General features: G+C 43.4%; 51 protein-coding genes (2 of these 51 only partly in view). 40 read left to right on the top strand and 11 right to left on the bottom strand.

From position 1 onward, the window contains the following. Positions 1–675, bottom strand: the 5' portion of a protein-coding gene (locus A5878_RS13895; protein ID WP_060791463.1) for a MurR/RpiR family transcriptional regulator. The gene continues 99 nt to the left of window position 1, outside the view; the window shows 675 of its 774 coding nt (coding positions 1–675); it begins with the start codon at positions 673–675; the stop codon falls past the left edge of the window. Between the two features lie 180 nt (positions 676–855). On the opposite strand from A5878_RS13895, the gene A5878_RS13890 reads away from it, so the two are divergent. The 4 genes from A5878_RS13890 (at position 856) to A5878_RS13875 (ending at position 5490) form a co-directional block, all read left to right on the top strand. After that, positions 856–2427 (top strand): alpha-glucoside-specific PTS transporter subunit IIBC, encoded by a 1572-nt coding sequence (locus tag A5878_RS13890; RefSeq protein ID WP_016612789.1) that lies wholly within the window; start codon positions 856–858, stop codon positions 2425–2427. Between the two features lie 28 nt (positions 2428–2455). Next, the gene (locus tag A5878_RS13885; RefSeq protein WP_010749959.1) at positions 2456–3787 is read left to right on the top strand and encodes a 6-phospho-alpha-glucosidase; all 1332 of its coding nucleotides are present in this window, start codon (positions 2456–2458) and stop codon (positions 3785–3787) included. Between the two features lie 64 nt (positions 3788–3851). Continuing rightward, the gene (locus A5878_RS13880; RefSeq protein WP_010749958.1) at positions 3852–5018 is read left to right on the top strand and encodes an MFS transporter; all 1167 of its coding nucleotides are present in this window, start codon (positions 3852–3854) and stop codon (positions 5016–5018) included. 13 nt (positions 5019–5031) lie between these two features. Further along, positions 5032–5490 carry a PTS glucose transporter subunit IIA gene (locus A5878_RS13875; RefSeq protein WP_016608416.1) on the top strand — a complete coding sequence of 153 codons (459 nt, stop codon included), beginning with the start codon at positions 5032–5034 and terminating at the stop codon, positions 5488–5490. Between the two features lie 55 nt (positions 5491–5545). Here A5878_RS13875 and A5878_RS13870 read toward each other — a convergent pair whose 3' ends face one another. The 3 genes from A5878_RS13870 to A5878_RS13860 are packed head-to-tail and all read right to left on the bottom strand — an operon-like array spanning position 5546 to position 8099. Further along, positions 5546–6319, bottom strand: a complete 774-nt coding sequence (locus tag A5878_RS13870) for an ABC transporter permease (RefSeq protein ID WP_086295692.1) — start codon at positions 6317–6319, stop codon at positions 5546–5548. Positions 6320–6324: 5 nt separating this feature from the next. Beyond that, positions 6325–7128 (bottom strand): hypothetical protein, encoded by an 804-nt coding sequence (locus A5878_RS13865; protein WP_060791461.1) that lies wholly within the window; start codon positions 7126–7128, stop codon positions 6325–6327. Beyond that, entirely contained in the window at positions 7125–8099 is a 975-nt protein-coding gene (locus A5878_RS13860; protein ID WP_060791460.1) for an ATP-binding cassette domain-containing protein, read from the bottom strand. The genes A5878_RS13865 and A5878_RS13860 overlap by 4 nt, the downstream gene beginning before the upstream one ends. Before the next feature lie 398 nt (positions 8100–8497). On the opposite strand from A5878_RS13860, the gene A5878_RS13855 reads away from it, so the two are divergent. Continuing rightward, on the top strand, positions 8498–9166 hold the full coding sequence (locus tag A5878_RS13855) for a CPBP family intramembrane glutamic endopeptidase (protein WP_060791459.1): 669 nt from the start codon (positions 8498–8500) through the stop codon (positions 9164–9166). Positions 9167–9213: 47 nt separating this feature from the next. Here the strand turns inward: A5878_RS13855 and A5878_RS13850 are convergent, their stop codons facing one another. After that, positions 9214–10005, bottom strand: a complete 792-nt coding sequence (locus tag A5878_RS13850) for a helix-turn-helix domain-containing protein (protein WP_060791458.1) — start codon at positions 10003–10005, stop codon at positions 9214–9216. A 233-nt stretch (positions 10006–10238) separates the two neighbouring features. On the opposite strand from A5878_RS13850, the gene A5878_RS13845 reads away from it, so the two are divergent. The 3 genes from A5878_RS13845 (at position 10239) to A5878_RS13835 (ending at position 13028) form a co-directional block, all read left to right on the top strand. Beyond that, positions 10239–11252: an acyltransferase gene (locus A5878_RS13845; protein WP_060791457.1), complete on the top strand. Its 1014-nt coding sequence runs from the start codon at positions 10239–10241 to the stop codon at positions 11250–11252. Between the two features lie 177 nt (positions 11253–11429). Continuing rightward, positions 11430–12494 carry a DUF1002 domain-containing protein gene (locus tag A5878_RS13840; RefSeq protein ID WP_060791456.1) on the top strand — a complete coding sequence of 355 codons (1065 nt, stop codon included), beginning with the start codon at positions 11430–11432 and terminating at the stop codon, positions 12492–12494. A gap of 162 nt (positions 12495–12656) precedes the next feature. Further along, positions 12657–13028, top strand: a complete 372-nt coding sequence (locus A5878_RS13835; RefSeq protein WP_060791455.1) for a YccF domain-containing protein — start codon at positions 12657–12659, stop codon at positions 13026–13028. A 256-nt stretch (positions 13029–13284) separates the two neighbouring features. Here A5878_RS13835 and A5878_RS13830 read toward each other — a convergent pair whose 3' ends face one another. Next, positions 13285–14136, bottom strand: a complete 852-nt coding sequence (locus A5878_RS13830; protein ID WP_005228428.1) for a MurR/RpiR family transcriptional regulator — start codon at positions 14134–14136, stop codon at positions 13285–13287. Positions 14137–14288: 152 nt separating this feature from the next. Here A5878_RS13830 and gnd point away from each other — a divergent pair, with 152 nt between their 5' ends. The 11 genes from gnd to A5878_RS13775 all read left to right on the top strand — a co-directional run bounded on the left by gnd (position 14289) and on the right by A5878_RS13775 (position 23576). After that, positions 14289–15188 (top strand): phosphogluconate dehydrogenase (NAD(+)-dependent, decarboxylating), encoded by a 900-nt coding sequence (gnd, locus tag A5878_RS13825; protein WP_060791454.1) that lies wholly within the window; start codon positions 14289–14291, stop codon positions 15186–15188. 11 nt (positions 15189–15199) lie between these two features. After that, positions 15200–16201, top strand: coding sequence for a D-isomer specific 2-hydroxyacid dehydrogenase family protein (locus A5878_RS13820; RefSeq protein ID WP_086295691.1), 1002 nt, complete (start codon positions 15200–15202; stop codon positions 16199–16201). Positions 16202–16216: 15 nt separating this feature from the next. After that, positions 16217–17320 (top strand): iron-containing alcohol dehydrogenase family protein, encoded by a 1104-nt coding sequence (locus A5878_RS13815; RefSeq protein ID WP_060791452.1) that lies wholly within the window; start codon positions 16217–16219, stop codon positions 17318–17320. A gap of 11 nt (positions 17321–17331) precedes the next feature. Further along, the gene (locus A5878_RS13810) at positions 17332–18165 is read left to right on the top strand and encodes a PTS sugar transporter subunit IIC (protein WP_005228432.1); all 834 of its coding nucleotides are present in this window, start codon (positions 17332–17334) and stop codon (positions 18163–18165) included. Positions 18166–18184: 19 nt separating this feature from the next. Continuing rightward, on the top strand, positions 18185–19042 hold the full coding sequence (locus tag A5878_RS13805; protein ID WP_008380577.1) for a PTS system mannose/fructose/sorbose family transporter subunit IID: 858 nt from the start codon (positions 18185–18187) through the stop codon (positions 19040–19042). 18 nt (positions 19043–19060) lie between these two features. Further along, complete coding sequence (locus tag A5878_RS13800) at positions 19061–19567, top strand: PTS sugar transporter subunit IIB (protein WP_005228434.1); 507 nt, start codon at positions 19061–19063, stop codon at positions 19565–19567. Positions 19568–19669: 102 nt separating this feature from the next. Further along, a complete protein-coding gene (locus A5878_RS13795) occupies positions 19670–20545 on the top strand; it encodes a hypothetical protein (RefSeq protein WP_086295690.1) in 876 nt (291 codons plus the stop codon). Positions 20546–20569: 24 nt separating this feature from the next. Then, entirely contained in the window at positions 20570–21025 is a 456-nt protein-coding gene (locus A5878_RS13790; protein WP_005228436.1) for a PTS sugar transporter subunit IIA, read from the top strand. A gap of 20 nt (positions 21026–21045) precedes the next feature. Next, positions 21046–22143, top strand: coding sequence for a mannonate dehydratase (gene uxuA / locus A5878_RS13785; protein WP_060791451.1), 1098 nt, complete (start codon positions 21046–21048; stop codon positions 22141–22143). Beyond that, complete coding sequence (locus A5878_RS13780; RefSeq protein ID WP_060791450.1) at positions 22140–22757, top strand: bifunctional 4-hydroxy-2-oxoglutarate aldolase/2-dehydro-3-deoxy-phosphogluconate aldolase; 618 nt, start codon at positions 22140–22142, stop codon at positions 22755–22757. The genes uxuA and A5878_RS13780 overlap by 4 nt, the downstream gene beginning before the upstream one ends. A 96-nt stretch (positions 22758–22853) precedes the next feature. Then, the gene (locus A5878_RS13775; protein ID WP_060791449.1) at positions 22854–23576 is read left to right on the top strand and encodes an HAD family phosphatase; all 723 of its coding nucleotides are present in this window, start codon (positions 22854–22856) and stop codon (positions 23574–23576) included. Positions 23577–23839: 263 nt separating this feature from the next. Here A5878_RS13775 and A5878_RS13770 read toward each other — a convergent pair whose 3' ends face one another. Continuing rightward, complete coding sequence (locus A5878_RS13770) at positions 23840–24634, bottom strand: AraC family transcriptional regulator (protein WP_005228440.1); 795 nt, start codon at positions 24632–24634, stop codon at positions 23840–23842. 266 nt (positions 24635–24900) lie between these two features. Between A5878_RS13770 and A5878_RS13765 the strand changes: the two genes are divergently transcribed. The 4 genes from A5878_RS13765 (at position 24901) to A5878_RS13750 (ending at position 29713) form a co-directional block, all read left to right on the top strand. Then, positions 24901–26517 (top strand): glycoside hydrolase family 43 protein, encoded by a 1617-nt coding sequence (locus A5878_RS13765; RefSeq protein ID WP_060791448.1) that lies wholly within the window; start codon positions 24901–24903, stop codon positions 26515–26517. Further along, a complete protein-coding gene (locus A5878_RS13760) occupies positions 26514–27839 on the top strand; it encodes an ABC transporter substrate-binding protein (RefSeq protein ID WP_060791447.1) in 1326 nt (441 codons plus the stop codon). The genes A5878_RS13765 and A5878_RS13760 overlap by 4 nt, the downstream gene beginning before the upstream one ends. Before the next feature lie 128 nt (positions 27840–27967). Further along, positions 27968–28879: a carbohydrate ABC transporter permease gene (locus A5878_RS13755; RefSeq protein WP_060791446.1), complete on the top strand. Its 912-nt coding sequence runs from the start codon at positions 27968–27970 to the stop codon at positions 28877–28879. Continuing rightward, a complete protein-coding gene (locus A5878_RS13750) occupies positions 28880–29713 on the top strand; it encodes a carbohydrate ABC transporter permease (protein WP_005228444.1) in 834 nt (277 codons plus the stop codon). A gap of 55 nt (positions 29714–29768) precedes the next feature. Here the strand turns inward: A5878_RS13750 and A5878_RS13745 are convergent, their stop codons facing one another. Beyond that, the gene (locus A5878_RS13745) at positions 29769–30947 is read right to left on the bottom strand and encodes an ROK family transcriptional regulator (RefSeq protein ID WP_060791445.1); all 1179 of its coding nucleotides are present in this window, start codon (positions 30945–30947) and stop codon (positions 29769–29771) included. 250 nt (positions 30948–31197) lie between these two features. On the opposite strand from A5878_RS13745, the gene xylB reads away from it, so the two are divergent. The 10 genes from xylB to A5878_RS13695 all read left to right on the top strand — a co-directional run bounded on the left by xylB (position 31198) and on the right by A5878_RS13695 (position 46537). Beyond that, on the top strand, positions 31198–32694 hold the full coding sequence (gene xylB, locus A5878_RS13740; protein ID WP_060791444.1) for a xylulokinase: 1497 nt from the start codon (positions 31198–31200) through the stop codon (positions 32692–32694). A 117-nt stretch (positions 32695–32811) separates the two neighbouring features. Beyond that, on the top strand, positions 32812–34119 hold the full coding sequence (gene xylA / locus A5878_RS13735; RefSeq protein ID WP_008380597.1) for a xylose isomerase: 1308 nt from the start codon (positions 32812–32814) through the stop codon (positions 34117–34119). Positions 34120–34260: 141 nt separating this feature from the next. After that, positions 34261–35727: a glycoside hydrolase family 1 protein gene (locus tag A5878_RS13730; RefSeq protein ID WP_060791443.1), complete on the top strand. Its 1467-nt coding sequence runs from the start codon at positions 34261–34263 to the stop codon at positions 35725–35727. Between the two features lie 36 nt (positions 35728–35763). Continuing rightward, the gene (locus A5878_RS13725; protein WP_086295689.1) at positions 35764–37170 is read left to right on the top strand and encodes a response regulator; all 1407 of its coding nucleotides are present in this window, start codon (positions 35764–35766) and stop codon (positions 37168–37170) included. A 361-nt stretch (positions 37171–37531) separates the two neighbouring features. Next, positions 37532–38362, top strand: a complete 831-nt coding sequence (gene licT / locus A5878_RS13720; protein ID WP_010749938.1) for a BglG family transcription antiterminator LicT — start codon at positions 37532–37534, stop codon at positions 38360–38362. 111 nt (positions 38363–38473) lie between these two features. Beyond that, positions 38474–40324: a beta-glucoside-specific PTS transporter subunit IIABC gene (locus A5878_RS13715; protein ID WP_060791440.1), complete on the top strand. Its 1851-nt coding sequence runs from the start codon at positions 38474–38476 to the stop codon at positions 40322–40324. A 10-nt stretch (positions 40325–40334) separates the two neighbouring features. Next, positions 40335–41762 carry a 6-phospho-beta-glucosidase gene (locus A5878_RS13710; RefSeq protein WP_060791439.1) on the top strand — a complete coding sequence of 476 codons (1428 nt, stop codon included), beginning with the start codon at positions 40335–40337 and terminating at the stop codon, positions 41760–41762. Positions 41763–41906: 144 nt separating this feature from the next. Further along, positions 41907–42806 carry an ROK family protein gene (locus A5878_RS13705; protein WP_060791438.1) on the top strand — a complete coding sequence of 300 codons (900 nt, stop codon included), beginning with the start codon at positions 41907–41909 and terminating at the stop codon, positions 42804–42806. Further along, positions 42803–45073 (top strand): alpha-xylosidase, encoded by a 2271-nt coding sequence (yicI, locus tag A5878_RS13700; RefSeq protein WP_086295688.1) that lies wholly within the window; start codon positions 42803–42805, stop codon positions 45071–45073. The genes A5878_RS13705 and yicI overlap by 4 nt, the downstream gene beginning before the upstream one ends. Next, positions 45074–46537 carry a glycoside hydrolase family 43 protein gene (locus A5878_RS13695; RefSeq protein WP_086295687.1) on the top strand — a complete coding sequence of 488 codons (1464 nt, stop codon included), beginning with the start codon at positions 45074–45076 and terminating at the stop codon, positions 46535–46537. It abuts the gene before it with no gap. Positions 46538–46595: 58 nt separating this feature from the next. Here the strand turns inward: A5878_RS13695 and A5878_RS13690 are convergent, their stop codons facing one another. Continuing rightward, entirely contained in the window at positions 46596–48392 is a 1797-nt protein-coding gene (locus A5878_RS13690; RefSeq protein WP_086295686.1) for a sensor histidine kinase, read from the bottom strand. Next, entirely contained in the window at positions 48389–48994 is a 606-nt protein-coding gene (locus A5878_RS13685; protein ID WP_005234068.1) for a YesL family protein, read from the bottom strand. The genes A5878_RS13690 and A5878_RS13685 overlap by 4 nt, the downstream gene beginning before the upstream one ends. 235 nt (positions 48995–49229) lie before the next feature. Between A5878_RS13685 and A5878_RS13680 the strand changes: the two genes are divergently transcribed. From A5878_RS13680 to A5878_RS13655, 6 genes are all read left to right on the top strand, one after another. Then, on the top strand, positions 49230–50171 hold the full coding sequence (locus A5878_RS13680; RefSeq protein ID WP_005228459.1) for a sugar ABC transporter permease: 942 nt from the start codon (positions 49230–49232) through the stop codon (positions 50169–50171). 15 nt (positions 50172–50186) lie between these two features. Then, positions 50187–51119, top strand: coding sequence for a carbohydrate ABC transporter permease (locus A5878_RS13675; RefSeq protein WP_005234069.1), 933 nt, complete (start codon positions 50187–50189; stop codon positions 51117–51119). 21 nt (positions 51120–51140) lie between these two features. Next, complete coding sequence (locus tag A5878_RS13670; protein ID WP_086295685.1) at positions 51141–52889, top strand: ABC transporter substrate-binding protein; 1749 nt, start codon at positions 51141–51143, stop codon at positions 52887–52889. Between the two features lie 142 nt (positions 52890–53031). Then, positions 53032–53688, top strand: a complete 657-nt coding sequence (locus A5878_RS13665) for an SGNH/GDSL hydrolase family protein (protein WP_010749930.1) — start codon at positions 53032–53034, stop codon at positions 53686–53688. After that, complete coding sequence (locus A5878_RS13660; protein WP_086295684.1) at positions 53685–55151, top strand: alpha-L-fucosidase; 1467 nt, start codon at positions 53685–53687, stop codon at positions 55149–55151. The genes A5878_RS13665 and A5878_RS13660 overlap by 4 nt, the downstream gene beginning before the upstream one ends. 10 nt (positions 55152–55161) lie before the next feature. Then, a complete protein-coding gene (locus tag A5878_RS13655; RefSeq protein ID WP_086295683.1) occupies positions 55162–55971 on the top strand; it encodes an alpha/beta hydrolase in 810 nt (269 codons plus the stop codon). 82 nt (positions 55972–56053) lie between these two features. On the opposite strand, the gene A5878_RS13650 is transcribed toward A5878_RS13655, so the two are convergent. Beyond that, positions 56054–57271, bottom strand: a complete 1218-nt coding sequence (locus A5878_RS13650) for an amidohydrolase family protein (protein ID WP_060791430.1) — start codon at positions 57269–57271, stop codon at positions 56054–56056. Positions 57272–57446: 175 nt separating this feature from the next. Here A5878_RS13650 and A5878_RS13645 point away from each other — a divergent pair, with 175 nt between their 5' ends. Next, positions 57447–57671, top strand: the 5' portion of a protein-coding gene (locus A5878_RS13645; RefSeq protein WP_060791429.1) for a glycoside hydrolase family 65 protein. 1887 nt of this gene lie beyond the right edge of the window; the window shows 225 of its 2112 coding nt (coding positions 1–225); the start codon lies at positions 57447–57449; its stop codon lies off the right edge, out of view.

Genomic DNA, 57671 nt, shown 5'->3' with positions numbered 1-57671 from the left:
AGCGATCGCATTTTCGGTTGACTGGATCTCTGGATTTAAAAAGAAAATCGTTTCAGAACAGAGTTTAGAAACCGTTGAGTTTCTCAGCTTCGTGATCCCGATCGTGTTGATATTGCGCTGTTTCAGTTGCTTTGCTAGTTTGACAACGGTGGGTGACTCACCGTTTAAAGTAATCAAAATCACTAAATCATCTGGCTCGATGATGCGATAAAATTGTTCATTGACTGAGATCGCACCAAAATCGTAGACAAGTAGTCCATTAGGCAAAAATAAGAGTTTCATATAATTGGAAACAAGGTTTTGAATGTCCCCTGAACCATAGACAAAGATTCGTTTGGCATGAGCCATCATCTTGCACAATGCTGTAAAATCTTTCTTTTTTAAATTTTCAATCGTTTGAATATGATTGTCTAGAATTTCGCCTTCAATCTCAGAGAGTAGGGCATTTTCTTGTTGTACCTCGTTCTTTAAATGGTATTTGAATTCTGAAAAGCCATCAAAGCCGATTTTTTGACAAAAGCGCATAATCGTCGTCCTAGAAACGATGCACTCCTTGGCTAAATCATTGATGGACATTGCCAAGCAGTGCTTTTTGTGAGTGGTGATGTAGGACCAGATCAAAAAGTCATTCTCGGTTAATCTTGACTGGTAGGTAGTGATACGGTCTTGCAGCATAGGCTATCTCCTCATTTTATCTCTCCATTGATTCTGTGTGACAATTCACATTTTATGTGAAAAAAACCTTTCAAATGTGAGAAACTTTTAAACAACGGAAAAGGGTTTCATAGCATCATTTTAATAGTAAAATGAGAATCAGTAAAGCGCTTAACTAAAAAACGTGAAGGACGAAAAACTATGATGAAAAAAATTCAAAGGTTCGGCGGAGCGATGCTGGCACCGGTCATGCTGTTTTCCTTTTTTGGGATCGTTATCGGCTTTTCTCTGCTATTTTCGAATCAGACGATTATGGGGGATATCGCAGCACCAGATACCCTCTGGTTCAAATTTTGGAATGTGATCGCAGCAGGAGGCTGGACGCCCTTCTTCCAATTACCGCTTTTATTTGTAGTAGGGCTGCCGATCAGTCTAGCTAAAAAATACGCCGCTCGCGCTACGATGGAGGCACTCGTTACTTATATCGCTTTTAATTATTTTGTAAATGCAATTTTAACTTTGTGGCCAGAATCATTTGCGGTAGATTTAGCTCAAGGGGCAACTGCTGGTTCTGGGTTGACCTCGATTGCAGGAATCATCACCTTAGATACCGGCATGATGGGCGGCTTGCTGATTTCGGGAATCGTTGTCTATCTCCACAATCGCTTCTATGAAAAAGAATTGCCAGAAATGCTATCGAATTTCAGCGGCTCAGTTTTTGTAACCATGATTTCCTTTTTTGCCATGGTTCCTTTGGCAGTACTCATGTGTTTTGTCTGGCCAGTTATCCAAGAGGGAATGAGAAGCATGCAAGGCTTTTTCATTGAATCAGGAAACTTCGGTGTCTTTATTTATCAGTTCTTGCAAAAAATACTGATTCCAACAGGCTTGCATCACTTTGTTTATGCACCGTTCGCCTATGACAGTGCGGTTGTCGAAGGGGGAATGGCCGTTTATTGGGCCTCCCACATTGGCGAGTTCCAAACTACTGCATTTTCGCTGAAAGAACTCTATCCGTTTGGCGGTTTCTCACTATCAGGAATGTCGAAAGTCTTTGGAACGGCAGGTCTGAGTTTAGCGATGATCCAAGCGGCTCGGCCTGATAAAAAGAAAAAAGTGATCGCATTGATTGCACCGGCAGCATTGACGGCTATTTTGACCGGAATCACTGAACCAATCGAGTTTACTTTCTTGTTTGTTGCACCAGCATTATGGTTCGTTCATGCTTTACTGGATGCTTCGATCGCCACAATCTCCTATGCTTTCGGGGTTGTCGGGGACTTTGGCGGCGGATTGATCAACTGGTTAGGTCTAAATTGGCTGCCCTTGTGGAAATTTCACAGTTCAACTTATATTACCCAAATCATTATCGGGCTGATTTTTACCGCTATCTGGTATTTTGTGTTCTCCTTTATGATCAAGAAGTTCAACTTAAAAACGCCTGGACGTGAGGATGATACTGCAGCAATGCAGTTGTATACAAAAGCAGATTATGACAACAAAAAGCAAGATGAAAAATTACCAAAACATGTGCGGCAAGCACAGGCCTATATGCACTTGGTAGGTGGGAAAGACAATGTCATTGATGTAACGAATTGTGCGACACGGCTGCGTTTGACTGTTAAGGATGCCGACAAAGTTGCAGATAGTACGCAGTTTCAAGAAGCAGGTGCCTCAGGATTGGTCAACCCTGGAAATGGCGGCATTCAAATCATTGTAGGATTAACGGTACCAACGGTTAGAGAATCATTCGAAGAACTAATGGCCGAATAAAACAGAATCACAAGGAGGAACAAGTACCATGAGTAAGAAAAAAAGTTCAATTTTAATTGCAGGTGGCGGAAGTACCTATACACCATCGCTAGTTATGATGTTATTAGAAAGTCAAGAGCGCTTTCCAGTTAGAAAAATCAAATTTTATGACAACGATGAAAAGCGACAAGAAACCGTAGCAAAAGCTTGTGCGATCATTATTGCTGAGCGAGCGCCAGAAGTACAGTTCGAATATTCAACCGATCCAAAGGAAGCTTTTACGGATGTCGATATCGTAATGGCACAGCTTCGTGTCGGCAAATATGCTATGCGGGAACAAGATGAGAAAATTCCTTTCAGGCATAATGTTGTCGGACAAGAGACATGCGGACCTGGTGGTTTAGCTTATGGCCTGCGCTCGATTGGACCGATCTTAGAACTAGTCGACTACATGGAAAAATACTCGCCAGATGCCTGGCTTTTGAACTATTCCAACCCAGCAGCAGTCGTTGCCGAAGCGACCAGAAGATTCCGACCAAATTCAAGAATCATCAATATTTGTGATATGCCAGTTTGTTTGGAAGATATCATGGCGCGAGTGATTGGGTTGAAGGATCGGAAAGAATTTGAGACGAGCTATTTTGGCTTGAATCATTTTGGCTGGTGGACCAGCATCAAAGACCATGACGGCAATGACTTGATGCCTCAAATCAGTGCGCATGTTCAAAAGTACGGCTACACCGAACAAACACAAAAAGGCCAGCATAAAGAAAGCAGTTGGTTGGAAACGATGTGGGCGGCTAAAGATCTGCACGAAATTGAACCAGAATTTTTATCGAATACCTATCTGAAATATTATTTGATGGCTGATGAAACGGTGGCTCATGCGGACAAAGAGTATACCCGTGCCAATGAGATCATTGACGGACGAGAGAAGTATGTGTTTGATGAATGCCGACGAATCGTTGCAAACAACACAGCAGTTGATACAACATTTGCCTCAAACGAACATGCGTCCTTTATTACAGACCTTGCTTGCGCACTAACCTTTAATACGAAAGAACGCATGATTCTTATTGTTGAAAACAACGGCGCAATTGCCAACTTTGCCCATGATGCAATGGTGGAACTGCCTTGTCTAGTTGGAAAAGATGGCTACGAAGTCTTGTCGATCGGTGATATTCCAACATTCCAAAAGGGATTGATGGAGCAGCAGATCGCATCTGAAAAATTGGCAGTTGATGCTTGGGAACAAGAGTCTTACCAAAAATTGTGGCAATCCTTCACTATGAACAAAACTGTACCAAGTGCGAAAGTCGCCAAAGAAATATTAGATGAAATGATTGTGGCGAACGAACCATATTGGCCAGAACTAAAATAGGTCCAGCAGGTAAAAGGAAAGGGATCGGCTGTAGGAATTTCCTTCAGCCGATCATAAACAAAGAATGGAAATCAAACACAAATTTCAAGTAATCTATTTTGTTCAATATGCAACGATGGCGATTTTGATGACACAAATCGTTCCTTTTTTAACTGAGCAAGGCTATGATGCGCTTGAAAGAGGCTGGTTTTTAGCCTCCTACAGCATCACGACAATTCTTTTTCAGTTAGTGATCGGCTATTATTCGGACAAGAGCAAACGATTAAAACGTATTTCGATGCTTCTGATGATCTTTCTGGTTTTCTTCTCCATTAGTTTTTATTGGTTAGGAAAAGACCACTGGCTGATCCATCTTCTGGTATTGGCTATTGCGGGTGGATTAGCCAATACAACAGCAACGGTGCTCGATAACTGGGTATTATCTGAGTCCAGTACTTCAAAAAGAATTGCTTCAATCAAAGCAAACGGCTCTTTAGGGTGGAGTATGATGAGTGTCTGCGTGCCATTCTTTTTATTTTCCAATAATTATCGCTGGTTTAGTTTGCCGCTGCTCCTCTTTTTGCTTATCAATTATACATTTTCACGAACGATCCCAGAGAAAAATGCCTTACCGCAAAAGCAAGGAACAGCAACAAACAGCGGTGTCTCGCTGGCAGACATTCTTCTGTTATGCAAAGACCGACGCTTTTTGGTTTATACGGGACTGTTCTTTCTCTTGTACTTGACGATCGTTGCGAACAATACGGTCGTTATCGACAAGCTGATTACAATGGAAAGAGGCAGTGAATTTGTTGGTCTGAAATGGTCGATCCAATCCTTTTGTGAAATTCCAGCGTACCTTTTGCTGAATCGCATGATTGCTAAATGGAAAAATGAGCGCTTGATTTTGATTGCAGGTATATTTTTAACCTTACAATTTTTTGTCTATTGGCTTGCTAGTAGCCCATTCTTACTTTTGGCAGCCAGTTTTCTGCAGTTTTTCACTGTACCGGCATTTACTATCGGCAGTCGAATGATTATCAGTGCTATTACACCGCCAGCTGTTTTTTCTTCTGGACAATTGATATCGATCAGTGTGTACATTGGTGCGGCATCGTTTCTTTCGCCATTAGCTGGCGGCTTTCTTTCTCAGGTGCTGTCCCTCGATACTGCCATCTTTATCTTTGGTTTATTGCCCTTCGTAGCTTTTCTTATCTATTCTAGCTGTCAGAGAACACTGTCGGCAATCTAAGGAGGAATTACGGATGCTTTTTAAAAGAAAAATAGAAATTTGTGCACCGGCAACAGGCCGACTGCTACCGATCGAAGAAGTACCAGATGAGGTATTTTCGTCTAAAATGATGGGAAATGGATTTGCCGTTTCTCATCATCACGGAAAAATCTATGCACCAGCAGCCGGGACGGTTCGAACGATTTTTCCAACACAGCATGCCTTAGCCGTTGAGTTGGTGGATGGCCGTTCCCTTTTGATCCATATGGGAATTGAAACAGTGGCGTTAGCAGGGGAGCCCTTCACGATCGCGGTCCAAGAAAACCAGTCAGTCACGACAGGTGAGCTGCTGGCAGAAATGGATGTAGCAGCAGTTGAGGAAATGGGCAAAGAGACCATGGTGATCGTTGTCTTCATGGAGGAACAAGGCGGGAAGTGCCTGCGAACTGACGGCGATATTCAGCAAGGAGAGGCTGTTTTTCACTTGAAATAACCGAATAAAAAAGGAGCGCATTCTCTTAGTTTCAAAGAGAGGCGCTCCTTTTTATTTACGAACCCGTAGAAATATAGTTCTTCAAACCTACTCGCCAAAAGAAGAAGGCGGGAAAGGCAAAGAGTAGACAAACCAAGGGTGATAAGATCCACCAAGGATTAGTTACGCGACCAATGACATACAGAAACGGATAATACTGAAACCAAGCCATCGGCACGACGTAGGTCAATAAACGCAAGACGTGTTTTCCGTAGATACTGAAGGGGTAGCGGCCGAACTCGCGGGCACCATCGGTAAAAATATTCATAAATTCAAGTCCTTGGATCGTAAAGAAGGAAATGGCGGCATACACTAAGAACAATAGGGCGAAAAAGAGGGCGCCGCAGACGATCATTAGAAAAAGAGTCAGGACATTTCCAAAATGCCAAGCAATTCCACTATTGGGAATCGCATAAGCAAACAACAGCAAGGCTTGAATAAAACGGCCGAGACGCGAGAATTCCATTTTGGAAGCTAAGACTTGAAAAATCAAGGAGCGAGGGCGCACGAGTGCTCGATCGAACTCGCCATTACTGATCATTTGCGGAAAAAGATCGAACCCGCGAAAGAAGCATTCCGCAATCGAAAAGGCAAACAAAACCGTCGCAAAGGAAAGCAGGACTTCCTCAAAGGTGAAGCCATTCACTTGATGAAAACGGGTAAACATAAACCAAATGCCTAAAAAAGCAGTAAAGGAACCTAAAAATTGTCCCAAAGCGGTTAACACAAAGGAAACTTTATACTGCATCTGACTTTTGAGATGAATACAAAAATAATGCCAATAAACCATATTCCTTAACCTCCTTGCACAACGACGCGTTTGAGCGCCTGCTGCAGCCAAATTTTTCCGATCACGATCAAAAGTACGAGCCAAAACGCTTGTAAGAGCAATGCGGAAACAAGCGCAAAGCCAGTCAGATCCCCGTTGTAAATTCGCAGCGGGACGTTTTGCATGGAAGCAAAAGGCAATAGTTCCACGAATTGGCGAAAAGGCTGCGGAAAGAAAGGCAGAGGAATGACCCCGCCAGCTAAAAATTCACCGATGGAGCTGATGACGATCCGCACCCCGATGGAGGATAATGTATAAAAAGTTGAGATGTAGACCAGCTGCGACATAGCGATCACTACACCTAAACTCAGCGCCATAGACAAGAGAAACAAGAACAAGGCAACGATGTTTGCTGGCAGAATTAAACGATAAGGTGCTGGCAGTAAAAAGGCAATCACAAAAATCGGTCCGCAACGCAAGACGGCTTTTGCTAAGCGATTGGCAGCCGATTGGCAAAACCAGCGATTGTATAGATTCATCGGCCGCACAAGTTCATAGGCGATCGACCCTGTGGTGATGGTATTGAAAATTTCTGCCTCAAAGAACCACAACATAAATAAGGATAAGAAGGCTTGCTGGAGCCAAACATAGGAGACGGTTTGTTGAAAGGTCATGGGAAAGGCACTAGGATCTGCTTGGTAAAAGGCGTGGAATGCCAGAATTTCCATCAAGCCCCAAGCTAGTTGCGTAGCCATCCCGGCAATCGCCGCCGAGCGGTATTGCAAGGTATTGATAAAGCGGATGCGGAAAAATGCCTGATACTTCCTCATATTTGATACTCCTGATACAGCTTAGCGACCATTTCTTCGGCGGTGATACTGGCAACGGCCAAATCAGTGATCTCGACTTGATTGCTGAGCAGACTGAGCAGCTGAGCGACCGACACTTCTTTGGGATCAAGCTTCAGAACAAGGCGACCGACGTCTTTTTGAAGCAGCTGGACGTTTTCTGGCAGATGGGGCTCATTCCCTTGATAGTCGACCTCCAGCGTTTTGACATCAGAAAAACGGTGCTTTAGTTCATCGAGGCGACCATCTAGCAAAATTTGCCCTTTGCCGATCAACAGAATTCGTTGTGTCAGCGCCTCTATATCTTGCATATCGTGGGTCGTCAGGATGACTGTGGTACCTTTTTCTTGGTTTCTTTTTTTGATGAACTGACGCACGGCGATTTTTGATACAGCATCTAAACCGATGGTGGGTTCATCAAGAAATAAGATTTTGGGGTCATGGAGTAAGGAGGCTGCGATCTCACAGCGCATACGCTGACCGAGACTCAAGGAACGAGCAGGGGTTTTTAAGATCTCACCTAAATCTAGTAAGGTGACTAATTCTTCTAGGTTGCGTTGATAACTAGCAGCGTCGACTTTGTAGATATCACGAATCAAATCAAAGCTGTCATTGACGGGGACATCCCACCAGAGTTGACTGCGCTGCCCGAAGACGACGCCGATGTCTTTGACATGTTGGATACGTTCTTGCCAAGGCGTACGACCATTGATGTGACAAACGCCTTGATCAGGGGTCAAAATCCCGCACATGATTTTGATGGTGGTACTTTTTCCAGCACCATTAGGGCCGATGTAGCCAACCATTTCGCCTTCATTGATGGTAAAGCTGATGTCTTGCAACGCATGGACGGTGGTGGTTTCACGAGAAAGAAAGGCTTTGGCTGCTTGGCGAAAGCCGCTTTTTCGCTTGGATACTTGGAAGGTCTTGCTGAGGTGTTCTACTTGGATCATTTGGATTCACTCACTTTCTTTTGACAAACGCGACAAAAAGAGCATTCGAAATCGAATACTCGCAACGAGTTGGTCCAAACGAACATGGTTGGGGCAGCGGTTCGTCAGCCAAACAAAAGTAGGAACAGTGTAGCATAAGAGAGCGTTTTTTTCAAACATTACTTATATTTTTTTTGAAAAGAATGGGAATGAAAAAGCGAGGTTTATTCGATAAAATGAGCAAAATAACTATTTTTATTTTTTATTAGTTGTAAATAATGAGGAAACTAAGTATCATTATAAGCAGCCGATAGTGGCTAAGCATTTTCTGGAAACATGGGGAACCAAATGATGGGCTGTGTCATGATCTGTCGTAACCCGATCCTGAAAAATGCAATGAGCAAACAATGGAGGAGAGCATGAAAGCAGTAAAGAATGTCTTTATTTTGATTGGCTTATTCTTACTTAGTCAAGTAGGGATGACCGCATTTAGCGTGGTAAAAATCTATTATTTGGAAGCAGGAGAACCGACGATTCCTGCGATGATCAGCTATGGGTTGATTGCCTTGCTTTTGGCAAACATTGGTCTACTGATGTTTTTGGCTAAAAAGTTAGGACTTGCCACCTTTGACTTTGGCTGGTCAACGAAGAAAAATTGGCTATGGATCGTCGGAGGGTTTGTTTTAGGTCGAGTCGTTGCAGTTGGCGGAACGCTCTATCTGCAGCATATATCCGATCAAGAGGCGACCGCCAATGATGCATTGTTAGGGGAACTGTTTACAGGCGAAAATCCGCTTTTGATCTTTTTATTGATCGCTGTTGCTGCGCCAATTATGGAAGAGATCGTTTTTCGTGGTGGGTTTATTGGCCTTTTATTCGAGAAATACCCAATAGTCGGGATCATTTCAAGTGTAGCGGTTTTTAGTATCATCCATTCCGTCACCAATCTGGTCGAGTTTTTGATTTATGGTGCTATGGGATTGATCATGGCGTTGATTTATGTTAAAACTAAGCGTCTAGAAACAGCCATCGCCATGCATTTTCTCAACAACGCCTTGGCGGCGATCGCAATGATCTTGCTAGGATAAGAAAGTCAGCAAAAACCACCAAATCAAAACGATTCGGTGGTTTTTGTTTACTCTGGCAGCTGTCCTTGTTCAAAGGGCAATTGCGCCAGTTCTTCTGCAGTAAAGAGGAGGTCGCCTTCGTCTTCGATAGAAAATGCGACACCAGCTGCAGATTTTTGATAGACGCGCGCTTTATTCATATTACGAAGATAAAGATCCTTGCCTGCATTTAATTCTGGTGCAGCTAAATTGTCTTCGCGATTGCTGCGAATGACGATTTTGCTTGTTTGCGCGCCAAAATGAAAACCGCGATGACCCAAAGCCGTTAATTGGCTGGCATTTTCGCTGCTGTATTCTTTATAACCCGACAGACGATCCGTTTTTACCAGCGGCCGATCGATCGTATAAGTGATCAAGTATTCCGTATCTTCAGGCAGTTGAATCACTTGTCCGGTTGCCTCATTCGTTATCTCAGTGGCAGGCAAGCGATACTTTTTTATAGAAGTGATCGTTAGGTCTTCTTTTGTAAAAAAGACTGGATCGATCCAAAATGCTGCCAACAAAATCGTACTTAAGCTAATACTGAGAATAGTCAAAAGGGCGATCAATACGAGGCCAATTCGTTTGCGGTGGGTGGTCAAATTAAGTTCTTGGACCATCTGCTGATCTTCTTTTAATAAATAGTCCAAGGTCAATTCAAAATAGTTGCTCAGTTTGACTACTTGGTCTAGATCAGGATAGCTCTTGCCGTTTTCCCATTTTGAAATCAGTTGCCGAGTGACAAAAAATTCCTGTGCCAATTGTTCTTGTGTGAGATTTCGTTTGGTGCGTTCTTCTTTGATAATTTTCCCAATATCCATGTGTCTGTTTTGCCTCCATCATTCTTCTTATATTATAGCAAACTCTTTTCTATGCGAACGAGGATCTATGAAATTAGCGATGCAACAAAGGGTAACATCCTTTATTTATCAATGTTTCTACTTGTTGCGCTGCCTTTCTATCTTGGAAGCTTTCCGTGCTGGTCACAAAAAGAAAGGACCAGTAGAGTGAAGTATGTTTGAGCAAATTTGACGGAGAAAGGAGAAACGATCGAATGAAGACAAAACAACCTATGGTTCCAATTGGCTACATCCAATTCATCGCTTCCTTATTGGTGATTCTCGTTCATTGTGGCCGACTGGCAGAAAACAGTGGCCTTCATTTCCTATTAAAGAGTCTCCTATGTCGTTTGGCGGTTCCTTTTTTTCTGCTGCTGAATGGCTATTTTTTTCAAAAGAGTACCCGTTCATGGCAGCAATGGTGCAAACGACAACTCAAGCTTTATTTGCGTTGGTCGATCGTGTATCTTCCCTTAGGCTGGTTTTATTTAGGGCAGCAAAATCTTGCTGATTCATTACGGGTCATCGGTTTGGCTACTGGCTTTTTTACAGTAGGGGTCTGGTACCATCTTTGGTATTTTCCAGCGTTGCTCTTTGGCATGTGGTTAGTACGAAAAACTCGCTTTCTTGGCTATCGGCGGCAGTTTTTACTGGCGATCAGTTTGTATGTGATTGGCTGTCTTGAAACGTACAGCAGTTATTTAAGTGGACCTTTATTGGTATGCTATCAAAGCTATCGGACACTATTTTTTACAACGAGAAACGGACTCTTTTATGGGTTTTTATTTTTACTGTGTGGGGTTTGTTTAAGAGAACACCAAAAACACCCTTTTTTTACGAAGCATCTTGGTAGAAAACTCGCGGTCTCTCTTTGCTTATTAGGCATTGAAGGTCGACTGGTGTATCTCAATCAGGGGGACGATAAGAATTTCATGCTGTTTTTTGTGCCGACGACTCTTTTTTTCCTTGCTTGGCTGATCAAGCAGCAACCCCCAAAGCGGACTTGGCAAGCAAAACAAGCAGCTGAGGCTAGTCGATTGATCTTTCTGAGTCACCCGCTGTTTCTAGAAACCGGGAAGGTCTTTTTTTCACTCGCAGGGTTTCCGTTGTTCTTTTATACGATAGCTTTAACGGGAGCCTTTCTTGGTTTGAGGAAAGTGGGCAGCCGTTTGAAATCCTATACTGTTGGTTTTGCTAAAAAAACAGTTGATGAAAAGAAAAGCGTCTAAAGTATTGCTGTACCAAGGATAATACCAAATTACGCCTTTTTTAAATAGCACCAGAGTTCTAAGTTTTTCTTCATTTCAGACCCTAGACGTAGGCTTTGCAAGAAAACCTATAGTACAATAACAGCAGTAAGAGGGAAAAATCCCTGAAAAAGAGATCAACACTTGGAGGATATAGTGATGAAAAAACAGACTCGAAAACCAGCGATGATTTTAGCGACTCTCTTGGTATCTAGCCAAGTTTTATTAGCAGCACCACAAGTTTTTGCTGACGAAACCAATTCAACGACCAGCAGTTCCACTGCAACAAGCAGTTCTACCGCAACGACAGCCACTACCGACAGTCAAACAAATACCTCTGACAGCAGTTCAGATCGTTTGCAAGTCAATGCCGTGGCGATCGGAAATGCCTTGACGAAAGCACAAGAAGACTACACACTTGAACGCCTGGGCATTCAAGGCGAAACACCGATTTATACGACAAACGGTACTGACTTGATGAAATACATTCCCGATGGTGGCTTTACCGCAGATTGGGCGGTCTATAGCTCGGTCAGAATGCAGACGCTAGAAAGCGGAGCAGGAATCACTGTCGATATCGCGACACCAGATAACATTACCCGCATCACCGCAGCCCAATATCAAAATGCAGCGCTGACGGCAGGGATCACTGATGCGAAGCTAACGGTCGCTTCTGCTGTACCGATCGACGGTTCCGGTGCTTTAGCTGGGGTATACAAAATCGTTGAAGAATCAGGCGGCGTCATCAATCAGAATCGAGTAGCTGTAGCTCAAGATGAGATGGATGTGCTTTCGACGATCACCGAAGAGAACAAAGACAAAGAAGGCTATTCCGATGAAGCATTGAATGCAGCACAAGAACAAGCGAAAACCGATTTGGCTGCTCAAACCGCAGATGGTACGGAATTAACCCAAGCAGATATTCAAGAGACAGTAGAAAAAGCCTTGAAGGACAATGGACTGGAAGGAATCGTTACGGAAAATCAAATTTCTGAATTGACCTCTTTAATGAGCGACATGCGAGACAACAATATCTTCGATGACTTCATCAAAGAATTGGATCTATCAGAAGCCCGCAAGCAAATCGAAGAAACCTCTAAGGGACTTTGGGAAAATATCAAGAGCTTCTTTAGCGGCATCTGGTCTTCGATCACCGGTGTCTTCGGAAATGACTCAAATGAGTCCAACAATAGCAGCGAATCAACCGTTGATTCTGGGCAATAAGCATTTTACAAAATAACACATTTCGCTTGTATTAAGAAAAAAGAGAAGCGCGCAGGGGAAGGAGCATCAGACGATAGCGCATGTCTGAGTGCTAACGATGTCCTCTGCTTTCTTTGCTAAAACAGGAGCAGTCTTTATTAAAAAAAGAAGGAGGGCAATCAGATGAATTTTTTAGGCAACGTGATTTGGTTTGTCTTTGGCGGCTTGATCGGTGCGATCTCATGGTTTTTGGCTGGGTGTTTATGGTGTATCACCATCATCGGCATTCCCATTGGTTTGCAATGTTTTAAGTTTGCGACGTTGTCACTCGCACCATTTGGGAAAGACATCGCTTACCGTGGCGGTGGCGTGTCCGTGATTCTAAATATTTTATGGTTGATTTTTTCTGGTATACCACTGGCTTTAGGACATTTAGCTAGCGCAGTCATTCTAGCCATCACGATCATCGGCATTCCATTTGCGGCGCAATCATTGAAGATGGCGCGCTTAGCGTTGATGCCCTTTGGAGCAGAGATTGTGTCTAGTCGTTATTGATTTACCTAAAAAAAGATAGTCTTAAAAAACCACATTACAGAGCGGATAGCTTTGTGATGTGGTTTTTTTGCGAACATTAGCAAGAGTAAGGGACAAGATTTTTGGCAGGCTCAGCGCATTTGAGATTCAGAACTGAAAAAGTTGATAAGAAACCAACGAAGAGTACAGAAAAAACGCACAAGTTTTTTTGCATATCAACTGTGATTCACAAAAGAATTAGCGAAACGCAGAAAAATGTAAGTTTTTTCTTCCCTTCTCAGGGTTCTTTGATTTTTGAAATGGAGCGTCGAATTTTGGCAATCGATTGTTGCGCTTTGTCTCGATTAATAAACATTAAGATGACATAGAGGGAATCCATGATGCTCAGTTGAGCGATTCTGGATGCCAATGCCTCTGAGCGAAACTCAGTTTCTTCGGAAATAGAGATGAAAACCACGTCGCCGAGTTTGGCTAAAGGGGAAGCAGCATGGCTAGTAATGACGATAATTTTGGCCCCATTGTTTTTGGCAACTTGAGCTAGTTCAATGGTTTCTCTTGATTTTCCAGTATGAGAGATAAAAATGCCGCAATCATCTGGCGTCAACAATGAAGCCTCCATCAGTTGGATGTGATAATCACTGCTGTGAAAAACAGTGATCGGCGAGCGCAAAAATTTGTGATAGGCATCGGTTGCCACGATCTCTGAACCACCAACGCCGAAGAAAAAAAGTCGTTTAGATTGATTGATCATTGCAGCAGCAAGCTTTAAATCTTCTTCTTTCAAAAGATTTTTGGTATCAGTCAATGTGGTCATATTGGAATCAAATACTTTTTGAGCCATAGTCAATTCATTATCAGACTTCTGGATATTTTCATGGATCGAAATGGCAGAAAAATCATTTTCCTGCATCAGCATTGCCATTTTGAAGTCTTTAAATCCGTTGTAACCGAGTTTTTTTGTGAATTGAAAAAAGGTCGAATCAGCGATGCCTAATTCATTGGATAAATCACTGATTGAACTGTGGCTGACTTTACTAGGATTTTCCAAAATGTAGTCGGCAATCGCTTGTTCTTTGAGACTTAAGTCTTTATAAAGCGTTTTTATTTGCAGGCGAATCGAAACAGTCAAAGACGGTTACCTCCTTTATATGAACATTATTATCTTTGTATTGTTACGTTACCTCTTTTAAAGAAAAAAAGCAAATAAAAATTATTTTTATTTTTTATGTTTACAAAAAAATATTTTTTTGTATAATGAAAGTATGAAATGGAGGCGCTGTCATGGAGATAGGAATTATCGGACTTGGAAAAATGGGATTGAACTTGGCCCTCAATTTAAAAGATCAAGGTTATCAAGTAAAAGGGCTGGATCTTTCGATACATGCGCAGAAAACAGCGCAAGAAGCTGGAATTACACTCTACCAAACGCTAGCTGATTTGACGAATTCTTTTAGCGGCCGACGGGTTTTATGGTTGATGCTTCCTGCGGGAACTGTGACTGAGGGGATTCTTGAAGAACTATGGCCCCTTGTATCAGCGAAAGACATCGTGATTGAAGGCGGAAATTCTAATTACAAAGATTCGATTCGCCGAGCAGCCTGGTTTAAAGAAAAAGAGGTGCATTACTTTGATTGTGGGACTTCTGGTGGGGTTTCCGGAGCTAGAAAAGATGCATGTTTGATGATTGGCGGGAATGAAGTCGCTTTTTCAGAGGTGGAATCTTTGTTTGCAGATGTGGCTGTTTTAGGAGGCTACCTTTATGCAGGGGAATCAGGAAGCGGTCATTTTCTAAAGATGGTCCATAACGGTATCGAATACGGAATGATGCAAGCCATCGGTGAAGGCTTTCAATTGATTGAACAAAGTGCCTATGACTTTGATTTGGCTTCCGTCGCAGAGGTATGGAATCATGGATCGGTTATTCGCAGCTGGCTGATGGAAATCGCAGCGGCCCAATTTAATGAGAGCCCTAAGTTGGAGGAATATCGCGGGGTTGTTGCAGCTTCTGGTGAAGCTAGGTGGACAGTGGAAACGGCTTTGGAGATGAATGTTGCTGTACCGACGATCGCTATGAGTTTGTTTATGAGAAATTTGTCCCAAGAAGAAGACAGTTTCTCAGCAAAAGTCGTCTCTGCGCTAAGGAATGGTTTTGGTGGTCACGAGATTGTTGCAAAAGAGTAAGGAGGAAGAACATGGAACAGTTTAAGATCGCTATAGTGAATTCCAGCAGCTTTGGAAAAATCTTTCCGCAACATATCGAGCGGTTGAAAGCAATCGGAACTGTCAGTCATTTCACGTTCGATAGCGAAATCAATGGGAAAGAATTGGCAGAAAAGCTTAAGGGATACAACATCATTATAGCAAGTGTTACCCCATTTTTTACCAAAGAGTTTTTTGAGTACAAAGATGAATTGCTACTGATCACACGCCACGGGATCGGCTATAACAATATTGATTTAGAAGCAGCGAAGGACCACCAAACGATTGTTTCGATCATTCCAGCTTTGGTCGAGCGAGATGCAGTAGCAGAAAATAATGTGACCAATCTATTGGCGCTTCTGCGCTGTACAGTTGAATCGAATACAAAGGTCCGCGAAGATCAATGGGAAAAACGAGCGGACTTTGTCGGACGCGCATTATTTAACAAGACGGTAGGGGTGATCGGTGTCGGCAATACTGGAAGTTGTGTAGTAGAAATATTGAGAAATGGTTTCCGCTGCGAGGTTTTGGCATACGATCCATATAAGTCCGCTTTGCATATTCAAAGCTATGGCGGAAAAAAAGTCGAGCTAGACGAGCTGCTAGCAAAATCAGATATTATTTGTCTATGTGCTAACTTGACGGAGGAAAATTATCATATGATTTCCTTTGAAGAAATTTCAAAAATGAAAGATCAAGTATATCTCTCCAATAGTGCCCGTGGCGCGCTTTTGAATGAAGAGGCAATTGTAAGCGGATTAAAAAATGGGAAAATCGCTGGTCTTGCCACCGATGTCTTAGAGGAAGAGCCTGGTCATAAAGATCATCCGTATTTAGCTTTTGAAAATGTAGTTATGACACCGCATACATCGGCTTATACTATGGAATGCTTAGAAGAGATGGGAAACAAATGTGTAACGGATATTGAACGAATCGTTAAGGGGCTGCTGCCAGACCGTGCTGTTCAAGCGGAAAGTCGGTTTTTGGCTGTATAAAGGAGAGTGAAACTCGTGCTAACGGATTTAAAAGTAAAGGTTGGACCGCAAGTTTATCGTTACCATGAAGGCGCGATCGACTATGTGCCGGAAGTATTAAAAGAGTACAAAGTAAAACGACTGCTGCTCGTACATGGAACGGTTTCATGGGAAAAAGCGAAACCAAAATTACTCTTTTTAGAAGATGCGTATTTGGAAATTTTTTATCATCGCTACACGGGAGAATGCAGCTATTATGGCGCTGGGCTGATTGCTGATCTTGTTGAAGAACTGGCGATCGATTTTATTCTGGGGGTTGGCGGCGGGAAGTTAGCCGACTTAGTGGGATATGCAGCACATGTAGTCAATCGACCCTTTGGACTGATCCCAACATTGGCCAGTAATTGTGCACCATGGACACCCTTGTCTGTCATGTATAAAGAGTCGGGAGAATCTGAAGGAAAGTCGGAACACTATTTAAGACAGGCTGCTTTTTTGATTACCGATCCGACTTTAGTGATCGATGCACCAGTCTCCTACTTCATCGCCGGTTTAGCAGATACGTTGGCAAAGTGGATTGAATCGGAAGCAATCTTAGCCCAACCACATTTGAAAAATGAGCCCTTCTTGCAAATGGCAGGCTATACAGCAAAATTATGCGAAACAGCTATTTTGACACAATCGAAACAAGCGATTGAAGATATGAAGCGGCAGGAAGTGACAGACGCCTTTTGTCACTTGTCGGAGATCGTTATTGCAGTTGCTGGAATGGTAGGCGGGCTAGGCGATAAATATGCCCGCAATGCAGCAGCGCATGCGATGCATGATGCCATCAGTAAATATCTGCCTGAAAGTCATCGTTTTCTTCACGGGGAAAAGGTTGCCTATGGGATGTTTTATCAATTAGCCCTTGAAGAAAAATGGACGGTCATCGATCAGTTGATCCCCTTTTATCAAGAATTGCACTTACCAATGAGTTTACATCAAATGGGTATTTTTCCTGAAGATGCACAAGTCATCGATCAGTTGGTGCAGTTCATAGATTCGAAAGAAAAAGTACACTTGATTCCAGTCTTAATCACCAAAGAACGCTTGAAAGAAGCTGTTCTTGATTTAGAAAACTATTTGAAAGAAGTTTAGGAGGAGGAAAAATGGATACATTAAGTGTTACACAAAGTTTACTGATTGCGCTATGGGTTGCAGCAGTCATGTCTCGTTGGCTCGGCGGAGGCGCCACACTGACTTTACGTTTTTCACCATTGATGACGGGATTAGTTGTCGGACTGGTGATGGGAAATGTGGCTCAAGCCATGATCGTTACTGCCGCTTTACAAATGATTTACATGGGGGTATTTTCTCCTGGCGGATCCATGCCGGCGGAACCTTCGATTGCTGCGGCGATTGCCGTACCGGTAGCTTTGCTAGGAAATCTGCAACCAGAAGCAGCGATTGCTGTTGCCGTTCCTGTTGGGTTGCTAGGGAGTTATTTGTATCAGTTCCGTTTCTTTATCAATACCTTCTTAGGAAAGTATACGGATAAAGCAGTAGAAGATCTTAATGCCAAGGCAATGACGCGTTCAATTATTTTATACCCAACGCTGGCTTCATTTATTTTATTTGTTCCGCTGGTATTTATTGCACTTTATTTAGGCGCTCCACTGATTGCTGATGTCATCAATGCTCTTGAGGGGACAGTCGTTATTCATATTTTAGAAGTAGTCGGAGGAGGATTGGCAGCGATCGGGATTGCAACTACCGTCTATGTGATCGGTCGAAAAGATTATATGGTCTTTTTCTTCTTGGCCTATTTCATGAGTGTAGTTTTCAGTTCGCTGGAAATTACCATGGTCACCTATGCGATTTTTGGCATTTTGATCGCGTTGATTTTTGTTCAGTCACAAAAAGGAAAATTGGTCCCAGCCCCAGAAACGAATACAGCATCACCATCCTTTGATGATGACGATGACTATGATGACGGGTTCTAATCGATAAGGAGGAGCAGTAATGACCGAAATAATTCAAAAAGCGCAAGGCGCACCAGAAGAAATCACGAAGAAAGATGTCACAAAAGCATACCTAAGATGGCATTTCGCCAATGAGATCCCGCATTCATTTGAACGGTATTTATCACCCTCGCTTTTATACGCCATGATGCCGATTTTGCGCAAACTTTACAAAGACGATGAGGCACTGAAAGCTGCCTACAAACGCCAACTGCTGTTTTTCAATACCCAGCTGAGTTGGGGGGGCGGAGTCATCACTGGGCTGATGTCGTCAATGGAACAACAGCGGGCCGAGGAAGAGCATGAGAAAAAAGAGATTTTGATGCAAGATGATCTAATGTACAACACGAAAGCTGGTTTGATGGGTGCTTTAGCAGGAATCGGGGATGCCATCGACTCAGGAACCGTTCAATATATCTTTATTGCGATTGCTGTTCCTTGGGCACAGCAAGGAAGTCCACTAGGTGCGTTGTTCCCATTCATTTGCTTTGCACTGTATCAAGTTTCTCTAGGAATGTTTTTCGCCCGTCAAGCATTTTCGATGGGGCGCAATGCAACTGGTTTGATGCAGAGTACAGGCGTCCAAACCGCCATTGAAACACTGTCGGTTCTCGGTTTGTTTATGATGGGGGTTCTGGCTGGAAACTATGTCAAAGTCAGTTCTTCGCTGCAGTTTGATATCTCTGGACGAGAATTTATTATCCAAGATATCCTTGATCAGATTGTACCAGGGATCTTGCCGTTAGCAGTTGTAATGGGCGTCTACTGGTTCTATACAAAGAAAGGATTAAAAGTCACGCAAGCATTACTATGGCTGACCTTGATTCTGATTATTTTAGCCGGTGTCGGTATTTTATAAGAAAAGGAAGTGGAAAAAATGGGTGTAGTAAATTTAGCACGAGTAGATGAACGATTGATCCATGGGCAGGTCATGATGACCTTGTCACAAAAAAGCGGAGTCAACTCGATTTTTGTAGTGGATGAGGTAGTAGCTAAGGATAAGTTCATGCGGGAATTATACAAAAATGCCGGTAGCCGCACAGGGCAAAAAACGATCGTCGTTACACCAGAAAAAGCCAAATTTTACTGGGATGAATACAACTTCAAAGATTACAACTGTATTTTGATCGCTAAAACTGTTAGTGTGATGTACGACTTAGTCAAACACGGCGTGCCAATGAAAGAATTGAACATAGGCGGTATCGCCCAAAAAGATCCCGAGAAAGATCTCTTAGTAACGAAATCTGTTTATTTAAATCAAGCTGATGCGCAAAAACTCAAAGAAATGAACGAAGCGTACGGTGTGGAATCAATCTATTTTCAAGCAACACCTTCTGCACCGAAATCAACGCTTAAAGATGTGTTGAAGCAGTTCAATTTGTAATCATTGAGCGAGTTCGTCATCTGTTGAAGAGGAAGGCGGAGGATTTTATAAAAATAGAGTTCCTCCTTCCTTGTCAGTAATTTGTGAATAGGAGAATTCGCCATGAATCAAACAGAAACATTTCGTGATTGGCTTTTTCGTTATCGGTATGTCTACCGATCGCGTTCCACGGATAAAAGCAAACAAATATTTTTGAAGGCACTCATCGCGGATATCATTCCATTTCGCAAAGACCTTCAGGTGATCGAGTATGATCACACGAAAAAAAACGCCTCACGCAATTTGTATGTTGGTGATCTGACCAAAGCAAAACGGATCATCTGCACATATTATGATACACCGCCAGAGCATTTCGGCGATTACCATTTTTTTGATCGGCAGGAGCAAGGTCGTAAAACAAATCAATTTATTCTGACTGCTTCAGCAGTGATGATTCTTTTAGGGTTGTTGGGGACTTGGCTTTATATCCACTTTGCCTCAGGGAGATTTCCCTTATTGTCTTGGCAAACAGCGCTTTTTGCTTCAGGGGTCGGTATTTATTTTCTGCTATTAAATCGCGTAAGCCGCGGGGCAGGATTTCAGCAAAATCTAACCCGCAATACCTCCTCTATCTTAGCGCTGCTGTCCCTAATCAGTCAAAACAGTCAAACAACGACGGCCTTCGCATTTCTTGATGAAGGAAGTTACGGAGAACGCGGGTTGGAAGTGTTACGTGATTCAGTAGGGCCGAATGCGAAGATTTATTATTTAGATTCTATCGGCGCCGATGCTCCGGTTCGAGCTATCGGCAAGCAATTCAATGAAGGGCAACTGCAGCAGCTGGCGATCGAACACAGTAGTGAAGCGATGGGCAGCATCAACTATCTGTTTTGTGCAGAAAAGCAGCAGGATCAGACGTATGTGTTGCCTAGAAAACAATTAAAGCAAAAAGAGCTGAATAGTAGGAATATGCAAAAAGTCCTTGCGTTATTTGGTTAGGAAGCGAAAAAGGAGGAACAACATTTGTTAGGAATCGTATTGGCAACTCACGGACAGCTGAGTACTGGTTTTAAAGATGCTGCAGAGGTGATCATGGGCAGTGTCGAAAATATTGCGGTCGTTAATTTGAACCACGGAGAGGATATTCAACTTCTGGGAAACAAAATCCATGAAGCGATCCACGAAACAGATCAAGGGGACGGTGTAGTGGTGTTTGCTGATCTATTGAGTGCGAGTCCCTACAATCAGTCGGTTGTAACGATCAATCAATTAGAAGAACCTCTTCAGGAAAAGACGTATGTGATCGGCGGAGTGAATCTGCCGATGGTATTAGAAGCGATCAATCACCAATTTTTGGCAACACCGATTGAACAGGCGGTGGCAGCAGTGATCCAGCAAGGAGAAAATAGTGTAGCGCTTTGGCACAATTCTTCAGCAGGTGATAGTAGCGAAGAAACTGATGAGGACGATGATTTTTAAAAACGAAAGGATGACAGCAAATGCAATGGGGGTTTCGATGGTACGGGGAAGGGGATACGATCCCGTTAACGAATATTCGACAAATTCCAGGAATGCACGGCATTGTAGGAACACTTCTGAATAAAATGCCCGGAGATGTCTGGGAGATTTCCGAAATCAACGCACTAAAAGCATCAATTGAAAAAGAGCATCTTTCGCTATTAGGGATTGAGAGTGTGGCGATCCACGATGCGATCAAAGCTGGAACAGAGGAACGGGATCACTACATCGATCAATATATTCAAACGATTCGGAATTTAGCAGCTTGTGATGTACATATGATCTGCTATAGCTTCAAACCAATCTTCGGCTGGGCCAAAACAAATCTATTTTATCAAAACGAGGATGGCAGCTTCTCCTTGCTCTATGATCAAGCCGTTGTGGATGATATGGAACCTAGTGAGATGTATACGCTGATCCATAGCCAATCAAAAGGCTTTCAATTGCCAGGTTGGGAAGAAGAACGACTGAAAAAGTTCCAGCGTTTGATGGCAACTTATGAAGGGGTCACTCAAGAGATCCTCTTTGATAACTTAAGCTATTTCTTAAAGCGGATCATTCCTGTGTGTGAAGAAGTAGATGTGAAAATGGCGATCCATCCCGACGATCCACCTTGGGAAATTTTTGGCTTGCCACGAATCACCAAAAATTTAGAGGACTTGAAAAAAATCATGGCCATCGTGGATTCGCCATATAATGGGGTAACGTTGTGCACCGGTTCGTTAGGTGCCGATCCAGAAAACGACATGGTGAAGATCGTTCATGCCTTAAAAGGACGCATCAACTTTGTTCATTTCCGCAATGTGTTGTTTATGGGGGAACGTAAATTTAAAGAGTCCGCCCATCTGTCCACCGAAGGATCATTAGATATGTATGCCATCATGAAAGCCTTGGTTGAGGTCGGTTTTGATGGCGTCATCCGTCCAGATCACGGGCGGACGATCTGGGGGGAAGTGGCGATGCCAGGCTATGGTCTATATGATCGCGCGATTGGGATCAGTTATCTTCAAGGGCTTCATGAAGCCGTCTTGAAAGAGCAAATGCAATCGAAGGAAACGAAGGGAGGAAAGAGTGTATGACACTCGATGAACAATTGGCAAAAACAAGGGTATTGCCTCTTTACACTGCAACGGATCTTACCTATTTGCCAGTAGTAGAATCACTGTTGATCGAACATGAACTACCCTTTATTGAAGTGACCTTCCGCAGTGACCTTGCTTTAGCAGCGATTGAAAAACTCTCTCAATCAGGTAAATTGATCGTAGGCGCAGGCACGGTGCGCACCTTAGAACAAGCGAAAGCAGCAGTTGAGAAAGGGGCGCGCTTTATTGTTTCCCCTGCTCTTGTACCAGATGTGGTGGAATTTTGTCTTGCCAAAAACATTCCAGTGTTTCCAGGAACAGCTACCCCAAATGACATTCAACGAGCAGCGGCTTATGGCTTATCAGTTGTGAAATTTTTCCCCGCGGATATCTACGGGGGCTTGCCGGCGATCAAAGCCCTCAGCGGTCCATTTTATGATATTCGATTTGTCCCAACTGGCGGAATCAACCTCGAAAATATGCAAGACTATTTATCTGATCCGCAAGTGCTAGCAGTTGGCGGCTCCTTCATTCTTTCAGAATCATTAGTAAAAGAAGGTCGGGAAAAGGCTGACAGCCATTTGGCGCATGTAAAATCATTGCTAAGTTGAGCAGTCAGCTGTAAATAAACAAGGTGAAGCAATGGGGGCCAAAGGATTTTGGTACCATTGCTTTTTTATTCGCAGAAAAGTAAAGGAGGCTATAGGATGAAAAAGATAAAACTGGTGATTTTTGATATGGACGGTTTGATGTTTGAAACAGGTCGTCTAGCTTACCGCGCTTATTTAAGAGCCGCGGAGGAATATGATTTTGAAGTTTGCCAAGAAGTTTATTATTACCTGACTGGCAGAACGGAAGCAGATATTCGTAAAGGGATGCAGGAACTTTATGGCAGTACGGTACCAACGAATCGGTGGCGAGCAGCGATGAATCGTCAGAAAGAAGTGATTTTAGCTGAAGAAAAACGGGTATTTAAAAAGCCCGGCCTTCTTGAACTGTTGGAAGCATTAAAAAAACAAGATTGCTTGATAGCCGTGGCATCCTCTTCATCGAAAGAAAAAATCAAGGCGTACTTTGAAATGGAACAGATGCCAGATTGGTTTGATACGGTGGTTTCTGGGGATCAAGTGCGAAAGGGCAAACCTGATCCAGAAATCTTTCTAACAGCCTGCCAACAATTAGGCGTAAAGCCTGAAGAAGCCTTGGTATTAGAAGATTCTCTAGCTGGCATAAAAGCCGCAAAACAAGCCGAGATCCCAGCTTTTCTGATTGCGGATGATTTGAGTACTTTGCCAGTCAAGAAAAATGGGAAGTATCCTTTGCTTAAACAGCCAAAACTTGAGCAAGAAGTAGCTGCACAGGTGAAAACATTTTCTGATCTGACGAAAGTCAAAGACTGGCTCGTCGTGAATCATTTTTCTTGGGATTGATCGATATTCCAAGAAGTATCAACAAAGCAAAAGGGTATGAAGCAAGAAAGTACGGTGTTTTAAAACAGGCATAGTTTTGTGGAATCAGTAAAACAACAAAGGTTCATTTTTGCAATTGGTTTTTTCCTGCTCATTTCTCTATGAAGAAGGGGAAGTTAGAGCGTTTTTCACTAGTTTCTAGGAATGAGGCAAAAGGCTGACTAGAAAAACGAGTAAGATTGTAGCAGCTCACTTTACAGCTAAGTGAAGCTGCTTTTTTTACGCTATTCCTTCAGCAACGAAAAATGAGCATTGTGTTTTAAACGGTATTCTTTTGGCGTCAGTGAGGTCAATGCTTTGAAATTTCGATTGAAGGTTCGCACATTTTGAAAGCCTGCTTGTTCTGCTACTTCCGTAATCGGCAAGAGACTATGGGTCAGCAAAAAAGAGGCATGGCGTATTCTTGCTTGATTCAAAAGCCGAGGAAAGGTGCTTTTCAATTTATCGGTGATCATTCTGGAAACGTAGACGCTGCTATAACCGATACTGCTGCTTAGTTTTTCGAGCGTCAGTTCTTCTTTGAAATGGGATTCGATGTAAACAAGTAGCTGGATAAGGATATCCTCTTGATTTTTGGCTGGTAATAAAGTCGTTTGGTGTTCAAAAAGGTAAAGGACTTGATACAGTGCCGATTTTCGTAAATAGAGGGAATCCGTTTCAAATAAAGGATAGTAGAGCTGCTTGGCAACAGATGAATCAATGGTGATCACCGGATCTGACAAAGCGAAATCTTTCGTTTTGGCGTAAAAATCTGGAATATACTCAGGTGAAAACACAAGAATATGCAATTGTGATTCCTTAGGGGTTTCAATGGCATGAGTCTGATAAGGCATGACTAATAACACTTGGCCTGTCGTAAGGACATAGGGACTTTCTTCGATTTTGACAACCGCTTCGCCATCACTACAAAAAAGCAATTCAAAGGAACGATGAAAATGTTCCATGTAATTAAGCGAGTAGGGATGGTAACTGGAAACGCCTAGGTATTCGCCGAAATGGTATTCTTCTAAAATGGTCACGCGATCTATCCTCCATTTTTTGTCTATCGATGTGTGGAAATCGTCCTGTGAATGATAGCGATTTCATTCTATAATTATGACAGTTCAGCTGAAGAAAGTAAATAGAACAATGATTAGTGAATATTTTTAAAATGAGCTGCAGCAGCAAGTTTCTTTTTTTTGTTAGGTATATTAGTAAAGAAAACTTACTAACTGGATGAAGCTCATTCTTACTGACACTCAGTTGAATCACAAAATGCCAAAAAGGGAAAGAGGAGGAAATTTTTTTGATTACCAATCCAATACTAACAGGCTTTCATCCAGACCCGAGTATTTGTCGTGCAGGAGAAGATTATTACATTGCTACGTCGACCTTTGAATGGTTTCCAGGTGTGCGCATCTTCCATTCGAAGGATTTGAAGAACTGGCGCTTGATCAGTACACCAGTCAATCGTGTCAGTCAGTTGAATATGCTAGGAAACCCTGATTCCGGGGGCGTTTGGGCGCCAAACTTAAGTTATAGTGATGGTCGTTTTTGGTTGATTTATTCAGATGTCAAAACACAATCTAATAGTTGGAAAGATGTGAACAATTATTTGATCACCTGTGAAACCATTGATGGGGATTGGTCAGAACCAATTTATATGAATTCTTCTGGTTTCGATCCCTCGTTATTTCATGACGACGACGGCAAAAAATATTTTCTGAACATGGTTTGGGATTATCGCCCGACAAACCATTCCTTTTACGGGATCGCTCTCCAAGAGTTTGATTGGCAAGCCAAGAAATTGGTGGGGCAGCCCAAAATAATCTTCAAAGGAACAGAGCGCAAATTGACGGAAGCACCGGTTATGTATAAAGTGAACGGCTATTATTATTTATTGACGGCAGAAGGCGGCACCAAGTTTGAACATGCAAGTACCATCGCTCGTGGGACACACATCGAAGGGCCTTATGAAGTTCATCCTCAAAACCCTCTGATCAGTTCATGGAGACAGCCAGAGATCCCGCTACAAAAAGCTGGTCATGGTTCATTTGTGAAAACGCAGACTGATGAATGGTATTTTGTTCACTTAACAGGGCGAGCGCTGAAGTATCCAGAAACGCCCCTCTTAGAAAATCGCGGCTATTGCCCGCTCGGACGAGAAACAGCGATCCAGTCTGTTTATTGGGAAAATGATTGGCCGTATATCACAGGCGGAAACTTTCCAAAAGAGGAAGTCCCACAGCCACAGCTGCCCGAACATCCGTGGGAAACAGAATCAGGCTTTGATGATTTTGAAGAGGCGTCGTTGGCACCAGTGTTTCAAACCTTGCGGATTCCTTTTTCTGAGGAAATCGGTAGTTTGACCGCACGACCAGGGTACTTGCGCTTGTATGGGCGAGAGTCGTTCAATTCCTTGTTCCATCAAGCACTGGTGGCAAGAAGATGGAGCGATTTTCGTTTCGAAGCAACGACTGCCGTCGAATTTTCACCGACCTCGTTTCTACAGTTAGCAGGCATGACGAATTACTACAATACACAAAACTGGTCGGCAATCTACATCACTCATGATGAGACGAAAGGCAGAATCATCACTGTATTGACAAGCGAAAAGGGCCAACTGAAGAGTCAAAAAGCACCAGAAGTTGTGATACCAGCCGATGTACAAACAGTCTACTTCAAAACGATCGTTAATTATGCCCACTATCAATACGCGTACTCGTTTGATCAAAAAGAGTGGCAGGTCATCGATCAGCTATTTGACAGCTTGCAATTGTCTGACGACTATGTAGCAGAACATTACGGTGGGTTCTTTACAGGGGCTTTTGTAGGGATGTTTGCGATCGATACGACCGGCAATCGTTTGGCGGCTGATTTTGATTCATTTGACTATCAAAAAATCGAGGAGGAAGAAAGATGAAAAATTGGAAACGGGTCTTACAAACAGTGTCATTGGCGGGCTTAGCAGCTTTTATGCTTAGTGGCTGCGGGAATGGTTCTGGAAACAGCAGCTCAGATAATAGCGCAACGGGAAGTAGTGGCAAGGATGAACTTGTGGTTTGGACCTTTACTTCAGAATTATCAACGATGATCAATGATTACTATTTGCCGGCGCATGACGACTTGGCCTATGACATTCGGATCGTGGAGATTCCTTCTGACCAATTCGAGACCAAGCTCGATCCGATTATCGGTTCCAAAGATGCACCAGATGTGATTGCTTTAGAATCTGCCTTTGTCAAAAAATATGTGGAATCAGGCATGATGGCAGACCTTGGTTCACTGGGGCTTGATGAAGCCGCGGCAGATACGTATCAATATGTCAAAGACGTAGGGACTTCAAAAGACGGGGTTCTTCATGCCTTGGCTTGGCAAGCTGCTCCTGGCGGGTTTTATTACCGAGCATCGATGGCAGAAGAGCTGCTAGGAATCGATGATCCAGCGGCTGCGCAAGCGGCATTGTCAGACTACGACAAGTTCTATGAGCAAGCCAAAGCAGTCAAAGAAAAAAGTGGTGGAACCACCTATATGATCTCTAGTGTCCAAGATTTGGCAAAGCCTTTTTATGGTCAACGCGAACATGGCTGGGTTGAAGACGGCAAATTAGTGATCGACGACAGTTTGTATGACTTGTTGGATGTATCACGAAAATTTGTAGAAGAAGGCCTGACACAAGATACAGAAGGACAATCAGAAGCTTGGTTTGCTGGAATGAATGGCGACAATGTATTCGGTTATAGTTTGCCGACATGGGGACTGCACTATTGGTTAAAACCAAATGCGACAGCTGCCGATAACTCCAGCTCAACAGAAGGCGACTGGCGCATGATCCAAGGACCTTCGTCGTGGTTCTGGGGCGGCACATGGATCGGTGCTACGGCAAATTCTGAGATGCAAGAAGAAGCTGCGCAATTGGTGGCTTACTTGACCACAGATCAAGCATTTTTAAAACAATGGGCCGAAGATACCGGTGATTTTGTATCGAATGAGCGAGTCGTTGAAGAAATTAAAGGCGAATATCAAGAGGAATTTTTAGGCGGTCAAAACCACTATGCAGAATTTGCCGATATGGTTCAAGACATCAACGCGAAAATTCTGACCGAGTATGACCAGACGATTGAAACCCTCTTTACGGATAGTTGTTTGACACCATATTCAAAAGGTGAAGTGGATCAGGAAACGGCGATCCAAAACTTTAAAGATGCGGTCGTCAATGCTTATCCAGATGTTCAAGTAGATTAGGTGTTGTTGAAACCGACACCGAAGACGGGGTCGGTTTCAACCTTTTCTAGGTACTATGCGCTGCTCAAATGGCTTGTCTTTACAGGCAGAAGTTGGCAGTAGAAGAAATAAATATCAGGGGGATTACGATGCAGAATAAGAGAAGATTTGAACAGTATCATCGCTATGGGCTATTATTTATCGCACCATTTTTTCTAGCATTCTTGGTTTTTCAGCTTTATCCAATTCTCTATACGATTTACCTAAGCTTTACGGATCTAAAAGGGTGGAATCCAGCTGCCAATCTTGTCGGACTGGATAACTATTTTGCGATTTTTCGCAACCCGTTATTTTTAAAATCAATCAGCAATACATTTATTTTGTGGGGCGTAAACTTTGTCCCTCAAATTGGCATGGCTCTGTTGCTGGCGGCATGGTTTACCAATATCAAGTTGCGCTTGCGGGGGAAAGGCTTCTTCAAAGTCGTTTTTTACTTACCCAACATCATTACTGCCGCTTCAGTAGCAATCTTATTTTTCGTTTTGTTCAGTTTTCCGTTAGGTCCGATCAACCTAGTCTTGCAGCATTTCGGTGTTTTGGACCAGCCCTATGACTTTTTCCGTAGTGAAACGGGCACTCGGCTGATCGTTTCCTTTATCCAATTTTGGATGTGGTATGGTCAGACAACGATCGTTTTGGTTTCGGGCATTTTGAGCATTGATGATGCTCTTTTTGAATCAGCAATGGTCGATGGAGCCAATGATGGTCAAATTTTCCGCAAGATCACGCTGCCTTTGTTAAAACCAATCTTGCTTTATACATTGGTGACGTCTTTGATTGGCGGCTTGCAAATGTTCGACATTCCTTTTTTGCTGACAAACGGCAATCCCAACAATAGTGTCTTAACGATCACGATGTTTATCTACAACCAAGCCTTTACCGGGAGTCGGAATTTCAACGTTGCCGCAACCGCGTCGGTGCTATTATTGGTACTTTCGATCGTATTAAGCACGTTATTGTTTCAATTTTTCAAAGAAAACAGCAAAGTGGGGCGAAAATAAATGGAAAATAGCTATCGAGCAAAACGATTGTTGATCTATGTCTTTTTGGTGTTGCTGACCATCTTAAGTATTCTGCCGTTTTGGGTCGTCTTAGTCAATGCGACCCGTTCAGCAGAACAGATCCAGCAAGGGCTGTCCTTGTGGCCTGGCGGTAATCTCCAATACAACTGGTCCGTCTTAATGGGCAGAGGCTTCAATGTTTTCAATGGATTTAAAAATAGTTTCTTGATTGCGGCTGGCGCTACCGTTCTCAATGTATATTTTTCGGCATTGACAGCTTATGGCGTGATCGCCTATGAGTTTCGTGGCAAGAAAGTCCTGTTTGCTGTCATTCTTGGGCTGATCATGATTCCTCAGCAAATTAGCATGATCGGTTTTTATCAATTTATGAATCGCTTAGGGCTCTTAAATAATTTTCTGCCATTGATTTTACCAGCGATCGCATCACCTGCTACCGTTTTTTTCTTAAAGCAATACTTAGAAACGATCTATCATCCTGATTTGGCAGATTCTGCTCGTTTGGACGGAGCCGGCGAAATCAAAATTTTCCATCGCATCATGTTGCCCTTGATGAAACCGGGCTTAGCCACCATGGCGATTTTCTCGTTCGTGACCTCGTGGAATAATTTCTTAATGCCCTTGATCTTGATCAACGATACGGAAAAGTATACGTTGCCGATGCTGGTCCAATTGCTGAAAACTGATGTTTACCGTACTGAATTTGGCAGTATGTATCTAGGGATTTCATTAAGTATTATTCCTTTGCTACTGATTTACCTGTTTCTATCGAAATACATCGTGGGCGGTGTGACGGCTGGCGGAATCAAAGGATAGCGATACCCTTTTACCAAAAGAAAACGCTGGACTGAGTTTTCAGTCCAGCGTTCATTTAACGGATCGCACGGGAGAGATCAAGTGCCGCAAAGCGCAAATCGTTGATATTCAAGAAATGTTTCGCGACTAAAACGTTACCGCCAAACAGCGGGGCTTGATCGCCTAATCGGCTGTTTTTGATCTTCGTGTTTTTGGTGAACTGGCTGGTCAATTTTTGTTGCAGCGCCAGTAATAAATCAGGAATTTTGCGATAGACCGAGCTGTTGATATAGACTTCTTCGGGATCAGAAAAAGTGATGACATTGTTTAGCCCAATACTAAGAAACTCAACATTTTGTTGCGCCAATTCGACTGCTGATTTTTCTCCGGCATGATAGGCTTGTGCAAAGGTATCCGAATTAACGAACGCTGTTTTTGTATAGTGACTGTAGGTGTCAAACAAGACTTTGTTCGACGCATATTGCTCTAAGCAGCCTCGATTGCCGCAAGGGCACAAGTTGCCGTGAGGAAAGAGCGTAGAATGGCCAACTTCCCCCGCCATGCCGTGAGTACCGGTTTGTAGCTGCCCATCAACGATGATTCCGACACCGATCCCACTATGGACGCTGACGCTCAGTAAATTCGTGGAATCAGAAGAAAAACAGTACTCGCCTAAAGCCGTCAGATTGGCTTCGTTTTCTATATAGACCGCCGTATTGTATTTTTGGCTCAAAGGGGCGATCAAATCAAAGTGTTCCAAGTCGTAGTAGGGGGCAAAGGTGACCGTCTGATTATGAACGATGCCGTGGATCGCCAAACAGATTCCTACTAATCCATGAGTGGTTTGCGGCATTTGCGGCCAAAACTCTATCATCATGGAATCGATCGTCGCTAGTACATTTTCTTTGGTGATCAATTCATGGGAATGGTCGGCAGAGGCGATCATCTCGCCATTGATATAAGAGAGCATCCCTCTAACATAGTTATAGCCGATGTCAAAGGTAACAGCTAAGCTGCTACGGTGATTGAATTGCAATTGAATCGGTTTGCGACCACCGATCGAAGTGGAATCACCAATGCCGACTTCGCGCACGAAGTCCGTGTCGATCAGTTTTTTGGTTATTTGAGAAACAGACGCTTTATTGAGATGGGTCAAATTTGACACTTCCGCTCGTGACACATTTTCATTGTCAATGATCGTCTTCAATACAGCCGCTTCATTTTGTTCGCGTATGCCCATTTTATTGATAATCATGTGTACTCCTCTTCGTAGATGTGATTAGTGTTAGTTTACCGTGCAAATTAATATTGTGCAAGCTGAAGAATAAAGAAAAGACGAAGAATGTAGGAGCAGCAGTTTGAGAAGGAAAAACCATGAAAGATTCGTTGAAAGCGCTTGACAGGAATGCGAGAATCGTTTACTATTCGATTAGTTAGTTTTGAATGCTAATTAACCGTTTGAGAGTCAATGGTTAACTGCTTCAAACAGAGGAAGGAGAGAAGAGATGGCTTATTTTTTAGGGTTGGATCTGGGAACAAGTGCGTTAAAAGGCTTAGTTTTTGATCAAACCGGGGAACTCCAAGGAACAGCAAGTGCTGACTATCCATTGTCATCCCCTAGACCGGGGTTCAGTGAGCAAGAGCCGGTGCATTGGCAAGAGGCGGCAGATAAGGTGATCAAAACCTTGATCCAGCAGCTTCCAACGCTGCAAAAGGAATTGATCGGCGTCAGCTTTTCTGGGCAAATGCATAGTCTTGTTTTATTGGATGAAGAAAACCGAGTCATTCGTCCGGCAATATTATGGAATGACGTTCGGACCACCAAACAATGCCAAGCGATCATGGCATCCTTTGGAGAGGAAATAAAAGCAATCACCAAGAATGTTGCTTTGGAAGGGTTCACTTTACCAAAAATTTTATGGGTCCAAGAACACGAGCCTGAACATTGGCAACAAGTTCGTCACATGATGCTGCCAAAAGACTACTTGGCTTTTTGGCTGACTGGGAACTATTCGATGGATTATTCCGATGCAGCGGGTACGTTACTGCTGGATATCGAAAAGAAGTGCTGGTCTGAAGCCATTCTAGAAAAATTCGCAATCGCATCGGATTTACTGCCGCCGCTTTTTGAATCAGCAGCGCCTGTGGGGCAAATGCGAAAAGAGCTGCAAGAAGCCTTTGGGTTTGAACAAGAGGTGACGATCTATGCAGGTGGCGCAGACAATGCCTGTGCTGCATTAGGTTCAGGGATCATCGCCGAAGGTGTCGGCATGGTGTCGATTGGCACGAGCGGTGTGTTCTTATCCTTTGAAGAAGCGCAAGAGGTTGATTATCAAGGAGATCTACACCTTTTCCGACATGCGATCAAAGACAAGTTGTATTCAATGGGGGTCACGTTAGCCGCTGGAAATTCCTTAAGCTGGTATCGTGATACGTTTGCCCCCAACCAATCGTTTCAGGAATTGCTTTCAGCGATCAGTGAGGTAAACCCAGGGGCAGAAGGCCTGCTGTTTACGCCTTATATCGTGGGTGAACGCACCCCGCATACCGACAGCCAAATCAGGGGTAGTTTTATCGGCATCGACACACGGCATCGCGAAAAGCATTTCAGTCGTGCGGTCTTAGAAGGGATCACCTTCTCTTTGAAAGATTCCCAAATGATCATGGAAGAACGGGCACAGCGGAAATTCACCCAGATCGTTTCTGTGGGGGGCGGTGCGAAAAATGCCGAATGGCTGCAAATGCAAGCCGATATTTTTAATGCAGAAATGCTGAGTTTGTCTACTGAGCAAGGTCCAGGTATGGGTGCAGCAATGCTAGCAGCAATCGGCAGCGGCATTTATCCAGATGCAACTGCTTGTGTTAACGCCTTTGTCAAATACGGCAAGGCCATTGCACCAATTCCTGAAAATGTCGCCAAATACCAAGAAATTTATGCGATCTACCGGACCGTCTACCAACAAACCGCACCTATCTGCCATGCATTGGCGCAAATCGAGTAGCGTAATGGCAGCAGGCAATCTACCTGATCAAAGCGAGGAATCGTTTTTGGTTCTAAATGATTGGAAACAAGTAAGTTAGTTTATTACACTAAAAAACATAAAATGGAGGCAACAACAATGACTTATTTCCCAGAGATCGAAAAAATCCGCTACGAAGGTCCTAAAACAGACAATATGTTTGCATTTCGCCACTACGATGCCGAAGAAGTTGTTTTAGGCAAGAAAATGAAAGATCATCTACGTTTTGCAATCGCCTATTGGCATACGATGACGCAAGACGGCTCTGATCCTTTCGGCGCACCCGTCAACAAACGGACGTGGATTGGTGACACCGAAATGGAAACGGCGAAAAATCGAGTAGAAGCCTTCTTCGAGATTTGCGAAAAATTAGGGGCAGAGTTCTTCTGTTTCCATGATGTTGACGTGGCACCTGCAGGAGAAACGTTAGAAGAATTTTTCCAAAACTTAGACGAAATCACCGATTTAATCAAAGAAAAAATGGAACAAACGGGAATCAAACTATTATGGAACACAGCAAATATGTTCTCACATCCTCGTTTCAATAACGGCGCTGCTTCCACCAATAATGCGGAAGTTTATGCGTATGCGGCAGCCCAAGTCAAAAAAGGCTTAGACATCTCGAAAAAATTAGGCGGCGAAAACTATGTCTTCTGGGGTGGTCGTGAAGGCTATGAAACCTTGTTGAACACAGACATGAAATTTGAACAAGACAACATCGCCCGTCTATTCAAAATGGCGATCGCTTATGGCGAAAAAATCGGTCATAAACCGCAGTTCTTATTAGAGCCGAAACCAAAAGAACCATCAAAACATCAATATGATTTTGATGCAGCGACAACGATGGCCTTCATTCAGCACTACGGCTTAGAAGGAGATTTCAAATTAAACCTAGAAGCCAATCATGCAACATTAGCTGGCCATACCTTTGAACATGAAATCGCCGTTGCCCGTAGCTATAACGCATTAGGCTCACTGGATGCCAACCAAGGAGATATGCTGTTAGGGTGGGATACGGATGAATTCCCAACCAACGTCTTTGACTCCACACTCGCTTTATACGAAGTCTTAGAAAACGGCGGCATCGCACCGGGAGGAATCAATTTCGATTCTAAAGTCCGTCGTTCGTCATTTGAAATGGAAGATCTGTTGTTAGCCCACATCGCTGGTATGGATACGTATGCCCGAGCGTTGAAAGCAGCAGCGAAACTAAAAGAAGACCGCTTCTTAGACGAGTTGAAGGAAAAACGGTATGCCTCTTTCCAAGAAGGCATCGGAGCGAAGATCGTTGCTGATGAGGAAAACTTAGAAACACTGACAGATTACGCATTGGCGCATGATCAAATCGAATTAGAATCCAGCCACATTGAATATGTGAAATCTCGTTTGAATGATTACCTGTTTTAATAAGAAACGACTGTCGTTCTGAGGAGCGGCAGTTTTTTCACCTAAAAAATATCTTTTGGCAATTGTTACGAATCAACCAAATTATGATACGATAAAATGTAACCGATTTATTTCGGTTTAGGAAATGAAGGAGGCAACTTGATGTTTCACACAAACTTAGATCCTTTCCCAGAAAACTTCTTATGGGGGGCAGCTTCGGCGGCCTATCAAATTGAAGGAGCATGGGCAGAAGACGGCAAAGGTCCGTCGATTTGGGACACCTATGCCCAAATTCCTGGCAATACTTTTGAGGAAACCAACGGCAAAGTGGCGATCGATCACTACCATCGGTACAAAGAAGATGTTGCCTTGATGAAGCAAATGGGCTTGAAAGCCTATCGCTTCAGCGTGGCGTGGTCGCGAATCTTGCCTGATGGCGAAGGCGCGGTCAATGAAGCGGGTGTGGCGTTTTACGAAAAGCTGGTGGATGAATTGCTTCGGCAAGGAGTAGAGCCGATTTTGACGCTGTATCATTGGGACCTTCCCCAGGCTTTGCAAGACAAATACCAAGGATGGGAAGGCCGAGAAACAGCAGAAGCATTTGAACGGTATTGCCGGATCCTTTTTGAACGCCTAGGAAAGAAAGTCACCTATTGGGTCACCATGAATGAACAAAATGTCTTCACTTCTCTTGGGTACCGTTGGGCGGCACATCCGCCGGGCTTGAAGGACTTAAAACGGATGTATGCAGCCAATCATATCATCAACCTTGCTAATGCTAAGGCGATCAATTTGTTCCATGAGCTGGTTCCTCAGGGCAAGATCGGTCCAAGTTTTGGCTATGGACCGATGTATCCGTTTAGCTGTGACCCAGAAGATGTGCTAGCAGCAGAAAATGGCGAAGCCTTCAACAACGCATGGTTTTTAGATGTCTATTGCAAAGGCGAATACCCGAAATTTGTGTACAAGCAATTAGCCAAAGTTGGCTTGGCTCCTGAAGTCACTCCAGAAGATCAAGCACTATTAAAACAGGCAAAACCTGATTTCTTAGGAATCAATTACTATCACGGTGGGACGGCCCAGCAAAACAATTTGCAAAAGCAGTCAGCTGAAAAGAAAGAATTTTCTAAAGTCGATCCGTATTTGATGCAAGCGGCAGCTGGTGAGTTCTCACCCGAAGAAACCATGTTTGCGACAGCAGAAAATCCTCACTTGAAAAAAACAGATTGGGGCTGGGAGATCGATCCCGTTGGTTTCCGTGTAGCCTTGCGGCGCATCCAAGCCAATTATGACTTGCCGATTTTTATTACTGAAAATGGGTTAGGCGCTATCGATCAATTGACAGAAGACAAACAGATCCATGACCCATACCGCATCACCTATTTGCAGGAACATCTGGTGGAACTGCAAAAGGCCATCACGGATGGGGTTGAGCTGATCGGCTATTGTGCTTGGTCCTTTACAGATCTACTGAGTTGGTTGAATGGATACAAAAAACGCTATGGGTTTGTTTATGTCGATCGCGACAATCAAAGCGAACGTCAGTTGGCGCGCATCCCGAAAGATAGTTTTTATTGGTATCAAGAGGTGATTCGCACCAACGGGGCAAGTTTGACAAGTGAAACATGATGTAACGAAGGAGTAGCTGAAAATGGAGGTTGGAAAATGCGTAAAGTGTTGATCGTTGACGATGAAGCATCGATCCGAAATGGACTGCCTCTGATCATCGATTGGGAACGTCTGGGGTATCAAATCGTCGGGTCGGCGGAAAACGGCGAAGCTGGCTTGGCAATGATCCACGAATTGAAGCCAGACGTTGTGATCGCTGATATCCGTATGCCGGGAAAAAATGGTCTTGAGATGGTGCAAGCAGCATCGGAGGAAGGGCTTTTGTTTTTTGCCATTATTTTATCCGGCTACTCAGATTTTGATTATGCCAAACAAGCGTTGCAACTGGGCGCTGTGACCTATTTGCTGAAACCAGTTGACGAAGAAGAGCTGATCGGTATTTTGACGAAAATCGATCAAAAAGCCAAGACCGATCAGCAGAAAAATCAGAAGAGTCAGTTGATGGAGAAATTGTTTGGCGGGGATCAAACGGGAATCAAAGACGCACAAGCCATCAAGCTATTGCGTCTTTCCGAGGAGGCAGATGCCCAAAAGCTGGTTGAGAAATTGCAGGAGCAAGTGGCGCAAGTCGTCACCTTGATCCATCGACATCATCGGTATTTGGTTCTGTTAAACGAGGAGCGCTTTCCCGACGAGGCGATCGATGCGTGGTGCCGTAAAAAAATGGCTCACCAAGAAATCTTGATCTCCCGCTGGTTTGCGGCGCAAGATAACTTGAAGCCATTGATGATCGATATCCAGACATTAAGTAAATTGATTTTCTTATTTCCCAATCAAGTCATTTCTCACCATGTTTTGGATACGACGCAAGAAGCAGAAGAACGAAGTGATTTGCGTGAAGAATTAGTTAAGGCGATTTTGGCAAACGATCCGTTAGAACAGCCGTTATCCCGCTATTATCAAACCTTTTATCATTCATTGGCATTGGAAGAAGAGATCAAATGGCAAATCAATGGTGACATCGAATGGCTGCAGCATCAAATCAGTGAAAAAGTAGCCTTAGCAATCGAATGGTCGACAGACGAAGTGCATCAGCAGATTTTTCTCGCCCAGACGTTTCCAATGCTGCAAGACGTGATCACCGCAAAACTAACAGACTTGCAAGCAACCGTCGCCAGCAGTTTGAACCAAATCGATATCATTGCAGAATTGATCCAATACACGAAAAAGCATTATCAAGAAGATTTGACCTTGAAAAAAATCGGGGAACGTTTCAATTACAATAGTGCCTATCTAGGCAAGAAGTTTCGCAAAGAAACTGGGAAAAATTATTTGGCGTTCTTGGATGAAGTACGAATGGAAAAAGCGGTGGAAATCTTGCGTCATTCCAATCTAATGGTCTACGAAGTTGCTGAATTGGTGGGCTACAGCAATGTTGATTATTTCTACAAAAAGTTCAAACAATACCATCAGGTTTCACCGAATGAGTTTCGGAAAACATAAGAAAATTCGCTGATACATGAGCAGCTATTTTTCAGGAAAACAGTCCATCGCATAGGCAATGAAAAGAGAAATTTGTGAAAAGAAAAAGCGGCATTACAGGTTCGCATGGCGGCAGCAAGAGACAACACGTCTTTTTTGTCGCCATTTTTTTGAATAATCTCGTCAGAAGCTCATACAAGAAAATGCTTTAAAAAAGCTATTGACGTCGTTTTCATTTTGAAGTATAGTAAGTGCATCGGATCGTTACTGATAATGCAGGCGTGACCACAGGTATGAGATTTTCTCCATTCGTTTATTTTGGAAAAAGATCATAGCTAGTTGGTGACGTTATTTTTTTGTTTTATTTTAGGAGGTGTTGACCATGGAAATCGTCAAAGTATTTAATAATAATGCTTCATTAGTCCTGAACGACAATCACCAAGAAGAAGTTGTGATGGGGAGTGGCATCGGCTTTGGTTTGAAGCCAGGCGACACTGTCGATCAAAAGAAAATAGAAAAGCGATTCATCATTAACGACCAAAAAAGCATTGCAGATTTGGAACAGCTGCTTAAACGGATTGAATATCGTGATCTGCAACTGGCCAGCGATATTTTAAAATTGTTTGAGGAAGCGTTTCAATGCGAAAGCAATCCTGCACTGCTAGTGGCACTTGCAGACCATATCGGTTTTGCTCTGACGAGAGCAAGAGAAGGGATGAAAATTCAAACACCCCTAGAATGGGAATTAAAGCAGGTGTACCCGAAAGAATATGAAATTGGTCTTCAAGCGGTTGAGCTGATGCAAAAGCGAACACATCTGAATATTCCGCAAGATGAGGCTGCTTTTATTACGCTGCATTTCGTGAATTTTTTAGGCGATAACAACGGAATGGAAGAAACAATGCTGATTTCCAAAGTCATGAAAGATATTTTGACGATCATCAATTATCATTATGGCAAAGAATTCAGACAAGACTCTATTTATTTTTCCCGATTCATCACTCACATTCGCTACTTTGTTAAACGACAGATGAGCAATGAGCTACCAGCTCAACCAGCGTCTAGTTTATTAGATGTGATTCAACTGAAATATCCGTTGGATTATGAGTGTGCTATGAAAATCAAGCAATTTCTGGAAAATAGGTATCAGTGGGAAATCACTGAAGATGAAGTGTTGTATTTAACCTTACATTTAAATCGATTGGCATCTTAACGGATCGTTACTGATAAAGCAGGCGTGACCTAGAGTGAGCACTCAAACGAGTCTTTTGTTTGAGGTGTCTTCTAGATCACGCTTTTTATTATACGCAAAAGGAGAATAACTATGAAATTTGAAAACGAAAGTGCCGCGATCATTCGCTTGATCGGTGGTGAAAAAAATATCGACAGCTTGGTTCATTGTGCAACGAGATTGCGTTTTGGCTTGAAGGATGACGCCAAGGCCAATAAAGGGGAACTTCAAAAACTGCCCTATGTGATGTCTGTTGTACAAAGCGGAGGACAATATCAAGTCGTAATCGGCAGCAATGTATCAGATTACTATGCGACGATCTCAGCTATGGCTGGGTTATCAGATCAAGAAACAGGTTCTTCGAAAAAAACAGGTTTTAATTTGAACGCCGTATTTGAAATTATCTCAGGTGCTTTTTCTCCTTTAATTCCTGCTCTAGCAGGTTCGGGGATGCTAAAAGCACTGCTGACGGTTTTGACCCAATTTAATTGGTTATCAGCAGAATCTTCTACTTATGTCATTTTGAGTGCTGCGAGTAATGCAATATTTTATTTTTTACCGATTTTCTTAGGGATCACGTTGTCGAAAAGATTAGGTGCCAACATGTACGTTGGCGGCGTGATTGGTGCAGCATTGTTGGAACCTCAGTTTACTGGGTTGATTGGCGTGGAAAATACAAATTTCTTGGGGATACCAGTTCAAGCCGTGGACTATGCCACAACCCTATTTCCGATTTTTGCGGCTATTTTTATTTATCAATTTGTAGATAAATTTTTGAAAAAGATTATTTATAAAGACATTCAATTGTTTGCCGTACCAATGCTTAGTTTGATGATCATGATTCCATTGACCGTTATCCTTTTTGGTCCATTCGGCACCTTTTTCGGGGATCTTTTATCAGGAAGTGTAATGTGGTTATTTGAAAAAAGCCGGATCCTTTCAGGCATCGTTTTAGGCGGCGGGATGACCTTCATGGTTATGTTTGGTTTGCACTGGGGCTTTACACCTGTAACGTTAGATAATCTGACAAGATTAGGTGGAGACCCTATTGAAGGAATGGCATTGGCCGCTGTTTTTGCTCAAATCGGGATTGCAGTTGGCTTCTTCTTACGAGCGAAAAAACATTCGAAAATGCGGGCTTTGGCAGGCCCAGTTGCCTTGACTGGCTTCTTTGCCGGCGTGACAGAGCCCATCGTCTATGGGATTATTCTTCGTTACAAAAGACTTTTGCCGATCGTAGCTATTTCCGGTGGTTTAGGCGGAGCAGTGTTAGGCGCTTTTGGTGTGACGATGAATGCGTATGTTTTCCATAATATTTTTTCCTTGCCTGTTTACAGTCCTTTGGTGGGTTATCTGATCGGAATCACCGTTTCATTGTTGTCAGGAGCTTTACTGGCTTATTTCTTCGGCGTGAAGGAAAGTGAACTAACAGAATTTGAAGCAGAGCCTGAATCAGAGGTAGAAAGTATCTTAACCAATGCAGCAACTCCGATTTATTCACCGGTAAAAGGACAAGTGATGCCTTTAGCAGAAGTGGAAGACGATGTCTTCGCCAGCGGAATCGCTGGACAAGGAATTGCGGTCATCCCCGATGAAGGAATCATTCGGGCACCTTTTGCAGGTACTGTTGTTGCTGTTTTCCCTTCTAAGCATGCGATTGGTATTAAATCTGATCAAGGGGTTGAATTATTGATCCACGTCGGATTGAATACCGTGAATCTAAATGGTGAGTTTTTTGATGTTAACGTCGAAAATGGTGCGACAATTGCACGAGGAGATCGTTTGTTGACCTTTGACCGGCAGGCGATTCTGGATAAAGGCTATCAATTATCGACACCCGTGATCGTTACAAATTGTGGGCCAGATACAGTAATCGAGTACGAAACAACGGCCGGAACAATTGAAGCAGAAGGGATTCTGTTTACCGTAAACAACGAAGGATAGGAGTTTGAAAATGAAAGAAAACTTTTTATGGGGCGGTGCGATCTCCGCTCATCAAGTGGAAGGTGCTTGGCAAGAAGGCGGGAAAGGGATCAGTATTGCCGATGTGATGACAGCAGGAACGAAAGATCGGCCTCGGAAAATTACCAACACAATCTTGCCTGAGGAATATTACCCGAATCATGAAGGCATTGATTTTTACCATCGTTACCCGGAAGATATCAAACTTTTTGCGGAAATGGGTTTCAAAGCTTTGCGAATCAGTATCGCATGGACACGAATTTTTCCTTTAGGAGATGAACAACTACCGAACGAAGAAGGGCTGTATTTTTACGATCAGGTCTTTGACGAGATGCAAAAATATGGAATAGAACCTGTTGTGACGTTGTCTCATTTCGAGATGCCCTATCATTTAGTTGAAACCTATGGGGCTTGGCGCAACAGAAAGATGATCGGATTTTTTGAACGTTTTGCGCAAACTGTAATGGAACGCTACAAAGAAAAAGTGCGGTATTGGCTAACATTTAACGAGATCAACAATCAGCGGATCATCGATAATCCAATTTACAGTTTTACCAATTCTGGTGTGATCTTTGACGAGGATGAGGAGAAACTAGCAGGCATGTACCAAGCCGCTCACTATCAGTTTGTTGCTTCAGCTCGGGTCGTCACAGCTGCGAAAAAAATCAATCCTGAGTTTCAAATTGGCTGCTGTTTAGCTGCCACACCTAATTACCCGCTGACTTCTGATCCTCGTGATCAATTGTTAGCACAACAAGAAGATAATAATCAACTCTATTTCACAGATGTACATGTCCGTGGACACTACCCAAAAAGAATACTCAATGAATGGCAGAAAAAAGGGTACACGATCGATGTGACAGAAGCCGATCTTGATGATTTGGCAAACGGCACCGTTGATTATATCGGTATTACTTATTATTTAAGCAATACAGTATCTACCCGCTCAGATGCAAACTATCTACATGATCCTTTGTTGGGCAGCAGTGTGCTAACAACGAATCCTTATGCAACGATGACGGAATGGGGCTGGACGATTGACCACATGGGATTGCGCTATATGCTGAATCTCTTGCAGGACCGTTATGAACTGCCGATTTTTATTGTGGAAAATGGCTTTGGTTTTAATGACCAAATGACAGAAACCGGCATTCATGATCCCGAACGGATTGACTATTTAGCTGAACACATCAAACAAATGATGCTTGCCATCGAGGAAGACGGCATTGATGTGATTGGGTATACAGCATGGGGCTGTATTGATCTCATCTCATTTACTACAGGTGAAATGCGAAAAAGATATGGGTTCATCTATGTAGACCGTGACAATGAAGGGAATGGTTCGTTTGATCGAATCAAGAAAGATTCTTTTGATTGGTATAAGGAAGTCATTGCTTCAAATGGAGCAATGCTGAAATAAAAAAGAAGTATCCTATTGCCTATCGGAGACAGAAAAAAGCTAATTTTTATAGTAAGAAAGTCTATTCTAAGAAGTAGGCTTTCTTTTTTTTCTTTTATATAATTTAAATGAAACTGTAAGCGCTTTTCGAACGGAGGAGGAGAAATGACAGATGTACGCCTGTGCTTTGATGTAGGGGGGACCTATATCAAATTCGGGGTTTTTACCGAGAAGAATCAATGGCTGGACCGAGGCAAAATCAAAACCCCGAGTAATACGCGGGATGAATTTTTTGCTGCCTTAGCTGCCAAAATAAAAGAAGTCGAGCAAGTGCATATCATCGAAGGGATCGGGCTGAGTTTTCCTGGTTTCATTGATTCAGTCAATGGCCGAGCGATCATGGCGGGGGCGTTGGCTCCTTTACACGGCTGTGCTGTCGTACAAGAGCTGCAGCAGCGTTTAACCAAGTCTTATCCGATCTGGATCGAAAATGATGCGAAATGTGCTGCTTTAGCAGAACTTTCTACCGGCAATGCTGCTGACGTACAAGATTTTGTCATGATCACATTAGGCACCGGTATTGGTGGCGCGCTCGTTCATCAGCGCCAGTTGATTCACGGCAATGGGTTTCGGGCAGGAGAATTCGGAATGATGATCACTGATTTTCAAGCATCTTCTTTTGCGACCCTCCATGATCTAGCTTCAACGAGAGGACTGATTGCTGCCTATCGGCGGGCAAAAGCGATTCCTGAATCAGAGGAGATTTTAGGTGAAACCATCATGCAGCAGTGGTCGAGTGATCCTGAAACGCAGGAGATCCTGAAACAGTGGGCACGTTATGTCGCACTTGCGATTTACAACCTAGCTGTCACGATGAATCCCGAAAAAATACTGATCGGCGGCGGCATCAGCCAACACCCTGATCTATTAGCTATAATCAAACAAGCAATCAATGAGAACCCCCATTGGCCAGATTTCCAAGTGCCGATCGAGACTTGTCGTTACTATAATGATTCTGGTCTGTTAGGGGCGTTGACATTGATCCAACAAGGAGGAAAAAAATGAAATTTTCAGATGGCGGTTGGTTATTTCGTGAAGGATTTGATGTGAAATTTGCGGTGCATGTCTACGATGCCCGTAAAGAAGAAAACAAATTGGTTTTATATCTGCCTTATAGCTATGTCGGACATAAAGGGGCAACGCTGGATGGCGGATTGTTAACGATGGAAGTCACTACCCCTAGAAGCAATATCATTGGGATCACCCTCTATAACTATAAAGGGGTCCAAGCCAAAGCCCCCGATTTTGAATTGATGACAGAAGCGATCACTCCTGATATTTCAGAAGACGAGCAATCATATGTTTTTCGCTCGGGAGACTTGCAAGTCGTAATCACCAAAGAGGAAAATGTGACAGCTTCGTTTTATTACAAAGAACAGCTGATTACCCAAAGCAAGCCTCGCAGCAAAGCTTTAGTGATCGATCCGCAAGCAAATACCCATATCAGCGAGCAGTTGACTCTGGATGTGGGAGAAACGATCTATGGTTTAGGGGAACGCTTTACTAATTTCGTGAAGAATGGCCAAAGTGTTGATATTTGGAATGCCGATGGGGGGACTGGTACAGAGCAAGCTTATAAAAATATTCCTTTTTATGTAAGTAATAAAGGGTATGGCGTCTTTGTCAATTCACCAGATCGGGTGCAATTCGAAGTGGGGAGTGAAAAAGTTTCGCGTGTTCAATTCAGCAATCCAGGACAATCGCTACAATACTTTGTGATTGCCGGCGATGAGCTGAAACAAGTGATCCAGCGCTACACTGATTTGACGGGAAAACCGTCGCTGCCGCCTGCATGGTCCTTTGGGTTATGGCTAAGTACCTCGTTCTTGACGGATTATGATGAACAAACCGTGACGTCTTTTGTAGACGGTATGGCAGAACGTGATATCCCTCTTGAGGTCTTTCATTTTGACTGCTTATGGATGAAAGAATACGAGTGGTGCAACTTCACGTGGGATGAACGAACTTTCCCAGAACCTGAAAAAATGCTGCAGCGCTTGAAAGCCAAAGGATTGAAAATCTGTGTCTGGATCAATCCTTACATTGGGCAAAAATCACCCTTGTTTGATGAAGGAATGACGAATGGCTACTTTTTGAAACGTGCCAATGGAGATGTCTGGCAATGGGACAAATGGCAAGCAGGTTTGGCGATCGTCGACTTCACCAACCCTGAAGCGGTCGCTTGGTACAACAGCAAGCTGCGTACCTTATTAGACATGGGGGTGGATTGCTTCAAAACGGATTTTGGTGAACGGATTCCCACCGATGCGGTGTACTATGATGGCTCTGATCCAGAAAAAATGCACAATTATTACGCCTATCTATACAATAAGGTCGTCTTTGACTTGCTGAAAGAAGTCAAGGGAGCAGAAGAAGCCATCGTTTTTGCGCGGGCAGCTTCGGTTGGTTCGCAACGTTTGCCTGTACACTGGGGCGGCGACAGTACCTCGGATTATCCATCGATGGCAGAGTCGCTGCGAGCCGGTCTATCCTTTGGATTAGGCGGCTTTGGGTATTGGAGCCACGATATCTCAGGGTTTGAAGCTGGCTCAACTCCAGACCTCTACAAGCGCTGGACACAATTTGGTCTGCTGTCTTCCCATAGCCGTTACCATGGCAGCTGGGAATACAAAGTGCCATGGGTCTATGACGACGAAGCCGTGGCGGTAGCTAAAGCCTTTACCAAGTTAAAACTGTCCTTGATGCCTTACTTGCAAGCCCAATCGGTGCTAACCGCTCAAACGGGGATTCCGATGATGCGGGCAATGGTCTTAGAGTTTCCTGAAGACGAGATGACCCATCATTTGGATCGCCAATACATGCTGGGGGAACACCTTTTAGTGGCGCCCATTTTTAATGATCAAGGAACAGTCTCCTTTTACGTACCGAAAACGAAGGGGCATTGGATCGACTATTTATCTGGCAAAGCATACGAGGGCGGACGCTGGTACCAAGAAACCTATGACTATTTCCACTTGCCACTGTTAGTCCGACCAAATCAAGTCATTATCGAAGGCCATGAACAAACCAAAGCAGTCTATGACTATGCCCAACATCCAACGATCCATCTTTTTGATCCGCAAGACAAGACCGCTGCCGCTATCTATGATCACCACGGTGAGTGGCTTGGCGAGGTGGCTGTCGAAAGAGTCGATCAAGAACTGATCGTCAAGCTGACTGGCATCCAGCAAGCATTCTTGCAGATACACACGACTGCTGGAAAAACGAGCCATGAGCTGACGGCTGACCAAACCACGATAAAGGAGTTTTAGATGCCCATGCGAACCATCACGAATCCAATTTTACCTGGATTTCATCCAGATCCCAGTATTTGCCGTGTCGGTGAAGACTTTTATCTGGTGACGAGTACTTTTGAATATTTTCCTGGATTACCAATCTATCACAGTAAAAACTTGGCAGACTGGCAGCTGATTGGCCATGGACTTTCGCGACCTGAGCAGTTGCAGCTACCGACGAAAAACCCCAATGCTTTTGGTCTGTATGCCCCAACCTTGCGTTTCATCAAGGACCGCTTTTACCTCGTTTGCACCAATGTTGGTGCAAACGAAGGAGGAGAAGGCAATTTTCTGATTTGGACGGATGACATCGCTGGTGAATGGTCTGACCCGATTTGGCTGGACACCCCTGGGATCGACCCAACAATTTTCGCAGATGACGATGGACAGACCTATTACTTAGGCACCCATAAGGAGATCTATCTGCGGACGATCGATTTGGCTTCTGGAGATCTAGGCCCGCGGCAAAATATTTGGACGGGCAGCGGAGCGGCTGATCCAGAAGGCCCCCACTTGTATAAAAAAGACGGTTATTACTACCTGTTGATCTCCGAAGGCGGAACGTCCTATGGGCATATGCTGACCATGGCCCGCAGCCGTTCCTTGACGGGACCCTATGAAGCATGCCCCAACAATCCAGTGATGACCAATCGCAGTACGAATCTGCCACTGCAAGCCGCAGGGCATGCGGATCTCGTGCAAGATACTAAAGGCAACTGGTGGGCAGTCTGTCTAGCAGTACGCCCCATCAGCTATCCTTTGAGGCATTTGTTAGGGCGGGAAACATGCCTACTGCCAGTAGACTGGTCAAACCCATGGCCGGTGTTTGGCGAAGAAGGTCATTTACCAGAAACCATTCAGGTAGACACAGCGGCGGCACCAAAGGAAACACAAAAGAAGAGCAGCAAGCCTGATTACGTGACTTTATTCGAATGGGACCCGACGTTGATTGAAGAAGAGCCGTATGGCTTCTTGCTGCATCCTAATCAGACGGGTCTGTCTGATCAAGGCAAACTTGCGGCTGTGTTCCAACGGCAAACCGCCTTTGATCAACAATTTCAAGCAACCTTTGATTGTCGGCAACTAACGGATGGACAAGCGGGATTGACGGTTTTCTTAAATACCACCCATCATTATGAGGGATACCTGGAAAAAACGGCGTCCAGTCAGCAGCTAGTTTTCCGCCGACAAATCGGCTCCCTATGGAAAGTGGAAAAGAAACTGCCTTATGCAGCAGATACGGTCACCTTGCAGCTGAGCGCCGATAAAGAAACTTATCGTTTTTCTGTTGTTGATGAGCAAGGACAAGCACAACCTTTAGGCAGTGGAGAAACAAAATATCTGACTACTGAAGTTGGCGGTGTCTTTACTGGGATCATGGTAGGCTGCTATGCTAGCGCCTCTTCATCACAACAAACCGTTCATGTGCGGGATTTCTAATCAATCAAAAGCCCCCCTTCGATTCCTGAAACAGGAATCGAAGGGGGGCTTTGCTGTTTTAGTGAGGAGAAGATGAATCTTGGCTTAGATCGTGGATCCGCAAGGTGACTTGTGTGCCGCTGCCCAACACACTCTCGATCGTCAAGCCGTATTCAGGTCCATAAAACATTTTGACCCGATGATTGACGTTGGCTAGCCCAATGTTCTTTTTGGCATGGGTGGAGGGCGTCTTGATTTTTTGCTGCAAGTGTTCGAGTTTTTCTGGCGGTATCCCGCTGCCGTTGTCTTGTACCACGATCACCAGATCATGGCCGTCTTTGGTGATCGTCAAACGGACAAACCCTGGATAGGTGATGCCTTCCAAACCATGGGAGATGGCATTTTCCACCAATGGTTGAATCAGGAGGGGCAATATTTGGACTTCTTTTTGGTCGATCTCATTGGAGACTGAATAGGAAAAGTTGACTCGATCGCCAAAGCGCATCCGCTGGATCTTGACATACACGTGAACCGCATCTAAGGACTCTTCTAAGCTCGTTCGCTTGGTTCCGTGGGCTTCTAGCGTATAGCGCATCGATTTTGCCAGTAACTTGATGGCATAAACGACGTCAGAATTGCCAGAAGTCAGCGCCATCATACGAATCGTTTCTAATGTATTGAACAAGAAGTGGGGGTTGATCTGCCCCGCTAAGATATTAAATTCCATTTGCTGCTGCTGAGTCAACAGCTCTTGCTGTGCCAAACGTGAACGGTAGATCTCTTCTTCTTTTTTCTTGATTCGTTGAATGATCTTGTGGAAATCAAGAGAGATCTGTGAAATCTCGTCTTCGCCGCTGATATTTTGAAAGAAATCATAATCCTCGATCGAGGCAAAGTAGACCGCCTGCTGCAGTTGAGAGATTCGTTTGGTAAAGAATCGAGCAAAGAGAAAGACGATGATGAAAGTAGTGATCAAAATCACCAAAACGATCGTGCTCCACCGGATCAGATTGGCGCGTAGATTGCTGTAGGCATTGGTATCCGCACTATAAATCGTGATGATGTCTTCTTTGTTACTCATGGGTAAGGTGCTTTTGGTGAGCATCACCTTGGTCCCATCATTTTTTAAAAAGGCAGCACTCGTTTGCGGCTCAGAAAGAGCTGTCAGCTGTCCCGGTTCCCCAACTTGATTGATTTTGTCGCTATAAAAGATGACATCATCATTTAACTGTAATTCCAATTCATAGGATGAATTACGAAGTCGGTTACTGAGATAATTGTAATCGACTTGGATCTCCAAAACTGCTGTTTCTTTTGATAAAGGCAAAGGCAACGTTTTATAAAGACTCAAACGATTTGCTTTGTAATCCTCTGGCATCGTCATCAAAAAAGCATCGGGTTGCTTGAGCGCTCGTTGGTACCAGGCGGTCGCTTGAATCGTGTCATCTGCCTGTTGAAAATATTTATAGTTCGGAATGGTTTGATTCGTTGTATAGATGGTTAATTTCGCAATCGAGGTTTGAAGATTTCTGATCTCATCTAGCTGATCATAGCTATTGATGTCCACGATCGCTTCTTGATCGTCAAGGTAATTGGCAGTTAAAAGTTGACGTAGATGGGTATCGTTTGATAAGGAACTCGCCGTGTTTGTCAGTGTGTTTGTTGTATCAAAAAGAACAGATTTGACACGCTGCGCATTCAACTCTGCCAAGTGCTGGTAATTGCCTGTCAGCTGTTTGGTTGAATCGTAGACCAATAAGAGACCTATAGTCACTGTGGATAAAAAAACAACAGGTAGATAAAGAATGAACAATTGTCGCCGAATGGAAAACTGACTCAGACGACGAAAAAGTGAGAGATGACTGATTCTTTTCATGCTTGTTGATTACGAAAGATAGAAAGCAACAGGAACGAACTACAATAAATAACAAAAGAAAAGCCAAAAATCAACAAGAGAAATTTAAACAACGGAAATAAAACAACAAAACAAAACGCAGCGATAGGAATAAGTGCGAGAGCTAACGAACGGATAGGGTCCGCGATCGGTAACAGAAACGCATTTTTTAGTGTTTGCCTAAAGCTGTTTTCATAACGTCCAATTAAGGCAAGGCAATAGACTAATACAATAAACAGATAAATAGCTGTAACAATTAGAACGAAAGCAAAAATACTGGCAAGAATGGTTTTTGAGGAAAACCAAAACAAGCTACTATACAGTAGTGCTACCATGGGGAGCCCAAGAAGGAGAAAACTACCGGTGGCTTTCATAAAGTTTGCTCGTAGCGCTCGCACATAGCCTACAATCAATTCACCACGCTCCTCATCCGCATAACGAATCGTCACTTCATAAAGGGCAGCTGTCGCAGCACCAATCGTAATAATTGGCAAACAGCTAATGATATATAGTAAATTTAACAATGTGAATTGTGAAAAAACGGTGGTTATTTTGTACAGTTGACCATCAGGATTGTACTTCATTTTTATACCTCCAAAATTGATATATTCCTATAGTACTCGCAAAAAACAAATTTTGAAAGCCTTACCATTTGAGCGGTTTCTAGCGAAAACATTGATAGATCAACGTTCTTTATAAATAAAAGAAAAATGAAGTCTAAAATGTACGGATTGACCTCTATTTTTCACAGGTGGCAAATAAGCATTCAGGTGCTAGTATTAAAAATGTAAAAGCGGTTACAAAAAAAGGGGGAGGAAAATGGAAAGTAAACTAAGCAGTGTCCCAAGAAAAAATAAGCGGGTGACACGAGAAGGGAAGATTTTGTTTTTATGCATCGTTCCCTTTCTGATTCTCGTGTTTTTGTTCTCTTATTTTCCTTTGCACGGATGGATTTATTCACTTTATGATTACAAACCAGCATTAGGTTTAGCGCGCAGCGAGTTCGTAGGCTTCAAATGGTTTCGACTTCTTGTCTCTAGTCCAACACAAGTGGATCAGATCGTACAAGTAATGAAAAACACCTTTGCCATGAGTTTTTTAGGGATCGCCACTTCGATCCTACCAGTAGGCTTCGCCATTTTACTGAACGAAATCAAGTGCAAATGGTTTAAAAATTTGGTCCAAACGCTGACCACGCTGCCGAATTTTATCAGTTGGGTTTTGGTGTATACGATTGCCTTTAGCTTGTTTTCTTCAACAGGGCTGGTAAACACGTTGCTGCAAGAATGGGGCTTCGTTACCGATCCAGTCAAATTTTTGGATAGCGGCAATCATACGTGGCTGATGATGTGTCTTTGGAATATTTGGAAAGGCTTGGGCTGGGGTGCCATCATGTATCTTGCAGGCATTTCAGGAATTGACCCCGAATTGTATGAATCGGCACGAATCGATGGGGCGAATCGTTTCCACCTGATGCGTCATATCACACTACCTGCCTTGATGCCGACGTTCCTTGTGATGTTGATGCTGTCTATCGCCAACTTGCTGAACAACGGAATGGATCAGTACTTTGTCTTCCAAAATGCATTCAATCGAAATACGATCCAAGTCCTCGATTTGTATGTCTACAATTTAGGGATGGGCGGAAATAGTCTATCGCTAGCGACCGCGATCAGTATGCTAAAAAGTGTCATTTCTGTTGCCTTGTTAGCCATCGTCAATATTGCTTCGAAAAAAATTCGGGGGACTTCCATTATTTAGGAGAGGAGGATATCTATGGAACTATCGATTAGTGAAAAGAAAAAGGCGAAAAAAGTACCCAAACGTGAAAACCTGACGTTTAGTATCCTCAATTATACCTTTTTCTTTTTGATTACGTTGATTTGCGCGTATCCCTTTTATTACTTGATCATTAATTCAATCAGTAATAATGAGTTGAGTGCGTTAGGCCAAATTCGCTTTTTTCCACAAGAGATCCATTTTGAAAACTATAGTCAAGTGTTACAGCTAAAAGGATTGCCTCTAGCCGCAACGGTTTCGGTGGCTAGAACGGTGATTGGTACCGCCGCGACTGTCTTAGCTTCAGCCTTCTTAGGCTTCATGTTTACCCAAGAAAAAATGTGGAAACGAAAATTTTGGTATCGCTTTGTCGTGATTACAATGTATTTCAATGCAGGGTTGATTCCATTATTCATCACGATGAAGACATTAGGTTTAACGAATAACTTTTGGGTCTATATTTTGCCGGCTGTCGTTCAGCCCTTTAATATCATCTTGGTGAAAACCTATATTGAGTCGATCCCCAAATCATTGCAAGAAGCAGCTGAAATGGATGGAGCTGGCATCATTCAAGTATTCTTTCGGGTAATTTTACCCAACTGTACACCGATTTTAGCAACAGTAGCGATTTTCTCGGCAGTGGGTCAATGGAATTCCTTCCAGGATACACTGATTTACATTACGGATCAAAGTCTCTACTCCTTGCAATACCTTCTTTATACGTATATCAATCAAGCCAATTCGTTGGCACAAATGGTCAAAAATACCTCGGGATCACTTTCCAGCATCGCTTCAGCAGCAACAACGCAGACGCCGACGTCGATCCGCATGACCGTTTCAGTCATTGTTGTTTTACCAATCATGTTCATTTATCCGCTATTCCAGAAGTATTTTGTTAAAGGAATTATGTTGGGTGCGGTGAAAGGCTAATAAAAAGAAAGAGGGAAGAAAATGAAAAAAATGTCCAAATATGTAGCAACAGGTTTGTTAGGCATGACATTGCTAGGTAGTTTAGCCGGCTGTGGAGGAGCGGCTGAATCTGACACAGACGCTGCTTCCAGCGAAAGTGGCTACGATGAAACGATCACGATCGATGTCTATAATGGGCTAGCCAACTATATGGGGATGCAAGAAGGTTGGTTTGCCAAAATCGTGCGGGATAAATTCAATATGGAATTGAACATCATCGCACCAAACGTTGCTGGAAACGGTGATACCCTTTATCAAACGAGAACAGCAGCAGGCGATTTGGGTGATTTGATCATTGTTGATAATGGCCAACAATACAACGAATTGGTTGAAGCAGGTTTGTTGACCGATGCGAGCGAGTATTATGAAACTATGGAAAACGTTCAGCGCTTCGATGCGGCTGTTCAAAATCTAAACAAAGATGCCGATGGGTTGTATGGCTTTCCAACTTCTGTTTCTACCTTAAAGGCCACCGATCCTTCAGAAGGATTAGACCCTACATTTGGTGCTTACGTGCGTTGGGATCTTTATGGGGAGCAAGGATACCCAGAAATCGGGACATTGGAAGACCTGCTTCCTGTGATTCAAAAAATGCAAGAAGACAATCCAACAACAGATTCTGGCAAAAAAGTGTATGGGTTTTCTCTATTCAGCGATTGGGACGGCAACATGATGAATGCAGGCAAACAGCTTGTCACTTACTATGGGTACGATGAATCAGGATTTGTCTTGGCAAAAGCCGATGGATCTGATTATCAAAGCATTCTCGATAGTGACTCTGAATATATTCGTGCACTTAAGTTTTACTTCGAAGCCAATCAAATGGGCTTAGTTGACCCAGAATCAACGACGCAAAATTACGATACACTTTTTGCAAAATTCCAAGAAGGACAAGTGTTATTCTCATGGTGGCCTTGGTTAGGTCAAGCGGCCTTTAATACGACCACGAACTTGACTGAAGGAAAAGGCTTTATGTTGGCACCGATCCAAGATCAAAAAATCTTCTCTTATGGTGCGGAAGTATACGGTGGCAAACAATTTATCGGGATCGGTTCTAATGCCGAAGACCCAGAGCGAATCGCAGCCTTCATTGACTGGCTCTACTCATCAGAAGGTGTGTTAGCAAATTCTTCTCAAACAAGCGGCAGTAGTGGTCCAGAAGGGTTGACTTGGGAAATGAAAGACGGCGAGCCTGTCTTAACTGAGTTCGGAAAACAAGCATTGCTAGATGGTGATGGGGATGTGCCAGAAGAATACGGTGGCGGAAGTTACAAAGATGGCGTATCTGCACTCAACGTCAATACGGTATTACCGATCGATATCAATCCTGATACAGGCTTCCCTTATGCTTATACGATGTGGGAAAGCTATCAAAATGAAACAACCGATCCTGTAAAAGAAGATTGGTCAAAAAATATGGGTGGTGCAGAATCCACCATTGGCTATTTAGAGGAGAACGACCAATTGTTAGTTGCCCCTGGTGCCAGCTATGTAGCGCCAGAAGATAGTTCAGAGATCTCTACGTTGCGGAACCAAGCCAAAGCGACAATCATCGAGTACTCTTGGCGAATGGTTTTTGCCAAAGATGAAGCAGAATTTGACCAATTGCTAAAAGAAATGCAAGAAACAGCAGATGGTCTTGGCTATCAAACCGTTTTGGAATTTGACATGAACAATGCAAAAGATCAAAACGAAAAACGGATAGAAGTAGCGAAAGAATTTGGGGACTAATCAAAAACAAACAAAGAATCGCTCGAGTGATTTGCCAACGGTTCCTTGGCAAAAGTGAGTATACAGCCTTTGGATAAGCAATCACTTAAGAAGATTGATCCAGCACCAGCGGATCAGTCTTCTTTCTTTAAGGAGGAAAACAATGATAGTGGATAAAAAAGATCGTTTGCTTTTTATGGGGGATTCGATCACAGATAGCAATCGAAATTATCAAGCGATACCCGCAGGTTGGTCTTCATGGGGGGACGGCTATGTTCATCTGATCAACGCCTATACCACAGCATTACTCCCGCAAATGGAATTAATGATCGTCAACCGGGGTGTCAGTGGGGATACGGTTGTCGATTTGAAGAAGCGCTGGAAGGATGATGTGTTGGCATTTCATCCAGATTGGGTAACGATCATGATCGGTGTGAATGATGTGTGGCGGCATTTTGATGGAACCTTTGCTCAAACGGAACTAGTGGGGATCGAGAGATTTGAATCAGAGCTGCGTGATTTGATCGAGCAGACCTTGCCAAATGTCAAAGGGATGATTCTTTTGAGCCCGTTTATGGTTGAAGCCAACAAAGAAGATCCATTAAGAAAAATGCTTGCCAATTACCAACAAGTGCTTGCCAAAGTAGCGCAAGAGTATGGTATCCTTTTAGGGGATACGCAGGAAAAGTTTGATGATTTTTTGCTTTATCAATCATCCTATGTCTTAAGCAGTGATCGCGTGCACCCCTCGACTGCAGGACATGTGTTGATTGCAAAAACATGGCTGGAAACAGTCGGTATTTTGGAGGAAAAACAATGATCACAGTAGAAACGATCCAGCAAGTCGCACATCAAGGCCCCTTTTTTCCAAATTGGCAGTCATTGGGCGCTTTTGTTCTACCGGAATGGTTCCGCAAAGCAAAATTTGGGGTCTTCATTCATTGGGGACTGTACAGTGTTCCAGCCTTTCACAATGAATGGTATTCAAGAAATATGTACATCAAAGGCCATCCAGAATATGATCACCATATTGAAACCTATGGTCCACAAAAAAACTTTGGCTACAAAGACTTTATTCCGATGTTTACCGCAGATAAATTTGATGCAAATGAATGGATTCGCTTGATCAAACAAGCCGGTGCCAATTATCTTTTTCCCGTTGCAGAACATCATGACGGGTTTCAGATGTATAAAAGCGAACTGTCTGAATGGAATGCGTCAGTTATGGGGCCGAAAAAAGATATTCTTGGGGAACTAAAAGAAGCCGCAGAGGAGCAAGGCCTGCATTTTTGTACCTCATCTCATCGTGCCGAACATTGGTTTTTTATGGGACACGGTAAGGATTTTGACAGTGATATCAAGGAGCCGTTGGCAAAAGGCGACTTTTACTGGCCAGCGATGCCAGAGCCAGACCATGAAAGTCTCTTTAGCGAGCCATACCCGTCAAAAGAATTTTTAGATGATTGGCTGCTTAGAACCTGTGAACTCGTCGACAACTATCAACCAGAGCTGCTGTATTTTGATTGGTGGATCCAACATGAAGCCTTCAAGGAGCATTTGCAACTTTTCGCTGCTTACTATTACAATCGTGGGGCTGAATGGGGCAAACAAGTTGGTATTTGCTACAAGCACGATGCCATGATGTTTGGTAGCGGTATCGTGGAGATTGAACGGGGGAAATTTGCCGAACCACAACCTTTTTACTGGCAAACAGACACAGCAATCGCTCGTAATTCATGGTGCTATACCACGACATTGGATTATAAAACAACACGTGAGATTTTACAGGATTTGATCGAAGTCGTCAGTAAAAACGGCAATCTCCTTTTGAATATCGGGCCGAAAGGGGATGGTTCGATCCCAGAAAAAGATCAAGCGATCTTAAAAGAAATCGGTGCGTGGCTGGATGTAAATGGTGAAGCCATTTATGAAGCGAAACCATGGCGCAAAGCAGGGGAAGGGCCCACGACCGTAGTTTCGGGCCAATTTCAAGAAGCACAGGCGACGACATACACGAGCCAGGATTTCCGCTTTACGGTTCAGGGGGATGCGTTGTATGCGATTGGCATGGCAAGTCCTGAGAATGGACACGCAAGGATCCAAGCACTGGCACAATCCAAAGACCAAAATTTGCCAGAATTTCACGGCATCATCCAAACCGTGACGATTCTAGGACACGAAGAACAGCCTATTGATTGGCAAGTGACCGATGAAGGCTTGCAACTAACTTTTGAACCAATTGAAACCGACCAACCAATCGTCTATAAAATTACAATGAAATGAGGCGCAATCCGTGATACATGAAAAAAGAACCGCACTTTTACCAGAAAGCCAAGCCAGTTTAACCACGTATGTCATGGAAAATTCTCCTGAAATGGAACCAGATCGTGTCCGACCAGCTGTCATCATCTGTCCTGGCGGCGGCTATGAAATGTTGTCGGATCGTGAAGCGGAACCCATCGCCATCAAAATGATGAGCTTTGGTTTCCAAGCCTTTGTGTTGCATTATAGTATCAAACCGGCTGTCTATCCGTTAGCCTTAAAGGAATTGGCGGCTGCCGTTCGTCTTGTGCGCACCAATCATGAGGTCTGGCACGTCGATCCTGAAAAAATCATTGTTGCCGGTTTTTCAGCTGGCGGTCACTTAGCTGCTAATCTGGGTGTGTCTTGGCAGCAACCTTTTCTAGCAGAGGCTTTACAAGGAGCCAATGAAGAATGGCGACCTAACGGGTTACTGTTGAGTTATCCGGTCTTATCTAGTGGTGAACTTGGGCACCAAGATTCCTTCCGTTCATTATTAGCAGATCGTTACGAAACAGAAAAAGCCGCCTTGTCTTTAGAGACTTTAGTCAATGAACAGACACCACCAACGTTTCTTTGGCATACGTTAGAAGATGGATTAGTCTTGGCGGAAAACAGCCTCCTTTTTGCCGAACAGCTGCGCAAATTTAATATACCTTATGAGCTACACATTTTCCCTCGGGGCGGTCACGGGTTAAGTTTAGGAACGCCAGAAACCGCCAACAGCGATCAACATGGGACGGAAGCGTCGGTTGTCCGTTGGCCAGAATTATTTGCTGATTGGGTAAAATGGAATTTTTGAGAAACGTTTAATGATCGAAAGAAATAAGCCATTGTCTGCTGAGTTCAGACAATGGCTTTTCTTTTCGTTGTTATCAGATAGTTTAATCAGCTGAAAAGACAACCGTTCCTTGATAAAAACTTTTGCTGACGAAGCCTTTGCGGGCAACGAATTCTGCCGTACAAGCAGCTGGTGTCAGCAAGAAATCAGCCGAATCACCAACCTTAGGCCATTGCTGCGCACCGTTTTTATCTAAGGGCACTTTGCCATCAGTAACCAGACCTAGGGCTTGCGTCAAGTCTTCCTGACTTTTGACGGCAAAAATCTCTAAATAGCGGGCCAGTTTTTCTTGTAAAGAACCGTCGCCAAGAGAAGACCAAGAATCATAGACATTGTCGCAACCGATATGAACAGCCACGCCATAGCTTTGCAATTCCTTCAGTGGCGGGATCGTTCCTGGGCTGATGGGAATACTTGAAATGATATGGATCTCTAAGTCTGCTAAGGCTTGAAAGACTTCTTTGCGTTCTTCTCCCTCAAAGTCATTTAGACCAAAGGCGTGACTAATCGCTACTTTTCCTTGCATATTGAATTCCTTCGTCAAACGAATCATTTCTTTGACGGTCGCTCTGCCAGCTTCTTGCCGATCATGAAGATGGAGGTCAATACCGACATGCCCTTTTTGAGCAAGTTCAAAAGTTGTCCGTAAGGAAGTTTTATAATCTTGATCGAGTGTATAAGGATCAACACCGCCAATATAAGAAGCTTTGCCCGTTGCTAAGGCTTCTTCAATCAAAGAAGCTGCATTTGAGCGCAATAAGCCATGTTGTGGGAATAAGACCAACTCCGAGCCAAAAGGTTGTTCGGCGACTAATTCAGTGATCGCATCAAAATAACGCAGCTGAGTCATTGGTTCAATATCGATATGTGAGCGGAACATCACCGCACCGTGAGGTAGTTCTAAATCAATCAGCGCTTGTCCGCGTTCTTTGATTGATAACGGTAAGGCATCTAATTGGGGAATCTCAGTTTCAAATCGTTCCACCAAGCTAGCTGCGGGCGTTACTGGACGCCAAGGAGTACCTAATTTACTTTTGTCCAAATGACAATGTTTTTCGATCAATCCTGGCAACAATAACTGATTTTCCCCATCAATGATCGTCGCTTCGCTTGATGCCTGCCATTCGGTCATCGGTACGATCTCCGCTATTTTTTCATCATTGATCCCGATTGCTGTATTTTCTGTTTTGGTTCCATAAGACCAATCGCCTTCTTTTAAATAACTCGTCTCAAGTTGTACATTTGTAAGCCATAAATCCAAGAAATCGCCTTCTTTCGTATTTGCTTCATGGTATCATACATTCGCTGCTCGGCTCTAAAGAGATGCTTGTGGCAAAAAGACGAAGTGCTGAGCCTTGCAATCATTGGCTAGAAGTGTAGGATAGAAACTAAGTGAAGATAACGAGGAATAAACCAAAAGACTTGGAGGATAAAGGATGAAGAAAAACGACTTTCTATTGACAGCTGATGAGCTTTCTCATCAGAAAATGGAGTATCTAGAAACATTGTTCGCTTTAGGAAATGGGCAAATCGGCGTCCGTGCAGGACATCCTTTGAAGGTCAATCAATTGTACCCAGGAAATCCTGGGGCGTTTGTCAACGGCTTTTTTGACAGCGAGCCGATTCAGTATGGCGAATGGGCTTATGGGTATGCAAAAGAA

The sequence above is a fragment of the Enterococcus sp. 3G6_DIV0642 genome, assembly GCF_002140635.1.
GTDB lineage: Bacteria > Bacillota > Bacilli > Lactobacillales > Enterococcaceae > Enterococcus_D > Enterococcus_D casseliflavus.
The sequence above is the reverse complement of the archived record's forward strand: the minus strand, read 5'-3'. Positions and strand labels throughout refer to the sequence as shown.

Bases quoted from the DNA above. Each gene is read 5' to 3' on its own strand.
- gnd (WP_060791454.1), top strand. From the start codon at position 14,289: ATGGAGATAGGAATTATCGGACTTGGAAAAATGGGATTGAACTTGGCC.
- A5878_RS13820 (WP_086295691.1), top strand. From the start codon at position 15,200: ATGGAACAGTTTAAGATCGCTATAGTGAATTCCAGCAGCTTTGGAAAA.
- A5878_RS13850 (WP_060791458.1), bottom strand. From the start codon at position 10,005: ATGGATATTGGGAAAATTATCAAAGAAGAACGCACCAAACGAAATCTC.
- A5878_RS13885 (WP_010749959.1), top strand. From the start codon at position 2,456: ATGAGTAAGAAAAAAAGTTCAATTTTAATTGCAGGTGGCGGAAGTACC.
- A5878_RS13875 (WP_016608416.1), top strand. From the start codon at position 5,032: ATGCTTTTTAAAAGAAAAATAGAAATTTGTGCACCGGCAACAGGCCGA.
- A5878_RS13860 (WP_060791460.1), bottom strand. From the start codon at position 8,099: ATGATCCAAGTAGAACACCTCAGCAAGACCTTCCAAGTATCCAAGCGA.
- A5878_RS13880 (WP_010749958.1), top strand. From the start codon at position 3,852: ATGGAAATCAAACACAAATTTCAAGTAATCTATTTTGTTCAATATGCA.
- xylA (WP_008380597.1), top strand. From the start codon at position 32,812: ATGACTTATTTCCCAGAGATCGAAAAAATCCGCTACGAAGGTCCTAAA.
- uxuA (WP_060791451.1), top strand. From the start codon at position 21,046: ATGCAATGGGGGTTTCGATGGTACGGGGAAGGGGATACGATCCCGTTA.
- A5878_RS13725 (WP_086295689.1), top strand. From the start codon at position 35,764: ATGCGTAAAGTGTTGATCGTTGACGATGAAGCATCGATCCGAAATGGA.
- A5878_RS13870 (WP_086295692.1), bottom strand. From the start codon at position 6,319: ATGGTTTATTGGCATTATTTTTGTATTCATCTCAAAAGTCAGATGCAG.
- A5878_RS13890 (WP_016612789.1), top strand. From the start codon at position 856: ATGATGAAAAAAATTCAAAGGTTCGGCGGAGCGATGCTGGCACCGGTC.
- A5878_RS13690 (WP_086295686.1), bottom strand. From the start codon at position 48,392: ATGAAAAGAATCAGTCATCTCTCACTTTTTCGTCGTCTGAGTCAGTTT.
- A5878_RS13835 (WP_060791455.1), top strand. From the start codon at position 12,657: ATGAATTTTTTAGGCAACGTGATTTGGTTTGTCTTTGGCGGCTTGATC.
- A5878_RS13695 (WP_086295687.1), top strand. From the start codon at position 45,074: ATGCCCATGCGAACCATCACGAATCCAATTTTACCTGGATTTCATCCA.
- A5878_RS13705 (WP_060791438.1), top strand. From the start codon at position 41,907: ATGACAGATGTACGCCTGTGCTTTGATGTAGGGGGGACCTATATCAAA.
- A5878_RS13750 (WP_005228444.1), top strand. From the start codon at position 28,880: ATGGAAAATAGCTATCGAGCAAAACGATTGTTGATCTATGTCTTTTTG.
- A5878_RS13730 (WP_060791443.1), top strand. From the start codon at position 34,261: ATGTTTCACACAAACTTAGATCCTTTCCCAGAAAACTTCTTATGGGGG.
- A5878_RS13760 (WP_060791447.1), top strand. From the start codon at position 26,514: ATGAAAAATTGGAAACGGGTCTTACAAACAGTGTCATTGGCGGGCTTA.
- A5878_RS13710 (WP_060791439.1), top strand. From the start codon at position 40,335: ATGAAAGAAAACTTTTTATGGGGCGGTGCGATCTCCGCTCATCAAGTG.
- licT (WP_010749938.1), top strand. From the start codon at position 37,532: ATGGAAATCGTCAAAGTATTTAATAATAATGCTTCATTAGTCCTGAAC.
- A5878_RS13800 (WP_005228434.1), top strand. From the start codon at position 19,061: ATGGGTGTAGTAAATTTAGCACGAGTAGATGAACGATTGATCCATGGG.
- A5878_RS13810 (WP_005228432.1), top strand. From the start codon at position 17,332: ATGGATACATTAAGTGTTACACAAAGTTTACTGATTGCGCTATGGGTT.
- A5878_RS13805 (WP_008380577.1), top strand. From the start codon at position 18,185: ATGACCGAAATAATTCAAAAAGCGCAAGGCGCACCAGAAGAAATCACG.
- A5878_RS13865 (WP_060791461.1), bottom strand. From the start codon at position 7,128: ATGAGGAAGTATCAGGCATTTTTCCGCATCCGCTTTATCAATACCTTG.
- A5878_RS13755 (WP_060791446.1), top strand. From the start codon at position 27,968: ATGCAGAATAAGAGAAGATTTGAACAGTATCATCGCTATGGGCTATTA.
- A5878_RS13665 (WP_010749930.1), top strand. From the start codon at position 53,032: ATGATAGTGGATAAAAAAGATCGTTTGCTTTTTATGGGGGATTCGATC.
- A5878_RS13780 (WP_060791450.1), top strand. From the start codon at position 22,140: ATGACACTCGATGAACAATTGGCAAAAACAAGGGTATTGCCTCTTTAC.
- A5878_RS13680 (WP_005228459.1), top strand. From the start codon at position 49,230: ATGGAAAGTAAACTAAGCAGTGTCCCAAGAAAAAATAAGCGGGTGACA.
- xylB (WP_060791444.1), top strand. From the start codon at position 31,198: ATGGCTTATTTTTTAGGGTTGGATCTGGGAACAAGTGCGTTAAAAGGC.
- A5878_RS13795 (WP_086295690.1), top strand. From the start codon at position 19,670: ATGAATCAAACAGAAACATTTCGTGATTGGCTTTTTCGTTATCGGTAT.
- A5878_RS13715 (WP_060791440.1), top strand. From the start codon at position 38,474: ATGAAATTTGAAAACGAAAGTGCCGCGATCATTCGCTTGATCGGTGGT.
- A5878_RS13675 (WP_005234069.1), top strand. From the start codon at position 50,187: ATGGAACTATCGATTAGTGAAAAGAAAAAGGCGAAAAAAGTACCCAAA.
- A5878_RS13855 (WP_060791459.1), top strand. From the start codon at position 8,498: ATGAAAGCAGTAAAGAATGTCTTTATTTTGATTGGCTTATTCTTACTT.
- A5878_RS13670 (WP_086295685.1), top strand. From the start codon at position 51,141: ATGAAAAAAATGTCCAAATATGTAGCAACAGGTTTGTTAGGCATGACA.
- A5878_RS13775 (WP_060791449.1), top strand. From the start codon at position 22,854: ATGAAAAAGATAAAACTGGTGATTTTTGATATGGACGGTTTGATGTTT.
- A5878_RS13745 (WP_060791445.1), bottom strand. From the start codon at position 30,947: ATGATTATCAATAAAATGGGCATACGCGAACAAAATGAAGCGGCTGTA.
- A5878_RS13660 (WP_086295684.1), top strand. From the start codon at position 53,685: ATGATCACAGTAGAAACGATCCAGCAAGTCGCACATCAAGGCCCCTTT.
- A5878_RS13845 (WP_060791457.1), top strand. From the start codon at position 10,239: ATGAAGACAAAACAACCTATGGTTCCAATTGGCTACATCCAATTCATC.
- A5878_RS13840 (WP_060791456.1), top strand. From the start codon at position 11,430: ATGAAAAAACAGACTCGAAAACCAGCGATGATTTTAGCGACTCTCTTG.
- yicI (WP_086295688.1), top strand. From the start codon at position 42,803: ATGAAATTTTCAGATGGCGGTTGGTTATTTCGTGAAGGATTTGATGTG.
- A5878_RS13685 (WP_005234068.1), bottom strand. From the start codon at position 48,994: ATGAAGTACAATCCTGATGGTCAACTGTACAAAATAACCACCGTTTTT.